The organism is Microbacterium thalli (genome assembly GCF_028737325.1).
Taxonomy (GTDB): Bacteria; Actinomycetota; Actinomycetes; order Actinomycetales; family Microbacteriaceae; genus Microbacterium; species Microbacterium thalli.
The window spans coordinates 1,548,581-1,602,354 of the sequence record NZ_JAQZCH010000001.1; the positions used below are offsets into that span (position 1 = coordinate 1,548,581).

The following is a 53,774-nucleotide window of genomic DNA, read 5'->3' on the forward strand; positions in this document are numbered from 1 at the left end:
AACGCCCCCGACGAGTCGGCGGCGCATCGACGCGACGGCGCGTTCGCGGTGCGCTTGGGGCTGGCGGCCGTCACCGGCATCGGCAAGAAGTTCGCCGAGCGGATCGTCGCCGAGCGCGAGGCGTCCGGCCCCTACCGTGACATGCGCGACCTCGTGCGCCGCACCGGCGCCGACACCGCGCAGCTCGAAGCCCTCGCGACCGCCGGCGCGCTGGAGTGCTTCGGCCACACCCGGCGCGAGGCGATCTGGCTGGCGGGGTCGGCGGCGCAGGACCGCATCGAGTACCTGCCCGATTCGCTCATCGCCGTGCAGCCGCCGCTGTTCACCGACCAGTCGAACTACGACGTGCTGGCCTCCGATCTGTGGGCGACGGGCATCTCGCCCGACGACCATCCGTTGACGCACTACCGCTCGCAGCTGGATGCACGCGGGGTGCTCACCGCGAACGATCTGCGCCAGCACGAGTCGGGGCGCCGCGTCGAGATCGCCGGGCTCGTCACGCACAGGCAGCGCCCCGCGACGGCATCCGGCATCACGTTCCTCAACCTCGAGGACGAGCACGGCCTGATGAACGTGATCTGCTCGCTCGGCATGTGGCATCGCTACCGCCGCGTCGTACGCGACAGTCCCGCGTTGATCGTGCGCGGCATCCTCGAGCGGTCGAACGAGGGCGTGGTCAACATCCTCGCCGATGCTTTCGAAGACCTGCGGGTGGCGGGGATGCGGCACCAGTCCCGAGACTTCCGGTGACCGCACCGCCCGCCGGCCGGACGCGCGAGCCGCGCCGCAGGGGCCGCCGCCCGAGCCCTCCGCTACGAGGAGAAGACCGCGAAGCCCCCCGCGGGGATCTCGGCCTCGGCGCCGATGAGCCGGGCAGCACCGGCGACCACGCGTCGGGCATCGGCCACCGGCACCGTCACGGGGCCGTCGCCGAGGTTGAGCGCGGTGATGACGGCATCCGTTCCCGTGGCGGTGCGCAGCACCATCGACGTGTTCTCGAGGTGAACGGCATCCGTGTGGGCGCGGTGCAGCCACGGATGCTGCCGGCGCAGCGCAATCAGCTGCTGGTGGGTGCGCAGGATGCGCTCGGCGCTCGCCGAGAGGGCTTCCGGTGACGGCGGTGCGTCGGGGAACTCGGGGCGCACGGCGTCGTCGCCACCGAGACGTTCCTCCTTGACCGCCTCGTAGCCGTACTCGTCGCCGGCGTAAACCGAGGGCACGCCGGCGACGGTGAACAGCACGGCGAGCGCGAGGGGCACCCGGTCGACCCCGATGGCCGAAGCGATGCGCGTGACGTCATGGTTGCCGACGAACGTCTGCGGCGCGTAGACGGCGAGCAGCTCGTTGTTCCGCTCGATCGCGTGCGCGAGCTCGAACAGGTTGCCGTCACTGATGGCGTGCCAGATGCCCTGCCACAGTTCGTACTGCGTGAGCGAGTCCATCGTCGACTCCCGCACGATGCTCGCGGCGTCGCCGTGGATGACCTCACCGACGAACCAGGCATCGGGATGCGTGGCGCGCACGCGGGGGAGCACCCGTGCCCAGAACTGCGGGGGCACCGCGTACGCGGCATCCAGACGCCACCCGTCGATGCCTCGGTTCAACCAGTGGGTCATGACGTCGACGACGAAGTCCTCCACCGCGGAAGACGCGTGGTTGAGGGCGACGAGAGCATCGTGCCCCTCGAAGACATCGGCGTCGACCGGGGCGCCGGGCGACCAGCCGTCCCACCGGACGCGGAAGAGCTCCGCCGTGTCGGCCTCGGGTCCGTGGGTCTCGAGGGCGCGGAAGGCGGGGTGCTCACGTCCGACATGGTTGAAGACGCCGTCGAGCAGAACCCGGATGCCGCGGCCGCGGGCCGCCGCGATGAGCCGGTCGACGTCATCGTCGTCGCCGAGCCGCGGGTCGATGCGGAAGTGATCGGTGGTGTCGTACCCGTGCGTGGTCGAGGCGAAGACGGGCCCGAGCAGCAGGCCGTTCAGCCCGAGGCCGACGAGGTGGTCGAGCCAGCCCTCGATCCGCGACAGGCGGTGCACGACGCCGCCGTCACGCTCCTCGCCGGTGGGACGGATCGGCGCACCGGCGAACCCCAGCGGGTACACGTGCCACCACATGACGGTCTCGGTCCAGCTGCTCATCCCTGAAGTCAACACGACCGCCGCGGCCCTGCGGAACGGCGTGCGGACGGGGCCGTTCGGGCCTAGGGTGTCGGCGCCCGGCCCCTAGAGTGGTTCGGCACCCTCGGAGAACCCCTTGTCGACCCCACCCCCGTCCTATCGCGCCGTTCTGCGCGCGCCCGGCATCCGCCCGGCGTTCCTTCCGAGCATCATCGGACGGCTCTCGCTGGCGACCTCGGGGCTCGCTCTCGTGCTGATGCTCGAGCAGGCGACCGGGTCGTTCGCGGTCGCGGGTGCCATCACGGCTGCCCTCGGCATCGCCAACGTCATCGCGACGCCGGTGCGTGCGCGCCTGATCGACCGTCGCGGTCAGCTCGCGATCCCGACGGCGCTCGGAGCCCTGCACACCCTCTCGCTCATCGCCTTCGCGGTGTTCCCTGCGGCGCCGCTGCCGGTGCTGCTCGTGCTGAGCATCGTCGCGGGGGTGTCGTCACCACCGTTCGGCGCGACGATGCGCGTCGTCTGGTCGGACGCCCTGCCCGCCGGGGCGCTGCGCACCCGCGGGTTCAGCCTCGACGCGGTCGCAGAAGAGGTCACCTTCGCGGTCGGTCCGCTCGTCGCCGCGGCCCTCGTCGCCCTGTCAGGGCCGGTGGCCGCGCTCGTGCTCTCCGCCGGCTGCGTCGCCGTCGGCACGGGACTGTTCGTGGCGAGCGGGCTGTCGCGTCAGCAGCGCGGGTCGCACCGCGCCACCGCTGATGAGGCAACCTCCCCGACGGTCCTGACGCCACTGCGCAGCCGCGGCTTCGTGCCGGTCGTGCTCGTGATGACCGCTCCCGGGCTCATCCTGGGCGCGGTCGAGCTCGCTGCCCCGGCGCTCGCCCTCGAAGCCGGCGCCCCGTTCCTGGCCGGCATCCTGCTCGCGCTGTTCGCGTCGGCCAGCGCCGTCGGCGGCCTTGTCTTCGGGCGGCTGCGGCTCGCCGGCTCGCACGCGGCGCAGCTGCTCGCGCTGCTCGGCGTGCTCGTCGTCTGTGTGGGTGTCGCCGGCGCCGTCGGGGGCCCGATCGCCGGGGCTGTCGGACTTCTGGTCGGCGGGCTGTGCCTGGCGCCGCTATTGATCGTCGGCTACCTCACGGCCGACGAGCTGACCGATCCGCGCGTACGCACCGAGGCCAGCAGCTGGATCAACACCGCGGTGAACCTCGGTGCGGCGGTGGGAGCGCTCGTCTTCGGCGTGATCACGGATGCCGCCGGCCCAGGCTGGGCGCTCGGGGCGACGGCGCTCACCGCGGCGGTCGTGGGGCTTGCGGTGGCACCGCTGCTGGTCCGCCGGAACGATGCGACAGGGCGACTGCGAGGATGACTCCCATGGACCCGCTGTACGCCGAACTGGATCGGATCTTCGCTGCGCGCGACCGTGCTGATATGGCGCCCACTATTGCGGCCCTGCTGCCGCTTCACGAGCAGCATCCCGATGACGCGCGCGTTCTCTACGAGCTGGGCGGGGCGTACGACACCGCAGGCGAGGAGGAGCGGGCGGCCGGCTTGTACCGATGCGCGCTCGATGCGGGTCTCGCCGGCGACATCCGCCGGCGGTGCCTGCTCCAGTACGGCAGCACACTGCGGAACTTGGGCCGGTTCGACGACTCGATCGCGATGTTCGGCGGTGCGCGGCAGGAGTTCCCCGATTCGGTGGCGCTCGCCGCGTTCGAATCGCTCACCCTTCATGCGGCCGGGCGGCACAGCCTCGCGCTCGCCGGCCTGCTCGAGGTCATCGCGGCACACGTCGACGGCGACGACCTCGACCGCTACAAGCCCGCGCTGCGCGGCAACGCCCACCATCTCCGGACGCTCGACGAGGGCGTCCGTGCCGATCGGGAGGAAGCGTCGCGCTGATCGCACGCGATGCCGGGGCGGCTGGCTATGCTGTGTCGATGCGCCGGACGACGCGGGCGGGCGAGCCGACCGCGATGGATGCCGCGGGTACATCCTTCGTCACGACGGAGCCGGCTCCGATCACGGCGTCGTCGCCGATGGTCACACCGGGCAGCACGGTGACATTCGCCCCGAGCCACACGTTGCGCCCGAGCACGACCGGCGCCGGGAGCAGGTCGCCGCGGCGACGGGGATGGATGTCGTGCTGCAGGGTCGCGATGACGGCGTTGTGTCCGATCAGGCAGTCGTCGCCGATGGTGATGCCGCCCTGGTCCTGGAAACGGCATCCGGAGTTGATGAACACGCGCCGGCCGAGGCGGATGTTGCGCCCGAAGTCGGCGGTGAAGGGCGGGAAGAGCGTCACCGTCGCGTCGACGGGTCGTCCGGTGAGCTGCGTGAGGAGCGATCGCACCCGATCGGGTTCGACATACCCGCCGTTGAGTTCGCCGGCGATGCGTAACGCTCGCTGGCTCGTCTCGTGCATCGTGGCGTGCAGCGGCGATCCGGCGGCGATGGTCTCGCCGGCGTCGAGTGCGGCGAGGAGCGCGTCGAGGCTCACGAGACGCCCGTCGTCGTCGCCGACCAGCTGGCCAGCATCTGCAGGCGCTCGGCGGTGGGCGATCCGGGCTCGGCGGTGTAGACGAGCAGCGCCAGTCCGTCCTCGGCGGTGACAGACAGCTCCTCGTAGGCGAGGGTGAGTTCGCCGACGACCGGGTGATGGAAGCGCTTGGTGCCGCTGCCGTGCGTACGAACGTCGTGCGCGGACCACAGCCGCGCGAACGTCTCGCTGCGGGTGGTCAGTTCGCCGACGAGGTCTTGCATCGCCCGGTCGTGGGGGTCTCGGCCCGCTTCGACGCGCATGATGCCGACGCACATCTGCGCGAACAGCTCCCAGTCGGGGTAGAAGTCACGTGAGGCGGGGTCGAGGAACTGGAATCGGGCCAGGTTCGGAACCCGGCCGCCCGTGCCGATGACGGGCGAGTAGAACGCCGCACCGAGCGCGTTGGTCGCCACGAGGTTCTGGTGACGGTCGCGCACGAATGCGGGGCCACCGGTGATCGCGTCGAGGGTGCGTTGCAGGCCGGGCCGCGGCGGCAGTTGCGATGAGGCTCGGCGTCGTGAACGTCCCGAGGTCGGCGTGCCGTCGGCGACGCGGGCCAGGTCGAGAAGATGCATCCGTTCGGTCTCGTCGAGCATCAGCGCGCGGGCGAGCGACTCGAGCACGCCGGCGGATGCGCCGCCGATGTCTCCCCGCTCGAGCTTGGCGTAGTACTCGACGCTCACGTCGGCGAGCATCGCGACCTCGGCGCGCCGCAGACCGCTCACGCGGCGGTTCACGCCGGCGGGCAGGCCGACGTCGGCGGGGGAGAGTCGCGCCCGCCGGGTCATGAGGAACTCGCGCACCTCGGCCTTGTTGTTCATACCGTTCACGCTACGGCGCGCGCCGGACGCGAGGCACTCCCTGTCGGTACACGTCTTGCCGGGGTCTGTCCGAGCGGCCGCGTCGGGCGTTCACTGGTACTCATCCCGCACGCCGATCAGGAAGGTCCTCTCATGGACGTCGTCCCCACGCCCCCGACGGTGAAGAACCCGCCCGAGTGGTTCACCGGTAATGTCTGGCTCGACCCGGTCGCCGCGCCGCGGGACGCGGAGCAGCGGATGAGCGCGGGCCTGGTGCGGTTCGCGCCCGGGGCGCGCACCGCGTGGCACTCCCACCCGCTCGGTCAGACCCTGCGGATCATCGAGGGCACGGCGCTCGTGCAGGCTCGCGGCGGGGCCGTCGTCGAGGTCCACGCCGGTCAGACCGTCTATAGCCCTCCCGGCGAGGAGCACTGGCACGGGGCCGCGCCCGACAGCTTCATGACACATCTCGCTCTGTGGGAGACGCCCGACGGCGGCGAGAGTGCGTCGTGGGGCGCCCACGTCACCGACGAGGAGTACCGGGCGCGCTGACCGCTTGTACCGGTCCCGCGCGCCGGCTCATCACTCGACGCTGACCACTCCGAGCTCGTAGGCCCGGATGACCGCTTGCACGCGGTTCGCGAGGTCGAGCTTCAGGAGGATCCGGCCGAAGTGCGCCTTCACCGTCGATTCGCTCAGGTGCAGGGCTGCGGCGATCTCGGCGTTCGTGAGTCCCTGTCCGACGCACCGGAACACGTCGCGCTCGCGCGGCGAGAGTGCGGCGAGGGCGTCACCGGATGCCGGTGCGTCCGGGCGCGCGAGATGCGGTATCGCGATGTCGATGAGTTTCGCGGTGATCCGGGGCGAGACCACCGCGTCGCCCGTCGTGACGGCCCGCACTGCGGCGACGAGCTCGTCGGGGCGTGTGTTCTTGAGCAGGAAGCCCGCCGCTCCGGCGCGCAGCGCACCGAAGGCGAACTCGTCGAGGTCGTACGTCGTCAGGACGAGGATGCGGGTGTCGGGCAGCGCGGCGGTGAGTTCTCGCGTCGCCGCGATGCCGTCGACGCCCGGCATCCGTACGTCCATCAGCACGACGTCGGGCCGCAGACGCTGTGCCGCCCGCACCGCCTCGGCGCCGTCGGATGCCTCGCCCACCACGACGATGTCGGGCTGCGCCTCGAGCACGAGACGCAAGCCGTAGCGGATGAGCTCCTGGTCGTCGACGAGCAGCACGGCGATACGGCCCTCGGGCGTGGCGGGCTGGCTCATCGGTCCTCCGTCGAGAGGCGGACGAACACCCGCCAGCCGCCCCCGGCGACCGGCCCCGCCTCCACCGACCCATCGTAGAAGGCGGCCCGTTCGCGGATGCCGACGAGCCCTCGTCCGGCGCCCGCGGCCGGGTCGGTCGGTGCCGCAACGTCCTTGACCAGGATCGTCACCTCGGAGCGGCTGAACACCAGCTGCACCAGGACGTCGCGCACGCCGCGGCCGTGACGCAGCACGTTCGTCAGGGCCTCTTGCACGATGCGGTAGATCGTGAGGCTGACCGCCGCGCCCTCGGTGAGCGAGCCGGTCTGCTCCAGGCGGACCGGGATGCCGGCGGCGCGGAACTCGTCGACGAGCGCGGGGATCCGTTCCACCCGCGGCGCTTCGGCCGGCGGCGCGGCATCCCGCTCGTCACGGACGGCGGTGAGCAGTCGGCGCACTTCGCCGAGCGTGCGACGGCCGGTCTCGCTGACACGGCCGATCGCGCGGTGCGCCTCGTCGGGGCGGGCGTTGACCGAGGCCTGGGCGCCGTCGGCGAGCGCCACCATCACCGCGAGGCTGTGGGCGATGACGTCGTGCATTTCGCGGGCGATGCGTTCGCGTTCGGCCGCGGCCGCGATGCTCGCCTCCTGATCGCGTTCGCGTCGCAGGTGTTCGGCCCGCTCGGCGAGCGCTGCGGCCTGACGGCGGCCGTGCCCGGCGTTGATGCCGAGCAGCGTGGCGATGAGGCTCGCCGCGAGCACGACCACGGTGATGCTGAGCCAGTCGGTGGCCCAGGCTGCGGCATCCGCGCGCGGGGCGAGGCCCAGCAGCGGCGGTCCCGAGCGCACCCGCAGCGCGAGCATGAGCGCCGCCGCCGTGCCCCCGGCTGCGGCCCAGCCGAAAGCGATCCAGGCGCCGCGGCTGTCGCGTACACCGGCCCGGTACAGCCCCGCGATGACGAGTGCGGCCTCCGCGCCCGACCCCACCGCGAACGACGCGAGCATCAGAACGATGGCCGCACCGAACGCGACCGCCGGGCGCCGCCGCGAGACGAGGACGACGGCCGTCCCGGCGATGGCGAGCAGCACCAGCGGCCACAGGGGAGTGGCGATGGTGGACTCGACCGACAGGTAGCCGAGGGCCGCCGCGATGACCAGGTAGCCGGCCAGGATCGCGGTGTCAGCGGCATCCGGTCGTCGCCGGGACGGAGCCATCATGCGTCTTTGGTCCGCAGCGCGATGGCGCCGATCACGAGGGCGCCCGCGGCCCAGATCGCCGCGATGGTCCAGCCGGCGCCGACGCTGATGTGTCCACTCCACAGGTCGATGAACGGTCCGCCCTCGATCCCGACCCGGCCCATCGCGTCGCCGGCGTTGCCGAGCAGCGCCAGGCGCAGCACGCGCGAGAGCAGACCGAAGGGCAGCAGCGAGCTGAGCACCGGCAGCAGCAGGGTCGCGGCGAACACGATGATCGAGCCCGCCGTCGTCGAGCGCACGAGGGTCGTCACGCCGAGCCCGAAGACCGCGCAGAGGCCCAGGTAGACGGCCGAGCCGACCAAAGCGAGCATCACGCCGGGAGCGGTGAGCGGGGCGTCGAGGCCGAAGCCGGCGTAGATCGGGTTGGTGACCGCCCACGACACGAACACGGTGACGAGGGCCACGACGGTGACGGCGGTCAACGCGACGACGGCTTTCGCGGCCAGCACCCGCATCCGGTGGGGGACGGCGGTGAGCGTCGTCTGCATGGCACCGGAGGAGTACTCGGCGCCGATCAACATAACGCCGAAGATACCGGCGATGATCTGCCCGAGCACGACGGTCGGCACAGTGACGTCGGCGAGCGTCCGTTCGATCGAGGGAACCGAGGGCACTCCCGACGACTCGAGCGTCACCCCGAGGAACAGACTGCCGCCCACTCCGATGGCGAGGATTCCGGCGAGGGCGAGAACGGATGCCGGCAGGCTCAGGGCCTTGATCCACTCGGAGTGCACGACGGCCGTGAAGGGCGGGCGCTGTGTGCGTGCGTCGGCGCGGTGCGGTTTGGCGGTGAGGGCCATCACTGGTTCTCCTTCGTGGTGGTCGGTGTCGAGCGGTACTCGGTGGCTTGCGCGGTGAGCGCCAGGTAGGCGTCTTCGAGCGAGCCGGCGACCGACGTCACCTCGTAGAGCACGACTCCCGCGGCACCCGCGATGCCGGCGACCTCTTCGGCCGAGAGATCGGTGATGTCGAGCGCTCCGTCGGCGCGCGTGACCACCGTCACGCCCGGGCGGGCGATCGCGGCGCGCAGGCGGTCGGGGTCGTGCGTGCGCACCCGCACCACCGACTGCGTCACACCGGCGATGACCTCCTGCAGCGGACCATCGGCGAGGATCGCACCGCGCCCGATCACGATCAGCTGTTCCGCGGTCTGCGCCATCTCGCTCATCACGTGCGACGACAGCAGCACCGTCCTGCCCTCGGCGGCGAGATCGCGCAGCAGACCGCGGATCCACAGGATGCCGTCGGGGTCGAGGCCGTTGATCGGCTCGTCGAGGATGATCGTCTGCGGGTCGCCGAGCATGGCCGCGGCGATCCCGAGCCGCTGCCCCATGCCGAGCGAGAACCCGCCCACCCGCTTGTTCGCGACCGCGGCGATGCCCGTGCGCTCCATGACCTCGTGCACGCGCGGGGCACGGATGCGGTGGGTCGCGGCGATCGCGAGCAGGTGCTTGTAGGCGGTGCGACGCTTGTGTGCGGCGCGGGCGTCGAGCAGCACGCCGACCTCGCGGAGCGGTGCGGGCAGGTCGCGGTAGGCGCGACCGTTGACCTCGGCGGTGCCGGATGTCGGCCGGTCGAGCCCGACGATCATGCGCATGGTCGTCGACTTGCCGGCGCCGTTCGGACCGAGGAACCCGGTCACCTTGCCCGGCTCGACGGTGAAGTCGAGGCCGTCGACGGCCACCTTGTCGCCGTACCGTTTCGACAGCGATTGAACACGGATCATGTGTCACCCTTTCGTCGCCGTCGACGCTACGGACGGCGAGAAAACCGCACATCGGCCCGGGGTCCGGATGTGCGGGGGCGACCAGTACCTGGGTCTATACCGCTGGGCCGGGTCTCAGGCGCGGGTGTGGTCGGTCGCCTTCTTCGCGGCTCTGGTGCCGACCCGCGTGCCCCACATCATTACGAGCAGCATCAGGATGCCGCCGATGAGCACGCCGATGGCGAGTGCCTCGGTCGGAACGGGAAGCAGAGTGCTCGCGGCGATCACGAACGCGATGACGCCGGTGATGAGCGTCGGGCGCTTCGCGCGTTTGTGAGCTGCCAGCCGGGCCTCGTCACTCGTCATGGTGCTGGGGACGCGGATGCCGGCGAGCGCGTTCCGCTTGAGCCGCCCCGAGCCGGCGGCCCGCGCCATCCAGATCAGCGCGCTCCCGGAACCTGTCATGACGACGAAGATCACGACGCGGGCGACGAGGTCGTTCTCCATCCGTCCGACCCTAGCCAGACGATGCTCGTCGCCGTGGTGCGGTCACTTGTCGAAGCGGGCGCCGGCGGGGTTGCTGGGGAGGATGTACAGGACCAGGAGGGCGATCGCCCCGATTCCGGGCACCACGCTGATGAACCAGAACGGACCCGCGAGGTTGGCGTCGTGCAGCCGTCGCCACGAGATCGCGAGCGTCGGGATGAGGGTGGCCAGCATCCACAGGAACAGCAGGATGCCGCCCACGCCGATGAGCGGCCCCGGCTGGCTGCGTCCCGTGATGGGGTCGGTCGTCGCTCCGGCGAAGGCCCCGATGAGCATGAACACCGTGATCGCCGTCACCACGAGCGCCTGTGCCAGGTACCACCACCAGAACTCGCTGCGGCTCGCGCGACCCGAGAACGTGGCGTACTTGCGCCAGAACCGTCCGAACGCCTGCCCGAACGAGGCGCCGTAGAGCGGCTGCGACAGGGGAGTGGACGCGGATGCAGCGGGGTGCGACGGGGTGGCGTAGGTCACGGTTCCTCCAAAGCTGGGTTGCCCGCACCATATCAGCGAGGCGTGACGGGCTCATCGCCTCGTCGTTGCCGCCGGATGACAGACGAAGGCCCCGGCCACCGCGCTCAAGGAGTGGGTGCCGGGGCTCTCGAAGACTGCTGGCGTCAGGCGCGGACGCCGAGTGCGAAGCTGATCGCGCCTTCGCCGTCGACCTGCGCGTCGAGGACGCTCTCGTCCAGCGCGAGCGCTGCGGCCGGGTCGACGAACACGCGGGCACCGTCGGCCTCGACCACGGCATCCTCGCTCTGCGGTGCCTCGGCAAGCGAAAGAGCGAAACCTGTCTCGGGGGAGCCGGTGTCGGCAATGCGGACACCACCGGCCTCGGCGGGGATCTGAGCGGTGAGGTTTTTCACCGCGGTGGCGGCGTTCTCGGTGAGCGTGAGCATGAAGCTCTCCTTCCGTGGATTGCTGCGGAACCGGCCACGATTCCGAGAATCGGTGGCAGACGCAAACGTAGGCGGTGACTCCCAGGGGATTCGGAAGGTCGAGGACGCTTAGACTCGGAGGTGCCTAGCCTCTGTAGCTCAGTGGAAGAGCCACTCCGTCCTAAGGAGCGGGTCGGGGGTTCGAATCCCTCCAGGGGCACCACAAAGTTCGACTGACGAAGCTGCGCGGCCTCCTGATGCCGCCGCCCGCGAGGCTTGCGCGCTATTCTGCAGATCCAGATCGCGCCGTGCCTCCGGCGCGGTGCCGCACGCGTGGGACGGTACTGTCAAGGAAGATGAGGCGGGGGAGCAATCTTGGAGACTACGACACTCACAATCGAGCAGGTGGGGGCCTTGTCCAGCCGGGAGGAAGACCACCTCTTCGATCGGAAATCGCGGAGCATCACGCCGGCAAAGCTCACGAAGACGCTCTCTGGGTTCGCCAACGCCGACGGCGGTGAGATCTTGATCGGCATCGAGGATGACGGTACCTGGAATGGCGCACCTAAAGTGGAGGCGTTCAATGGCACCCTGCAGGCCTTTGAGCCACTCTTTCCGTACGGGACCGAGTTTGATTACGAGTTCCTGACCCATCCAGACGACCAGAGCGTCGTGATGCACGTCACCGTTCAGAAGTCCCGTGAAATCAAGTTTGCATCCGACGGCAAGGCCTACGTTCGCCGCGGTGCGCAGTCCCTCCCGGTGGAGGACCTCGAGTTGCTTAGGCGCCAGAAGGGCTTGACGACCCTCGAGACTGCAACCCTCAACTACCCATACACGCAACTCGTCGAGTCGCCGGTCATTGATGACTTCACTCGACGGATCGTACCAACGTCGGCGCCCGAACCATGGCTCCGTAAGCAGAACCTGATCGTGGGAGACCTTCCGACGGTGGCCGGGACCCTCCTGTTCCACGACGAGCCGCAAATTCATCTGCCGCGCTCGTCCGTCAAAATCTACCGGTACACGACGAGCGACGTGGAGGGATCCCGCGAGCATCTTGCGTACGATCCGATCTCGATTGACGGTGCTATTGCGGAACAAGTTGCCGCTGCAGTTGCCGAGACGGTGCGTCAGGTCGAAGAGATACCAACGCTTGACACCGAGGGGCTCATAAAGATCAAGTATCCCGACGAGACGCTTCACGAGATTATTACGAACGCCGTCATTCATCGGGACTATGCAGTAAACGACGACGTGCACGTGCGCATCTTCGACAACCGGATCGAGGTTCAGAGCCCGGGCGGCTTGCCGGCAAATATCACTGCTGCAAATATTCTCGACGAGCGGTTCTCAAGAAATCCGATCGTTGTTCGCCTCCTCAACAAATTCCCGGACGCACCAAACAAGGATGTGGGCGAGGGGTTGAACACTGCTTTCGAAGCAATGCGTAAGTTGGACCTCCGCGACCCGGAGATCCGCGACACGGGCACTTCGGTTCTCGTTGTCGTGTGGCATGAGAGTCTCGCGTCACCGGAGTCACGAATCATGGACTTTCTGAAATCCAACAAGACGATCAGCAATCGTGAAGCGCGTACACTGCTCAACCGGCCGGAAGCGGAACGTTCAATCCGGCGGCTCTTCGAATCGCTAGTTGCGTCGAACCTGATCGAACGCGTGCCAGGGACGAGTGGCCGAGGTTCAAAGTATCGCGCGAAGTAGCGGGTCGCAGGGGACGTTTTATGTTGGCGTTCCGCCTATGTTGGAGTGTCGAGACCGTGCGCGCCATCGGCTTTTGATCTCGAGAGCGGCACGAGACACCCCCCCCCAATTCCGACGCCCGACTGCAAGCAGACCGTGCGGTTCCCGAGGAGCGAATCTACCGGCCGATGACATGAATCACGCGACGCTGCGTCTTGCGCGTGTCGCCGCGGTCGAGTCGCCGTTAGTGGTGCAGTGCTTGATCTGTCGTGTTGGTGCGTTGGGTGCTAATTTCGAGGACGGTTGCGATCACATCCTCGGTGCTGCTCTCGGCGACTAGGGTGATACGAGACTCCGCGCGGGCCTCGAGCCCGAGTAGCGGCGCCCTGCGGCCAATTCGTCGGACAGTTTGGCGAGTACAGCGCCCGCGAGGAGGCGATAGCGTCACCGTTCGGGGAAACCCCGGCGGCGCGGGTGCGTCGAGGGATCTTGCGGATAAGCCGCGCGTTGGGCAGCAGCGACGGAAGGGTACGCTGAAAAGAACCCACGCGACCGGGCGATTTCGGTGGCTTGAGCGCGCCGGCCCTTCCCAGTGCGCCCCAGCCCGATCTGCGAGGAATTCGGCACGGACGTCAGGGGGTTGAACGAGCCCTCGCGGGGCAGCATCCGGATGCGAAAACTGGGTCGATCGCCGCTCGCGCCGGTGCCCTGCTGCGATTCCGCGACGAGATGAACGTCGAAGACGTCGTTGTGGCGCCATACAAGCCGGGCTCGACCATCAATCTCGAGGTGATCTCGAGCGAGTACTACTTCAAGCCGGACGCGCCGACCCACCGACGCCGTCGATCGGATCAAGACCGGGCTGCCTCTAGCAGTTTCTACTCAACCCGCCTCTTCGAGATCGGGTCTGTGCTGACTGTATTGAGGGCGCGAAGGCACGTGACCTACAGCGTGGCGTCCGGCGAGACCGGGTACGGCATCGGAGAACGCCTCTGTCTCGACTACATCACGATGTTGTCGTACAACCACAAGTCCTTCTCCGAGCCGAAGCTCCAGCCCGGGCGACATTCTGATCCTGCGCCCCAGGCGCTCGGCTAGCATTTCCGCATGGCCAAAGCACCCCGGATCACCGACGTCTCGATCGGCGGCGACGGCATCCGTCTCGGTCAGTTCATGAAGTTTGCGGGCCTGCTCGACTCGGGCGGCGACGTCAAAGAGGCCATCATCGATGGCTACGTGACGGTCAACGGCGAGGTTGAGCGGCGCCGTGGTCGTCAGTTGCAGGTCGACGACGTCGTCAGCCACGAAGGTCGCACGGTCCGCGTCCGCCCGTAAACGGGGATAACGGGTTCACGTCCCGTTAGCCACTGCCAGGTTTGGGGCTGCGTCAGCGTTCATCCCGCCGGATGACAGAATCGTCCGGTGACCGCAACTCTCGTCGCTCAGGACCTCGCCGGCGGATACGGCCACCGCACTCTCTTCGACGGCGTCGATCTCACCGTCAGCCCGGGTGACGTCGTCGGTGTCGTCGGCGCCAACGGTGCCGGCAAGTCCACGCTGCTGCGCATCCTCGCCGGACGCGACGCGCCCCAGGCGGGCACCGTCAGTCTCGCTCCCGCCGACGCCTTCGTCGGTTGGCTGCCGCAGGAGCACGAGCGCGTCGAAGGCGAGACCGTCGCCGCGTACATCGCCCGCCGCACGGGATGCGCCGAGGCGACGGCCGAGATGGATGCCGCGGCATCCGACCTCGGTGATCCCTCCATCGCCGGCGCTGACGATCGGTACGCCACCGCCCTCGACCGCTGGCTCGCGAGCGGCGCGGCCGACCTCGACGAGCGCCTGCCGATCGTGCTCGCCGACCTCGGGCTCGAGCTCGACGCCGACGGCATCCACATGACGTCCCTCTCGGGCGGGCAGGCGGCGCGCGTCGGACTCGCCGCTCTGCTGCTCTCGCGCTTCGACATCGTGCTGCTCGATGAACCCACGAACGACCTCGACCTCGACGGGCTCGAGCGTCTCGAAGCGTTCGTGCACGGCCTGCGCGGGGGAGTCGTGCTGGTCAGCCACGACCGCGAGTTCCTGGCGCGCAGCGTGACGCGCGTGCTCGAGCTCGACCTCGCGCAGAACTCGCACCGCATCTATGGCGGCGGCTATGACGCCTACCTCGAAGAGCGGGCGACTGTGCGACGTCATGCTCGTGAGAAGTACGACGAGTTCGCGGGCAAGAAGGCCGACCTCGTTGCGCGGGCTCGCGTGCAGCGCGAGTGGTCGAGCCAGGGCGTGCGCAACGCGATGAAGAAGAACCCCGACAACGACAAGATCCGCCGCAAGGCCGCGACGGAGTCAAGCGAGAAGCAGGCGCAGAAGGTGCGCCAGATGGAGAGCCGCATCGCCCGGCTCGACGAGGTCGAGGAGCCGCGCAAGGAGTGGCAGCTCGAGTTCACGATCGGCGCTGCGCCGCGGTCGAGCTCGGTCGTCTCAACGCTCAACGGCGCCGTCGTCCGCCAGGGCTCGTTCACGCTCGGACCGGTGTCTCTGCAGATCAACGCGGGCGACCGCATCGGCATCACTGGGCCCAACGGTGCCGGCAAGTCCACGCTGCTGCGCACGATCCTCGGACGGCAGCAGCCCGACGAGGGGAGCGCCAGCATCGGGTCGAACGTCAGCATCGGCGAGATCGATCAGGCGCGCTCGCTGCTGGTGGGCTCGACGCCGCTCGCCGACGCCTTCGAGGCGCTGGTGCCCGAGATGGCTTCCGGCGAGGTGCGGACGCTGCTCGCGAAGTTCGGGCTCAAGGCCGACCACGTTCTGCGTCCGGTCGGCGAGCTGTCACCGGGAGAGCGCACCCGCGCCGGCCTCGCCCTGCTGCAGGCGCGCGGCGTGAACGTCCTCGTCCTCGACGAACCGACGAACCACCTCGACCTGCCGGCCATCGAACAGCTCGAGCAAGCCCTTGAGTCGTACGACGGCACGCTGCTGCTCGTCACCCACGACCGTCGGATGCTGGATGCCGTCAGCACCAACCGTCGCTGGCACGTCGAGGGCGGTCGGGTCACCGAGGCCTAATTCGCGCGGACTGCCCCGACGCGGCTACCCGACACTCAGTCCGTCGGTGGCTGCTCGGTTTGCGCGCTCCACTGCGCCCGCAGCACGCTCACGACATCGTCGAGCCCCGATCCGGCGCGGAGGGCTTCGTCGGTCAGCTCGCGAACACGCTTGAGCACGCCCTGGGGGAGCACCGCCGCCGATTCCGCGACGCGCGTTCCGGCGGCGGTGCGGCTGACGACGAGTCCCTCTTGCTCGAGCAGTTTGTAGGCCTTCGCGACGGTGCCGGGTGCGACGCCGAGGTCGGCGGCGGTCTGACGGACGGTCGGCAGGCGTTCGTTCGCCGCGAGCATGCCCGACACGATGAGCCCGCGCAGCTGCAGATAGATCTCGCGCGACGGGGTGCTCTCGTCGGCGAAGAGCGGCCGAGTCATGGTCATCGTGCGTAGCCGACATCCGGTCCGGACGCCCCGGGTGCGGGGGTAGCCGGGGCGGCGACCGAGGTGTGATCGGCGCGCGGCACGAGTGATCCCCCGACGACGAGCAGCATGCAAAGCGCCACGATCTCGACGATCGGCGCTGCGGCTCCGGCGAGAGAGGCGAGCTCCGCGTATCGCCACGCGACGTCGTAGGACGTCGTGGCGGCCGGGCCATCGACGGTGAGCGTGGTGGCGGAGCCCGCGTTGCCGATGAGGCGCCACGCGGCGGCGAGGGTGAGCAGGCTCGCACCCGTCGTGAGCCAGACGACGCCCCCGGCGGTGCGGCGGCGGGCTGCTCGCTCGGTCGCGACGGTCTCGGGACGGAGGAACGGCCGCGCCGCGTTGCGGGCGAGTGCACGCCAAGCGGCGACCGCCAGCAGCACCAGGGCGATCAGGGCGGGCACGCCGTAGATCCAGCCGTAGAAGACGACGCGCAGGGGATCGACATCCGCGGCGTTCGGGATCGGGATGACGAGCCACAGCCAGTCGCCGTCATCGTTCGGCGACGAAGCGAGCCCGGCCGCGATTGTCGTCCCGACCAGCGTGAGGGCTGCGATGGTCAGCGCGACGAGGGCCATCGGTGAGCTGAATGAGACCCACGACCTGCGTACCGGCGGCGACACGGGACGCTCGGGTGCGCCCGATCCGCGGGTGCGGATGAGGATCAGTGCGGCAACGATGCCGATCACCGCCACGACGAGGGGCGTGGCGACGCGCCACCATGACGCCCCGAAGCCGTCCCAGATGTAGCCGCGAAAGAAGAACTCGAGAACAAAGGAGACTGCGACGGCGACGCCCGTGCCGGCGAGGGCGAGGTGCTCACCGGCATATCGATGCCGGAGCGCGGATCGACGTTCTCCGATGAGTCCAGCGCCGCGCTCGATACCGCCGCTCGTGTTCGCCCGGATCGCGACGACCGTCGCGGCGGCGACGAGCGCGAGGACGAACGACATCGGAGGCCACGTCGCAATGGCGCCGGTGAGGTCGAGGGGCCCGACGGTCGCGAAGAGAGGGACGAGCATGCGTGACGCCTTTCGCTTGTATCCCGAGAGTGAAACAAAATGTATCAGGGATATGGTACAAGCCAATTGCGCCGCATTGCTCGCTGAGCAACCGAGGTTGACAACCGCCCGATAAGCAACCTAGGTTGCTGACATGGAATCCACCCAGGTCGCCGGCGTCGCCGCCGACACGCGCGACCCGCGTGCGGGCCTGCGGGCGATCGCCTCGCTGCGCTCGCTCACCGAGCGCCTCGAACTGGCGCAGGTCGAGGCGGGTCTGCGCGCCGGCATGAGCTGGCAGGAGATCGCCGACGCGCTCGGCGTCTCACGCCAGGCCGTGCACAAGAAGTACGCCAAGCGGATCGACCCGACCATCGACATCCCGAGGAGAGCCCGATGAGCAAGCTGACGGTCGCCACCGCGACGATGTACGACCTGTCCCTGGCCGCCGCGGAGGAGGCATCCCGTCTCGGAGAACAGAGCGGCGACATCGACCACCTTCTGCTGGCTCTGACGATCAACGAGCAAGTCGCCGGCCAGGTGCTGCGCTCGCTCGGCGCCGACCTCGAACGCACCCGCGCGGCGGTCGAGCAGCAGCATGCCGAGCAGCTCGCCTCGCTCGGGGTGCGGGCATCGCCGCCCGGCCCGGGCCGCATCACGTTCCACGAGCGCGGTGACTTCGAATGGAACGACCGCGCTCTCGACGTGCTGCGGCGCGCGGCGAAGGGTCGGAAGCGCGGCGATGCTGCCGCGGTGCTGCGCGAACTCGTCGGCGAGGGCAGCGGCCTCGTCGAGGCGATCCTCCAGCGGCTTGAGACGACGCCGCAGCAGGTGCGTGAGCTTCTCGACCAGGCCGAGCGGTACCCGTCGCCGCCGAGCGGCACCTTCGACGGTCGTTCGCTGTCGGGCTCCGGCGCAGCTCACGTCACCGCTCCCGTCGCGACGGTGTGGGCGCTCGTGAGCGATCCCGCGCGGATGCCGGAATGGGACCTCGGTTTCGGCCGCGTCAGCGACCTGCCCGGCGAGGTCGTCGCTGGGTCGGTGTGGACCGCGTACGCGCTCGAAACCGCGGCCGATGGCAAGCCGCAGCGCGTCCGGCCCGATCGACAGCGGGCTCGCGTCACGCTCGTCGAGCTCGAGCCGATGGTCGCGATCGAGTGGACGACGACCTGGCCCGACGCGATGACCTCGAACACGCGTCGCACGCGCATCGAGCTGGAACCCGCGGCGGGCGGCACGCACCTGCGGATCCGCCAGGCCTGGGAGCGCACCGGCTCGCGTCGCGGCATCCCTCCGCTCCGTTGGGTGATGCGACCGCTCTACACGTTCGCGATCTGGCTGCAGATCTCGCAGCTGGGCGCGTCGATCGGGCGGGCGTTCCGGTAGGTCGAACCGGATGCCGCCCACGCCGCCTACCCGCGGCGGCTGATCAGCACCGCGGCGATGGCCACCGCCGCGATGACGGCGGCGAGGCGCACGGCCTTGCCGGTGCCGCGCGAGACCGTGAGCACGCGATCGGCGATCTTCGTGTTGGCGTCGATGCGGGCGGTGGCGAAACCGGCGGCGGCATCCACGATCTTGTCGGCGACGGGAACCGCGTCAGGGATGGCGCTCTTCGCGACATCCTGCGCCTTGTGGATGACGCCCTTGCCGGCGTCCGCCACACCATGGACGGCACGGGAGGCTGCGCGCGTGAGGCCCTTCTCGGACTTCGGGGTCTCGGTGGTGGACGCGCTCTGCTCGTCGTTCGTCGCGGCGGGGGTGTTCTCGTCAGCCATGGCGGCTCCGTTCGTCGTAAGGCGGAACGTCGCCACTCTCGCATCGCCGGCGCGATCGAGAGAGGCCCTAGCCGGGCCGGCGGATTTCGCGTATGTCCGGTCCGGCCGAACCGACCGTGCGAGCACTGCGCGGTGACGCGATAGCGTCGGGGTGATGAGCAATCCCTTCGCCGAAGTGCCGGTCCTCCCCGTCGTGATCCCTTTCGGCGTCGTGGTCTTCGCCGTGTTGCTGGTCGTACTGCGGGCGCGCCGCATCTCCACGCTGCCGCGTGCGGCGGTAGCCGCGGCGGTTGCCGTCTATGCCGCAGGCATCGTGGGCAACACGATCTTCCCGATCTTCCTCAACAAGCCCGACTCGGGCCTGCCGTGGACGCCGGGCCTGGCGCTCGTGCCATTCGTCGACTACGAAATCGACGACGCGCTGATGAACGCGCTGGTCTTCGTGCCGCTCGGCATCCTCATCCCGCTCATGCTCGCGCGGCCGGCCTGGCTGAAAGTGGTCGGTGCGGCCGCGATCACGAGCCTGACGATGGAGTCATTGCAGCTCGCAGCGCAGGCGTTCTTCGCCGGCGGCCACATCGCCGACATCAACGATTTCCTCTCGAACGTCGCCGGCGGCGCTCTGGGCTACGGTCTGCTGCTCGTGCTCGCGCGGGTTCCGGCGCTGACGCGACTCATCGACTTGTTCCGTTGGAAGCCGCACCCGCAGCCGCGTTCCCCGGAACCAGCCGTTATCCGTGGTTGAGGGGTCAGCGCCCCTGGCGCTTCTTGTAGGGCTTGGGCTGTCCCTTGACGATGGGTGCGCGTCCCGAGCCCTTCGAGGCCTTCGCCTTGCCGCCGCCTGACGCCTTCTGCTTCGGCGCGACAGCCGGCGCCGGCGCAGCGGCCACCTCTGCTCGTGCGTCAGCGAGCAGGAGGGTGCCGGCCGGGGTGAGGCGCGGCTTGCCGCCGTCCTTGACGAAGAGCGGGTGCCCGACCTCTTCTTCGAGCCGGTCGAGCGACGAGTAGAGCACCGGGAGTGAGATACCGAGACTCTCGGCGGCGCGGGGGAAGTGCAGCGCGTCGGCGGCGGCGACGAAGTGGACGAGGTCGCGGATCTTCACGCTTCACCGTCCTGATTCGCCGGCGGGCGGGTCGTGTCGGTCATTGCGGGTTCCAGCCGTTCGAGAGCGGTGCGGGAGAGAGGCTTGCGCCCATTGTCTCAGGAAGCGCCGACCCGTCCGGAATGCCCGCGAGCCCTCACAGGGTGTCGAAGTCGCTCCAGGCTTGCGGCGCACCGCCGAAGTCCGGGTCTTCGGTGGCGACCGCCGCCGATGTTCCGCGGTTGCGCAGCTGATCGGCTTGGCGGCGCAGGCGCGCGACGAGCACGTCGTCGCGCAGCTCGGGGCCGTCCCAGTCGGTCTCGCGCGAGGTGATCTGACTGGCGGGGCCGACCAGCACCTCCCATCGCGCCTGCGTGCCGTCGGTGCCGACGACGGGGATGTCCACCGTTGCCGAGCTGCCGACTTGAGCGAGTGCCTGAGCGTATCCGAGAAGGGCCCGGGCGACGTCGGACCCGGTCACCACGGAGTCGCCCGCGTAGTGAATTCTGTCCATGTCTCCCGGCATACCCGAGACGTGTGCGCATCGGGCTGGGGGTGGCGTCAGCCCGCGGTGTGCGCTAGCGGTCGTCCCGACGCCCGGCCTCAGCTGCCCGAGCTCTCACGCCGGACGAGCGCGGAACGCAGCGACCGCAGGAGCAGCAACAGGCCGCCGAGCCCGACGATGCTGCCGAGGAACGGGAAGACCGAGACCGTCTCGGTCAGAAGCGGTCCGTGGTCGGCGACGCCCAGCATGACGCCGACGACGACGAGGGTCGCACCGACCAGGGTCGTGGTGAGCCGGCCGGTCAGCGACTCGACCCACGAGCGGTCGTCGGGTGATTCGAGCGCGCGCAGGCGTACGGTCAGCTGTCCCGACTCGAGGTCGTGCAGGATGCCGTCGACGCGGCGCGGCAGGTCGCGGATCCGCTCCCGGCCCAGCTGCAGCTGCACCTGCGCGCTCAAGGCCGCGGTGCGGGGGTCGCCCATCCGCAGCGCGTACTGCGGCGCACGCGAGAGGGCCCGCTTGATCATGTCGTAGCCGGGGTCGAGGCGGCGCAGCGTGCCTTCGACGGCGCCGAGGGTCCGGAACGCCAGCAGCAGCCCCGGAGGGAGCGCGAGCCGGTGGTGCCGCAGCACGTCGATGAGGGCCGTGAACAGGTGCTGGTCGGCGCGCGAGTTGTGCAGCCGCGTGAGGATGACGCCGATGTCGTGCTGCAGCGCGGCGACATCCACCGCAGCGCCCGCGCGCGGCTTCACGAGCATCAGCACGGCGTCGGTCGCGCCAGAGTCGTCTTCGTTGTGCAGGGCGACCAGCAGGGGCAGCAGCAGCCGGCGCAGGCTCTTCTCGACGATGCCGACCGAGCCGAAGTCGATCAGCGCGACGATGCCGTCCGGCTGCAGGATGAGATTGCCGGGGTGCAGGTCGGCGTGGAACACCCCGCGCAGCGCGACCTGACCGACGATGACGTCGAGCACGGCGTCGGCGATGGCCGTCGCGTCCTCGGGAGCGACGGAGCCGGGCTCACCGGGGGCGGGCAGACGGCTGAACGGGATGCCGCGCACATGCTCCATCACGATGAGCTGCTCCGTGCACAGGTCGGGGTACACGTCGGGGATGCGCACCGCGCGGGCGTCGGCCGCCGTCATCGAGTCGCGCAGCATCTCCATGTTGGCCACCTCGACGCGGTAGTCGAGCTCTTCGCGCAGCGCGACGGCGAACTGCGCCGCGAGCGCCGACGCGCCGACATCCTTCGCCCAGGTGGTGCGGCGCTCGAGGTCGGCGGCCGCGCGCTCGATGATGTCGAGGTCGGTGGCCACCTCGGCCCGCGCCTTCGGGCGCTGGATCTTGACGACGACATCCGTGCCGTTCCGCAACTGCGCCGTGTGAACCTGGCCGACGGATGCCGCCGCGAGCGGCGTCTCGTCGATGAAGGTGAAGACGAGGTCGAGGGGGCGCCCGAGCTGGGTCTCGATCGCAGCCTTCGCCTCGGACCAGGGGATCGGCGTCGTGTCCATCTGCAGCGTCGCGAGCGCACGGGTGATCTCGGCGGGCAGCAGGTCGCTGCGGGTGGAGAGGATCTGTCCGAGCTTGACGAAGGTCACGCCGGCGTCGTCGAGGGTCGCGGCGAGGGCGCGGGGGAGTTCGGCGCGCGCCGACTCGCTGCGCACGCCGCCGAGGCCGTGGCGCGAGGCGATCGCGACGATCCGGGCGTACCGCATGGCGCGGCGCCGGCGGTGCAGTGCTCCGCGGATGGCGCGGATGGGCCCGACGGGAACGCGCGCGGGCCACATCAGCTCGAGCGTGATGAGGAGGATCAGCACGATCGCGAACATCCACGCCAGCACCAGAAGGACGAAGCCGATCGTGACGGGGTTGTCGGCCAACACCCGAGACCCGCGCAGGATGCCCGACTGGCGGAGCACCCACACGCCCAGCGGCGCGAACACGACGAACACGACCAGCGACACGATGGGTCCGCGCACCCAGCCGACCCGCGCTTCGAGCGCGCGTTTGGCCAGCCACGTGGCCACGACGGCGAAGACCACCGCTCCGATCGCGAAGAGCAACCATTCCGGCATCCGTACCCCCGAGAGCGTCGACCTTTCTCCGAGGCTAGGCCACAGTCCGCGGCGTGTCCGAGCGGATCACACGATCGGGCGATACGCGGACTACCCTGAAGCGTGTCCACTTCTGCTGAACCCACCGCTGTCGAGGCTCCCGAGGAGCCTGCCGTCATCACCTTCCGCGACCTCGGGCTGGGGGAGCCGGTGCTCAAGGCGCTCTCCGACGTCGGCTACGAAACCCCCTCCGCCATCCAGGCGGCGACCATTCCGACGCTGCTCGCGGGGCGTGATGTCGTCGGTCTCGCGCAGACCGGAACGGGCAAGACCGCAGCGTTCGCCCTGCCGATCCTCGACCGCCTCGACGTGACGCAGAAGACCCCGCAGGCGCTCGTGCTCGCCCCCACCCGCGAACTCGCGCTGCAGGTGTGCGAGGCGTTCGAGAAGTACGCGTCGCGCACGAAGGGCGTCCACGTCCTGCCGGTCTACGGCGGACAGGGGTACGGCGTGCAGCTGTCGGCGCTCCGCCGCGGCGTGCACGTCATCGTCGGCACACCCGGCCGCATCATGGACCACCTCGACAAGGGCACGCTCGACCTGTCGGAGCTGAAGTACCTCGTGCTCGACGAGGCTGACGAGATGCTGAAGATGGGCTTCGCCGAGGACGTCGAGACGATCCTCGCCGACACTCCCGACACCAAGCAGGTCGCTCTGTTCTCGGCGACCATGCCGGCAGCGATCCGCCGGATGTCGAAGCAGTACCTCAACGATCCCGAAGAGATCACGGTCGCGTCCAAGACCACGACCTCGTCGACGATCACGCAGCGCTACCTGATCGTGTCGTTCCAGCAGAAGATCGACGCGCTCACCCGCATCCTCGAGGTCGAGAACTTCGAGGCCATGATCGTCTTCGCCCGCACGAAGAGCGCGACCGAAGAGGTCGCCGAGAAGCTGCGCGCCCGCGGCTACTCGGCTGCGGCCATCAACGGCGACGTCGCCCAGGTGCAGCGCGAGCGCACGGTCAACCAGCTGAAGTCGGGCAAGCTCGACATCCTTGTGGCCACGGACGTCGCCGCCCGCGGCCTCGACGTCGAGCGCATCTCGCACGTCGTGAACTTCGACATCTCGACCGACACCGAGTCGTACGTCCACCGCATCGGCCGCACCGGCCGCGCCGGCCGCACGGGCGACGCGATCAGCTTCGTGACCCCGCGCGAGCGCGGCCTCGTCGCGGCGATCGAGCGCGCCACCCGCCAGCCGCTCACCCAGATGCAGTTGCCGAGCGTCGACGAGGTCAACGTCACCCGCCTGTCGCGCTTCGACGACGGCATCACGGCAGCGCTGGAAGACACCGAACGCGTCGAGCGCTTCCGCGACATCATCGCCCACTACGTCCGTCACCACGACGTGCCCGAGGTGGATGTCGCCGCCGCGCTCGCCGTCGTCGCACAGGGCGAGACGCCGCTGCTGCTCGAGCCCGACCCCGAGCCCCGCGCCCGCGCCCCTCGCGACGACCGCGCGCCGCGCTCGTTCGATCGGGACGACCGCGACGGCCGCCCCGAGCGCCGCCCGCGCGCGAGCAACCCCAACATGGCGACGTACCGCATCGCGGTGGGCAAGCGTCACCGCGTCGAACCGCGTCAGATCGTCGGGGCTCTCGCGAACGAGGGCGGGCTCAGCCGCGGCGACTTCGGGGCGATCCAGATCCGTCCCGACTTCTCGCTCGTCGAGCTGCCATCCGACATGCCGCAGTCGACGCTCGACCGGCTCGCCGACACCCGCATCTCGGGCAAGGCCATCGAGATCCGGCTCGACACCGGTGGCCCGAGCCGTCGCCCGCGCGAGCGCTACGACCGTGACGAGCGCTCGAGCGAGCGCGACGAGCGTCCGGCGCGCAAGCCCCGCCACCGCTCGGACCCCAACGACTGACATCGGTCGCCCCCACGATGGAGGCGGGCGCTACGCACGCATCCGCCGTGGGGGCAACCCCGGTTCGCGGCATCCGTCCCCCGGGCACAGTGGAACTCGTCCCGCGGTTGCGGGGCGCCACGCGACGCGAACGGAGGCAGCACATGACTGCGGACCACCACGGACGAGACGACGACGCTCAGCACGAGGGCGACGACGCGGCGGCATCCGCCGGTTCCGAGTCGCCCGAGGAGGGCGCGGAAGCAGAAGAGGCCGCGGAAGAAGCGCGGACCGACCGCTGACCCGTCGACGGTGCCCGTAGCGCCTCGAGTGACCGGGCGCAACGGGCATCGTCCGGCAGGCGAGCACGGCGATGCTTCACGCATGACCGCTCTCTCCCGCCTCGCAGACCTGTCCGGACGCACCGTCGTCGTCACCGGCGCATCGACCGGCATCGGACGGGGCACCGCATTGCGCGCCGCCCAGTTCGGTGCCGACGTCGTCGTGTTCGCACGTCGGGCCGACGCTCTGGACAGCCTCGTCGCGCGCATCGAAGAGGCTGGCGGTCGTGCACACGCGGTCGTCGGCGACGTGGCCCGTCCCGGTGACGTGGAGCGCCTGGCCGACGAGGCCGAGGCAGCGTTCGGAAAGATCGACGTCTGGATCAACAACGCCGGCGTCGGCACGATCGGCCTGTTCTGGGACGTGCCGATCGACGAACATATCCGCGTGGTCGAGACCAACCTCGCCGGCGCGATGCGCGGCGCACACACGGCCCTTCGCCTGTTTCTCGCGCAGGGGTCGGGCGTCCTGGTGAACACCGCATCCGTCGAGAGCGTCGTGCCGCTGGCCTACCAGGCGTCGTACGCGGCGACGAAGGCCGGGGTGCTCAGCCTCACCCAGACGTTGCAGCAGGAGCTGCGACTTGCCCACGCCGACGGCATATCGGTGGCGGCTGTGCTGCCGTGGGCGGTGCGCACACCGTTCTGGCGGCACGCCGGTAACCACGCCGGCCGGGCGTTGCGCATGCCGCTCATGGACGAGCCGGAACCCGTCGTCGACGCGATCCTCTCGGCTGCCGTTGCGCCGAAGGTCGCACAGCCCGCCGGGTGGAAGGCCCGAGCATCGCTCATCGGCGCGCGGCTCGCGCCACGCCTGACGTCGCGCTTCTCGGCCGACCTCGCCCACGCCCGCGTGCGGCGCGGTGCGGTGACCCCGCCGAGCTCCGGCGCCGTGCTCGCGCCCCTCGAGGATCCCGCGACGGTCGCGGAGACTCCGCGCCGCTGAGCGGTCGGCGCAGGGCTCCGCCGACCGCCCGCGAGCGTCAGCGCCGGGCGATGATGCGGCGCACGACGCGGAACGCGCCCCACGCGGCAAGTACCCATGGCCCCGCGACGAGGATCGGGTCGAGCCAGGTGTGGTGCAGATCCACGCGGCCGCGACCGAAACGCGACCGGATCGGATGCCGCCGTGCCTCGGCCAGCACACCCGTCTCGGTGATCGGGTTGTCGGGCCGCAGCGTCGCCAGCGATCGCAGGTGCGCGCCGATCGCCTCGACCCGGTCGCCGACGATGAGCAGCAGCCAGTGTGCGGCGCGCCCTTCGCTGAAGCGGGCGTAGGCGAGCCTGCGGATCCGCCCCGATACACCGTGCAACGGCTGCGCGGTGCCGAACACGGGCGTCAGGAACGCGTGCTCGATGGAGCGTTCGCGGTCGGCCTCGAGAGCCTGCCGCGGCGGCATCCCACGCTCGACCGCCGCCTCGTCGATCGATTCGACGACGCCCGAGGGTCGGTCGGCGGGATCGAGGTCGACGCCCCAGCCGGGGATGCGCGCCCGGAGCGCGGCACGGTCGGGGGCGGGGCGAGGAACGCTCGCGGTGTACGGGGTGGGGGTGTTCGAGGAGTTCGAGCTCATGGGTCAGCCTTCCGACGGCACGACGACGGTCTTCACGCAGTCATCGAGCTTGGACGAGAACATGTGGTACCCCTCGGCGATGTGCTCGAGCGGCACGCGGTGCGTGACGAGATCGCCGGGGGAGATGTAGCCGGCGCGGATGTGCTCGAACAGTCGCGGCCACTGACGCTTGACCGGCGCCTGGTTCATCCGCAGCGTCAGACCCTTGTTGAGCGCGTCGCCGAACTTCACGGCGCTGAACAGCGGCCCGTACGCACCGATCACCGAGACACGACCGCCTTTGCGGGCGCCGTCGATGGCCCAGTTCAGGGCGATGGGCGACCCGCCCTGCAGCTTGAGCTTGGCCGAGGTGATGTGCTGCGTGGCGTTGCCGTCGGCTTCGGCACCCACCGCGTCGATGACGACGTCGGCGCCGAGGTAGTCGGTCATCTTCTTCATCTGCACCACGATGTCGTCGTACTCCGAGAAGTTGACCGTCTCGGCGTGCGCGAACGTCCGCGCCTTCTCGAGGCGGTAGTCGAGGTGGTCGATCGAGATCACCCGGCCGGCGCCCATGAGCCACGCCGACTGCGCCGCGGCGAGTCCGACCGGACCCGCTCCCAGCACCACGACCGTGTCGCCCTCGACGATGTCGCCGAGCTGCGCGCCGAAGTACCCCGTCGAATACGCGTCGGTCAGCATGAGGGCGTCCTCGTCCGACATCCAATCCGGGATGACGGTGGGGCCGACGTCGGCGAACGGCACGCGCACCCGCTCGGCCTGGCCGCCGTCGTAGCCGCCGGCGGTGTGCGAGTAGCCGTAGATGCCGCCCACCGCGGTGGCGTTCGCATTGACGTTGTGACAGTTCGAGAACAGACCGCGGGCGCAGAAGTAGCACGAGCCGCAGTAGATATTGAAGGGCACCATCACGCGGTCGCCGACGGCGAGGTTGGTCACCGCACCGCCGAGCTGCTCGACGACGCCGATGAACTCGTGCCCGAACGTGTGACCGATCCGGGTGTCGGGCATCATGCCGTGGTACAGGTGCAGGTCCGAACCGCAGATCGCCGCGAGCGTCACCCGGATGATCGCGTCATGGGGATGCTCGATCCGCGGGTCGGGCTTCTCCTCGACCCGCACCTTGTACGGACCGCGATAGGTCATGGCTTTCATCGATCGCCTCTCTGCCGGTGATCCCGCCACTGTGCGGTCACTCGCGTGCTCGCTCACACGGGGTGGACGAAGCCCGACCCGGCGGCTATCGTGCCGGCTTCGTCCGACCGGGTTCGGTGCCCCGCGCGTCTGTCAACCCCCGGGTGTTCCGCCGCTGCGCCGCCGAGGATCGGCGCGACGGAAGGGGAACCCATGGCCGATCACCGACCTCGGGTCACCATGGTGGCCGACGGCGTGTTCCAACTCGAGCGCGGCGGTGTCAACGCCTACCTCATCGCCGCGGACGACGGGCTCGTGCTCATCGATGCCGGACTGCCGCGCACGTGGCCGCTGCTCGAAGAAGCTCTCGCGTCGATCGGGGCGCGAGTGTCGGACATCGATGCGCTGCTACTGACCCACGGCCACTTCGATCACGTCGGCATGTGCGACCGCCTCATCGATGAGCACCATCTCGTGCCGAGGGTGCATGTCGGCGACGCGGAACTCGTGCGGCATCCCTACCGCTACGCGCACGAGTCCGCGCGCTTCCCCTACCCGTTCCGCTACCCCGGGGCGTTGCCGGTTCTCGCGCGCATGGTCGCGGGCGGCGCCCTCGGGGTGAAGGGCGTGCGCGCTGAGCCGACGATCGTCGCCGGTGAGACGATCCCCCTCGCGGGCGGCATCCGTCCGATCTTCACCCCCGGCCACACCGACGGCCATTGCGCGTTCCTGCTCGAGCGCGACGGCATCCTGCTCACCGGTGATGCGCTCGTGACCCTCGACCCGTACACGGGGCGCACCGGGCCGCGAGCCGTTGCCCGCGCCGCCACGGCACGCAGCGAGGAAGCGCTCGCCTCGCTGCTCCTGCTGGGGGAGACGGATGCACGCCTCGTGCTGCCCGGTCACGGCGAGGCCTGGGAGGACGGCGGCATCCGCTCGGCCGTCACGATCGCCCGCTCCCACGGCGTCGACTGACGTCGGCTCGCGGTGCCCCCGCGGCGGCATCGTGTCAAGCCCTGTGAGCGACCGGCGCCGACCGAGTCGAGTGGGACCTACGACCACGAACGAAAGGGATGACAATGGAACCCCAGCAGCAGAACGTCCCGGGAACCGACCAGGAGATGACGCCGAAGCCGGACTACGGCGAGACCAGCTACCGCGGCTCGGGCCGCCTGGCCGGAAAGCGCGCCCTGATCACCGGCGGCGACAGCGGCATCGGCAAGGCCGTCGCCCTCGCGTACGCCCGCGAAGGCGCCGACGTCGCGATCAGCTACCTCAACGAGCACGAGGATGCCGACGAAGCCCGTCGTTTCGTCGAAGAGGCGGGGCGTCGAGCGGTGCTCATCCCCGGCGACATCTCCGACCCCGCGCACTGCCGCGAGGTCGTCCGCCGCACCGTCGAGGAGCTCGGTGGGCTCGACATCGTCGTCAGCAACGCCGCCTACCAGATGAACCGCGAGACGCTGGAAGAGATCCCCGACGAGGAGTGGGACTTCACGTGGGCGACGAATGTCGATGCCTACTTCCACATCGTCAAGGCGGCGCTTCCCCACCTCGGACCCGGTGCGTCCATCATCGGCTCCAGCTCGGTCCAGTCCGACCAGCCGTCGCCGAACCTGCTGCCGTACGCCGCGACGAAGTCGGCCATCGCCAGCATCACGGCCTCGCTCGCGCAGATGCTGGGCGAGCGCGGCATCCGGGCCAACAGCGTCGCGCCGGGTCCGATCTGGACGCCGCTGATCCCCGCCACCCTGCCCGAGGAGGCCGTCGAGAGCTTCGGCGAGCAGACCCCGCTGGGTCGCGTGGGACAGCCGGCGGAGCTCGCGCCCGCCTATGTGCTGCTGGCCTCGGACGAGGCGTCGTACATCTCGGGAGCCCGCCTGGCGGTCACCGGCGGCAAGCCCATCCTCTGAACGCGGCGGCCGTCGCCGTTCGTTCATCGAACGCTCGCCCGTGGTTCACACGCCACGGGCGAGCGGGGCTCGACGATGGATCGCACCTGTCGCCGTCCCGGAAGGCCCGCCATGACCGCACCCCTCCGCGTCCTCACCCTGACCGAGGGCTTCTTCGCCGGAGGAGCGCGCATCCTCCACAGCGACGTCGTCGCGGGGCTGCATGCGAGCGGGGACCAGACCCACAGCGTGCTGGCTATCGCCTCACGGGCGCGGCGCGAGGCGACGGTGCAGCCGATGGCGGCTGACCCGAGATACCGCTCGCTGCGCGCCGGAGGGGTGAGCATCACGTCGCTCGGCAAGACGGCCGGTGGTGTCCCGCACGCACCGCACACCTTCTCGTCCCGGCAGCTGCGCACGGCCTCGCGGGCGATCGCCGCCGCCGACGTCGTCCTCTCCCTCAAGGAGCAGCCGCTCGGCCTGCTGCTCGCGCTCGATGAGGCGATGATGTTGCCCGACCGTCCGGTCATCGCGTGCCTGCACCGTTCCGACCCGGAGCACTCGGGCGAGGCGCTGTCGTGGCTGCGCACCGGCGCCGAGCGGGGCATCGTCACCGCGGCCGTTTCGTGTGCGCACGCCACCGACGCGGCCTACGCTCCCGCGCTCGCCGGGGCATCGCGCTACACCGTCGACAACGGCATCAATCTGACGCGGTTCCGTCCGGCGCTCACCCGGGGCGGCGACCCCGTCCGCCGCGAGCTGGGGATTCCGGATGCCGCCTCCGTCGTCGTCTACGCCGCGCGGTTCGACGAGATGAAGAACCCCGACCTGTTCTTCCGCGCGGTCGCGGCCCATGCCGAGATCGCACCCGACACGCACTACATCGTGTGCGGTGCCGGGATGACGACGGGCAACGCCGGATTACAGGCCTTGCTGGCCCGGGTCGGCGACGCTCGCGTGCACGCCCTGGGCATCCGCGATGACATGCCGGCGATCTACCGCGCCGCCGACGTGGTCGCCTTGACGAGCGCCTACGGCGAGGCCGCGCCCCTGTGCCTGCTCGAAGGCGCGGCGTCGGGCGCGGTGCCCGTCACCACCGACGTCGGCGATGCGGCGCGCCTCATCGCGGGCTTCGGCATCGTGACCGGGCGCGACCCCCGCGAGATCGCGACGGCGTGGCAGCGCGCGTGCGCCGAACGCGGCCGCTTCGCCCCCGCCCTGCGGGCGGCTCGGCCGGGCCTCGGCCGTGACCGCATGGTGCGCGAGTACGGCGCGGTCATCGACGCCCAGCGCCGGACGCTGCGCCTCGCTGCCTGAGCCTTCCGGCTCGCGCGCCACCGGATCGACGGCGCCGTGCCGCGGGTCAGGGCAGGATGCCGAGCCGGCGAGCCCGTGCGACGGCGGCGTGCCGGGTCGAGGCGTCGAGCTTGGCCATGGCCGCCTGCAGGTACGACTTCACGGTGCCTTCTTTGAGGCTCAACGTGGCGGCGATCTCGGCGTTGGTGGAACCGAGCGCGCAGCACGCGAGCACGTCGAGCTCGCGCGGTGACAGCTGCACGTCGCTGTCGCCGGCTCCGGCACCCGCGCGCGCGACAGCCGCCAGACGTTGCTCCACGGCGGCCAGACGCTGTCGCAGCGCGGCGTCATCCACGGTGGCGGCGATGCTCCGCAGCTCTGCGAAGCTTTCGCGCAGGTCCTCCTTGGCCGCCGGAGTCAGGCCGGCCGCTGCTTCGGGCGACGGCGCAAGGGCCAGCCGCCGCTGCACCTCGTCGCGGATGCGCAACTCGGTTCCGACGGCGTCGGCGGCGCGGAACGCCGGCCGGGCGACGAGATCCCCGACGGGCGCCTGCGACCACGAGCCGCAGTAGAGAACCCCGCGGGCGCGGCCCTCGGTGACGATGGGCACCGCGAAGAGCGTCGCGATTCCCTCGCCGAGGATCGCGCGGTCGTAGTCGCGCGTGATGGTTCGGGCCGTGCGGTACTCCAGCGCGAGCCGCGGACGCTTCTCGATCATCGCCGCGCCGCCGAGCCCGCGTCCGACCTTGACCACGAGGTCGTCGATCGCGTGTGAGCGAGCGCCGGCGATCGCGGTGACGTGCACCGAGCCTTCGGTTTCGAGGCCGCCGAAGACGACGGGGAAGCGAGTGCTGCGAGCGAGATCGTCGACCGCGCGAGAGACCAGCTGCGTGTCGCTGTCGGGTGCCGCCAGTGCCGTCACGCACTACCTACTTCCGGGGGTGACGGCCTCGTTGCCGCCTTTCGTAGCGTCGACCCTACCATCGCGGTCCGTCGACGACGACGGCCGTGCGAGCAGCTGCTCACCATGAGGCAAGGAGGCCACATGACCGCATCGAACCGCCCTCCGTCCCCGCCAGGACGGGTGGATTACGTCGCCGTCGAGGAGTCGGCGCCGTTCCGCGAACTCAAGCGGAAGCACCGCAGTTTCGTCTGGCCGCTGACGGTGGTGTTCCTCGTCTGGTACTTCGTCTACGTGCTGCTGTCGTCGTTCGCGACCGACTTCATGGCGCAGCGTGTCTGGGGTGACGTCACCGTCGGGCTGCTGTTCGGGCTCGGGCAGTTCGTGACGACCTTCGCGATCACCATGGGCTACGTGCGCTACGCCAACCGTCGCCTCGATCCGCTCTCGTCGTCGATCCGCGCCGACCTCGAGCGGACGGAGGGCGCCTCGTGAACGGCGTCTGGGAGGCCGTGACCGGCCTGGGCTCGGCGATCGTCGCCGCGGGGGAGACCGTCGACAACAACCCCGTCCTGAACATCTCGATCTTCGGCGCGTTCGTCGCGGTGACGCTGTTCATCGTCATCCGCGCGAGCCGCAACAACAAGACCGCCGCCGACTACTACGCCGCCGGCCGGTCGTTCACCGGGCCGCAGAACGGGTTCGCGATCGCGGGGGACTACCTCTCGGCCGCATCGTTCCTCGGCATCTGCGGCGCCATCGCGATCAACGGCTACGACGGGTTCCTGTACTCGATCGGATTCCTCGTCGCCTGGCTCGTCGCTCTCCTGCTCGTCGCCGAGTTGATGCGCAACACGGGCAAGTTCACGATGGCCGACGTGCTGTCGTTCCGGCTCAAGCAGACGCCGGTGCGGATGGCCGCGGCGATCACGACGCTCGCCGTGTGCTTCTTCTACCTGCTGGCGCAGATGGCCGGTGCGGGCGGTCTCGTATCGCTCCTGCTCGGGATCACCGAACAGCTCGGTCAGTCGATCGTCGTCGCCGTCGTCGGCGTCCTCATGATCGTGTACGTCCTGATCGGCGGCATGAAGGGCACGACCTGGGTGCAGATCGTCAAGGCGTTCCTCCTCATCGGCGGCGCGCTGGTCATGACCGTGTGGGTGCTCGCCATCAACGGGTTCAACCTCAACACGCTGCTCGAGAGCGCCGTCGCGGCATCCCCGAAGGGCGAGGCGATCCTCGGGCCCGGGCTGCAGTACGGCGCGAACCCGTGGGACTTCATCTCGCTGGCTCTCGCACTGGTGCTGGGCACGGCCGGTCTGCCGCACGTACTGATGCGGTTCTACACGGTCCCCACGGCGAAGGAGGCCCGTCGGTCCGTGGTGTGGGCGATCTGGCTGATCGGCCTGTTCTATCTGCTGACGCTCGTGCTCGGCTACGGCGCCGGTGCCCTCGTGGGGCCGGAACGCATCGCTGCCGCCCCCGGTGGGGTCAACTCGGCCGCGCCGCTGCTCGCCCTCGAACTCGGCGGCCCGCTGCTGCTGGGCTTCATCTCGGCAGTGGCGTTCGCGACGATCCTCGCGGTCGTGGCGGGCCTGACCATCACCGCGGCGGCGTCGTTCGCCCACGACATCTACGCGAACGTCGTGAAGAAGGGCGACGTGCCGCCGGACGGCGAAGTGAAGGTGGCTCGCCGCACGGTCATCGTCATCGGCATCCTGGCGATCCTCGGGGGGATCGGCGTGCAGGGTCAGAACGTCGCCTTCCTCGTGGCGCTGGCCTTCGCCGTGGCCGCCTCGGCCAACCTGCCGACGATCATCTACTCGCTGTTCTGGCGCAAGTTCACCACGCGCGGCGCGGTGTGGAGCATGTACGGCGGGCTCGCGGCGGCGATCATCCTCATCATCCTGTCGCCGGTGTTCTGGGGCACCGAGACCAGCGTGTTCAAGAACGTCGGTGTGGCGATCTGGCCGCTGAACAACCCGGGCATCGTCTCGATCCCCCTCGGCTTCTTCCTCGGCTGGCTCGGGTCGGTGACCTCGCGGGCGAAGGAGGATCCGGTCAAGGCCGCCGAGATGGAGGTCCGCTCGCTCACCGGCCACGGCGCCGAGAAGGCCGTCGACCACTGACGGCGCGCTGACGGACCACAGACCGATCTCCAACGGAGAGGCGGCCCCGGGCGGAACAGGCCCGGGGCCGCCTCGCGTTCCGGCGCGGCCTACTCGCGCGCGGAGCCGTGCCCGCTCTCGAGGTCGAGCAGGAAGCGTTTGCGTTCGGGGTGCCCGCCGTACTCGCCGATCGACCCGTCGCTGCGCACGACGCGGTGCGCGGGGATGACGAGCGAGATCGGCGTACGTGCACACGCCGAGCCGACGGCGCGGTGCGCGCGCGGTGACCCCGCCGCCGCGGCGACCTCGCCGTACGTCGCCACCTCGCCGTACGGGACGTCGCAGACGGCGCGCAGCGCGGCGGCAGCGAAGCCGGTCGGCGCGAGCTGCCAGTCGATCGGGGTCGAGAACCGGCGCAGGCCACCGGCGAAGTAGGCGTCGAGTTCGGTGACGACGCTGCGGGTCGCGGACGCGTCGGGCACGGGGACGGTGCGGAGTGCGACGGCGAGATCGGCGACGGCGATCTCGGCGGGGCGGTCGAGGATGTCGAGGGAGGCGAGGCCCGCATCGGTCACCACGATGAGGGCCTCGCCGATCGGTGTCGGGTGCACCCAGAACGCTGCGTCGGTCATGTCTCCATCATCCCGGCGTGGCGCTCCGACGCCGGGTCGTGGCCGGAAAACGGGGGAGGGCTCGCGGCGTGACGATGATGGGGAGGAAACGCCGGTGATCCGGCGTGTCGGCAATAGCGCGAAACTCGGCAGGGCTGAACCCCGGATGCCCACGAGCCGCTTAGGGTGTGTGCTGTGTGGCGTGGAGATCGAGGAGCCGTCCGACCGGACGCGACCGACGAGGATCGGGTGGATTCGGTGACCCCCGCCCAACTCAGTGTCGCTGACGATGACGTCGCCATCGTGCACGTCGCCGAGGCCGAGCGGGAGCGGATCCGCCTGCAGGCGGCGAAGCTCGGCGGCCGTTCGACGCTGCTGCACTACGTCGCCTCCGACGACGTCGGCATCGACATCACCAAGGCGCACCCGGGCAGCCTGCCGCAGTTCATCACGGGCCGATCCACGCTGCTGTCGAACCTGTTCCGAGACGAGGTGGCGCTGCGCACCGCCCGGCTCGCCGCCGGACGCATCACCGCGAAGGACGTCGAGCTGCGGACCACCCGCGGGCTCGACACCGTCCACCTCGGCGTGGGCTTCGCGTCGTGGCGCGCGGGCGGTCTCACCTACAACGCCCCCGTGCTGCTGCGGCCGCTGGCGATCCGCCGGCACCACGGTGACTTCGACCTCAAGCTCCACGGTTCGTTCGCGGTCAACCCCGAGCTCGTCGAGGTCGCCCGCACCCATTTCGGAATCGACCTCGACCGTCGCGGCCTGGCCGCCCTGGCCTACGACGGCGGCGTGTTCAAGCCGCAGCCGGTGATCGACCACCTGCGCGCCCTGACCGCGCACGTCGACACCTTCACCGTCCAGCCCCGCCTGATCGTGTCGACCTTCGCCGACGTCGCCGCCCGCGCCGAGCGCGACGCGGCCGACCTCGACGTTCCCGTGCTCAACGCGCTCGCCGGCCACGACGACGACCGGGCGCTGGTGGCCATGCGCCACCCGGTGCCCGACGCTGTCCCGGCCGACGACCGCCCACCGGCATCCGACCGTCTGCTGCTCGACGCCGACGCCGAGCAGGAGGGCGTCCTCGACCGCATCGTGGCGGGGCAGTCACTCGTCGTCCACACCCTGCCGGGAACCGGCGGCACGCAGACGGTCATCAACGCCGTCGGCGAACTCGTGCGGCGCGGCAAGCGCGTCCTGGTCGTCAGTGCCCGCCGAGGAACGCTCGAGGGTGTGCGCCATCGCCTCTCCGGTATCGGTCTGCCCGGTCTGGCGGTGTCGCCGCGGGGCGTGCACCGCGACCTCATCCGGGCGATCGCGCGCAACGAGAAGGCCGAGCACCCGAAGATGGGTGAGATCGACGACGCCCTCGTGCGGCTGCGAAGCGTGCTGCGCGACTACCGCGCGTCGCTGACGCAGCGGCATCCCCTGCTCGGTGTCTCGCCCCTCGAGGTTTTGCAGAAGCTCACCACCATCGCCGGCGAAGACCCGCAGCCGTCGGCGGCCACGCGCTTCGACGCCCACACGCTCCAGCGACTGTCGACGCGCCGCGCCGAGGCCGCCGCGAAGCTGGCGACGGCCGCCCGCCTGGGAGAGTTCCGGTTCGGCCCCGACGACTCGCCCTGGTACGGCGTGGCGTTCGAGACCACCGAGCAGGCGCGGGCCGCGCACGCCCTCGCGGGCCGTCTGCACCGCAGCGAGGTGCCCGAGATCCTCGAGCGGTCGTACGAGCTGATCGGGCAGACCCGCATGCGTCCGTTCACGACGCTCGCCGAGCTCGGCGCCTACATCCGCCTGCTGCAGGGCATTCGCGCGTCCCTCGACCGCTTCAGCCTCACGGTGTTCGAGCGGCCGCTCGCCGACCTCATCGAGGCGCACTCGACGCGTCGCGACACCCCCGACATGAACGGCGCGACGCGGCGTCGGCTGCGCCGTCTGTCGAAGGAGTACGTGCGTCCCGGCATGCACGTGACCGACATGCACGATGCCCTCGTGCGCGTGCAGAAGCAGCGCGAGCAGTGGCAGCGTGTCGCCGAGGCGGGCGTCGTTCCCGAGATCCCCGCGGGCCTCGACGCCGTCGCGACCTCGTGGCAGCGGGTCGACGCCGACCTTGCCGAGCTCTCGCGCGTCCTCGGTCCCGGCAACGACCTGCTCGCCACGCCGATCCCCGATCTCGTCCGCACCCTCGCCGGACTCGCCGCCGACTCGGACGTGTTCGACAATCTCGTCGAGCGCGCGACTCTGCGCGGCGAGCTCGCCTCGCTCGGACTCGACGCGCTGCTCACCGAGCTGTCGGTCCGCCACGTTCCGGAAGAGCGGGTCGCGTCGGAGTTCGAGTTCGCGTGGTGGCAGTCGGCCCTCGAGGCGATGCTGCGCGGCGACCGTGCCCTGCTCGGCGCCAACACGAGCGTTGTCGACCGCCTCGAGCGCGACTTCCGACTCGTCGACGAGGCGCACGCGGCCTCGGCGGGTCAGCAGCTCGCCGCCGAGCTGGCGACGCGGTGGAAGATCGCGATCGTCGATGAGGCCGACGAGACCGCAGCGCTGAAGGCTGCGCTGCGCGAAGGCACGGCGTCGGCGGCCGAACTGCTCGCCGTGGCGCCGAAGCTCCTGCGGACGCTCGCCCCGGTCTGGATCGCCTCGCCCTACGAGGTGTCGGCGCTGCCGGCGCGTCCGGCCTTCGATGTCGTCGTGATCGCGGATGCCGCTGCGCTCAGCGTCGCCGAGTCGGCGTCGGCCCTGCGCCGCGGTCGGCAGATCGTCGCCTTCGGGGATCCGGTCACCCAGCGCCCCACGCCGTTCGAGATCGCCGCCGATCGCGACGCGTCCGACGAGCCGCTCGTCGATCCTGAGGAGCCGAGCGTCTTCGAACGCCTCGCCGAGATCGTTCCGGTCGAGACCCTCACCCGCAGCTATCGCGCCGGTGGCGAGGACCTCGCCGAACTGGTCAACGAGGCCTTCTACGGCGGCGAGATCGTCTCGTTCCCGTGGGCCGGGTCGTACCTCGGTCGCGGCAGCCTGAGCGTCGACTACGTCGAGGGCGGTGTCGGTGCGCCCGACCCTGATTCCGGTGCCGTGGAGAGCCCCGATGCCGAGGTGGCCCGCGTGGTCACCCTCGTGGTCGAGCACGCCGTGAACCGCCCCCAGGAATCGCTCATGGTCGTCACGGCCTCCACCAAGCACGCGCTGCGCATCCGTGCGGCTGTCGAGGCGGCGTTCGCCGGACGCTCGGATGTCGCGGAGTTCGTCGGTCGCGAGACGGCCGAACCGTTCGCCGTACTCGGCCTCGAGGAGTCCGTCGCCGAGAGCCGCGACCGCGTGGTCTTCTCGCTGGGCTACGGCCTGACCCGGCACGGACGGGTCCTCAGCGACTTCGGCGTGCTGTCCGAGCCCGACGGTGAGCGCCTGCTGACGGTGGGCATGACCCGCGCGCGCCGCTCGATGGTCATCGTGTCGTCGATTCGGCCCTCGGCGTTCGACGACGGCCGCCTCGAGAACGGTGCCGCGACGCTCATGTCGATCCTCGGCAACCTCGCGGCGCGTTCGCGCGAGGCGCGGCTCGAAGACCTCGCTGACCCGCTCACCCTTGCCCTGGCGCAGAACCTGCGGAGCCTCGGCGTCGCCGTGGATGTCGCTTACCGCGGCATCCTGCCCCTCGTCGCCCAGCGCGACGGCAAGGCCGTCGTGGTCGAGGGCGACCCGGAGACGATCGGCCAGTCGCTGCGCGAGTCGCTGCGCCTGCGCCCGCAGATCCTGCGACGACTGGGCTGGCACTACATCCGCGTGCACTCGTTCGACCTCTACAGCGACCCCGCCGGTGTCGCGGCGCGCGTGGCGGCGATCCTCGGGGTCGAGCCCGAGGCGCCGACGGCGGACGCGAGCACCGAACCGCTCGATGTCATCGAGTGACCGTCAGCGGGTCGAACGGACCGGTCCGCGCCGCGCGCGTCTGACGGCCGCGCCCGGGACGGCGCCCGAACCGATTCCCGCCGATGAGACGACGGATGCCCCGGCCGGCGCCGAGGGCGCGGCCGGGGCATCCGGTCCGAACGATGCGCGCATGCGGAACGACGTCCCGCCGCACTACTGAGAGTCGTCAGGCGGAGGGCGTCGCCGGGGGAGTGGTCGACTGCGAACGACGCAGGGGCCCGTCCGTCGCGGACGCCGCGGTTGCCGCGGGGGCGGCGGCACGGTTCTGCTCGAGCAGGTCGCGGATCTGGATCAGCAGCTCCTGCTCGGTGGGCAGGGGGGCCGCCTGCTCGACGACGCCGGCCTTCGCGGCCTGGCGCTCCTTCCACCTGTTCATCGGCACGACGAACACGAGGTAGACGACCAGCGCCACAGCGAAGAAGCTGATGACGGCGGTCAGCAGTGCACCCACCGGGAAGATGACCTCGCCGTGAAGGCCCTGCACGGGGAAGCCGGCGTTTCCGTTCTCGTCGGCCTTCCAGACGAGCGCGACGAGCGGATTGATGATGCTCGCCACGATCGCATTGACCACGGCGGTGAACGCGCCGCCGATGACGACCGCGACGGCCAGGTCGATGACGTTGCCGCGCATGATGAAGTCGCGGAAGCCCTTGATCATGGCTCTCTTCTTTCTCCGGCGATGCCGGACTCTACGAGCCCGCCGCGGCGGGCGAGGACGACGCCTCGGACTTCGATGATGCCGAAGAGGTCGACTCGCTGCCACCACTTGACCCACCCGCGCCCGACCCGCTGGCGCGCGAGTCGGTGCGGTAGAAGCCGGCGCCGTTGAAGGTGACGCCGATGGAGCCGTACTCCTTGCGCAGCTCGCCCGAGCACTCGGGACAGATCGTCAGCGTGGGGTCGGCGAACGACTGGACGGCATCGAAACGGTGCCCGCACGTCTTGCAGGCATAAGCGTAGGTGGGCATGGTTCCTCGGGTGTTCAGTGCGTCTCGGGGGCGAGGACGACGGTTCGGGTGGGGGTGACGACTCCGGTCACCGGCTGATCGTGGAGGTCGCGGGGCACCTCGTCGACGAGCTCGGAGTCGAACACGACGGCGTACACCGGGGGACGATTCTCCATCGAGCCGAGGGTCTTGTCGAAGTATCCGCGGCCCCAGCCGAGCCGCATGCCCGCGACGTCGACGGCGGCGGCGGGGATCACGAGCAGGTCGACCTCGCCGACCGACATCGGGCTGAGCACTTCGCCGACGGGTTCGGGCAGACCGAACATGCCGTCCGCGATAGCGCCGCCGGGCTCCGCGACGACCCAGTCGAGCAACCCGTCGTTGCGGGTGACCGGAAGCAGCACGCGCAGGCCCGCGGCGACGGCCTCATCGACGAACAGGCGGGTTCCCGGTTCGGTGGGGGCGGAGAGGTAGCACGAGAGCGAGCGGACGCCCAGGCGTTCGACGAGTTCGCGCAGCTGAGAGCGGATGCCGTCGGCCGCCGTCTCGCGCGCGGCATCCGACATCGTCGACCGACGTTCGCGCAGGTCCGCTCGGAGCGCGCGCTTGGCGTTGTCGATCGAGTCGGACATGCCCCGATTGTAAAGGGTGAGAGTCGCCCCTCTCGTTCGTGCCGACCGGTCGCTATGGTGGACGCATGTCTCAGCAGCGCATCAAGGCGGTCATCCCCGCCGCCGGCCTCGGCACACGATTCCTTCCGGCGACGAAGGCGATGCCGAAGGAGATGTTGCCCGTCGTCGACAAGCCCGCCATCCAGTACGTCGTCGAAGAGGCGACGCAGGCCGGCATCGAGGACGTCCTCATCATCATCGGGCGGAACAAGAACAACCTCTCGAACCACTTCGACTCGGTTCCCGAGCTGGAGCAGAACCTCACCCGCAAGGGCGACGAGGTCAAGCTGCGCAAGGTGCAGGAGTCCTCGGACCTCGCCGACATCCACTTCGTCCGGCAGGGCGAGCCCAAGGGGCTCGGTCACGCGGTGCTGCGTTCGCGCGCGCACGTGGGCGATGCGACCTTCGCCGTCATGCTCGGCGACGACCTCATCGACGAGCGCGACCCGCTGCTGCCGAAGATGATCGCCGAGCAGGAGCGCTCGGGCCTGACCGTCGTGGCGCTCATGGAGGTCGACCCCGACCAGATCCACCTGTACGGCGCCGCCGCCGTCGAGCCCACCGATGACCCGGACGTCGTGAAGGTGACGGGGCTCGTCGAGAAGCCGAAGAAGGAAGACGCTCCTTCGAACTACGCGATCATCGGCCGCTATGTGCTGAAGCCGAACGTGTACGAGATCCTCGAGCGCACCGAGCCCGGCAAGGGCGGCGAGATCCAGCTGACCGACGCGCTGCAGGAACTGGCCACGACCGAGGGCGTGCTCGGCGTCGTCTTCCGCGGTCGTCGCTACGACACCGGCGACCGGCTCGACTACATCAAGGCGATCGTCCAGCTCGCCTCGGACCGTGACGACCTCGGTCCCGAGCTGCGTCCTTGGCTGCAGGAATTCGTCAACGGCCTCTGACCGATCAGACGGGAACGCGCGTGGATGCCACCGCACCGCGCCACCACGGACCGGTGGCGATCCGGCTCGTCCGGCCTCGTGACGCCCGGCCCCTGCAGACGGAACTGCTGACCAATCGGTCGTGGCTTCAGCGCTGGGAGGCGACGAGCCCGGACGGGCCGGTCTCGCTCGACATGCGCATGGGCATCCGTCGCCTGCTGCAGCAGTACCGCGACGGCGCCAGCGTGCCGTTCGTCATGGAGTACGACGGTGAGGTCGCCGGACAGCTCAACGTCTGGGGCATCGCCCGCGGCTCCCTGTCGTCGGCGACGATCGGTTACTGGGTCAGTGAGCGTTTCGCCGGCAAGGGGATCACGCCCACCGCCGTCGCCCTCGCGACCGACCTGTGCTTCCAGGAGCTGCGGATCCACCGCATGGAGATCTGCATCCGCCCCGAGAACCGCGCGAGTCTGCGCGTCGTCGAGAAGCTCGGGTTCCGGTACGAGGGGTTGCGCCGGCGCTACATCCACATCGACGGCGACTGGCGCGACCACTTCGCGTTCGCGCTCCTCGCCGAGGACGTCCCGCGCGGCGTCCTCGCCCGCTGGGTCGAGGGTGCGGTGCCCCCGGGATCCGCCGCGGTGCCGCTGGCCGACCGCCGCGCGGCCGGGCTCGAACCTTCAACCTGAGCAAGAACGTCAGACACGCGGGCGGATGCCGCGGCGCGGCGGCTCGTGGCACGTACGGTGTACCCATGGGTGGGCAGGTTCTCGGCGGCGGCGTGATCGTCCTCGTCGCCGTTGCGCTGTGGATGGTCTATCTGCTGCCGACATGGCACAGCCGCTATCGCTACGACGCCGCCGAACGCAACGCCGTCCGCCTGAACCAGGCGCTGCGTGTGCTCGCCGAAACGTCCGAGACGCCGGGTGAGGTGCGGGTCGAGCTCTCCACGCGCACCGCGCTGGCGCAGCAGAAGCTCGCCCGTCAGGTGCAGCACGAACACGAGCAGCTCCGCCTCGAGGCCGAGCGTCAGCGCCTCACCGAAGCGCGCCAGGCCGTCCGCGCGGCGCGCGTCGAACGCCTCGCTTCGCCCGAGCACCGCGCCCGGGTCCGCCGTCGCGTCCGTCTGGGCGCGACGCTCGTCGCCGTCGCCGCGCTCGCGGTCTCCGGCTGGGGCGGCTTCCTCGTGGCCACGACCGGCTCCCTCGCCGTCCTCGGGGCGGGACTCGCGACGCTGCTGGTCACGACGGTCGTGCTCCGCCGCCTCGCTGCCGTCGCACGTCGTGCCGTCACCGCCGCGCACGTCGCACCCGTCGCCGTCGCGCGCAGCGCGGCAGCCGCCACCGTCATTCCCGATCTCGAGCTCTCGCAGGCCCGGACCACCTGGACCCCGCGTGAGCTTCCTCGCCCGCTCACAGCCTCGGCCGGGTCGCGCGCCGCTGCGGTGCTCGATGAGGTCGACGCCCGCGAGGCCCTCCGTCAGGCCGCTGTGGGCGAGGCCATGCAGCGTGAGGCCGAGCGTCGCGCTCCTGTCTCGCTCGATGCCGGTCGCACCGCCAAGGTGCCCGTCGCGGATTTCGCTCGCTCCGGGCGAGTCGACGACGCGGCGATCGAGGACCACGTGCGTCGCCTGCTCGCGCAGCGCGCCGCCGGCTGAGCTCCGCGCCGGCACCCCCGGATCGCCGTCAGCGTTCGAACAGGATCCGGCCGTTGCCGACGACCATCTCGCGTTCCGGCGCCCTCACCAGCGCGTCCATGACGTTCTCCGCGTCCAGCAGAACGATGTCGGCCCGGCCGCCGACGACCAGCCCGCCCGCGTGCAGGCCGGCCAACGGCGCGGATGCCGACGTGGCGATCTCGACGACGCGGCGGAGATCGTCGTCCCGGACGAGGCCCGACGCGCGTGCGTACTGCCAGGCGATCCCGAGCAGATCGCCGGTGCCGTAAGGGCTCCACAGGTCACGGATGCCGTCGGTGCCGAAGCCGAACCGCACGCCCGCGGCATCCAGCTCCTGCAGCGGCAGCTGGGGGAGGCGCAGGGGTGCCACGGTCGTCATCGTGATGTCGAGGGCGGCGAGGGCCTGCAGCAGGTCGTGGCGGTGTGCGGCATCCACCTGCGCCAGCGCGAAGCCGTGCGCGATGTTGACGCGGCCCGCGAGGCCGTGCGCGAGCGTGCATTCGATGATGAGCTCGATCTGGAAGGCGCCGAGGTCACCGGGGTCGTGCAGGTGCACGTCGATGCCGACGCCGCGGTCGGAGGCGATGCGGAACAGCGCGTCGAGCTGACCGACGGGATCGCGGTCGATGCCGGCGGGGTCGAGCCCGCCGATGAACTCGACGCCGGCCTGCGCCGCGGAGTCGAGCATGTCGATCATGCCGGGGCGTCGCAGTACTCCGTCCTGGGGGAAGGCGACGATCTGCACCTGCAGGGCGTCGCCGTAGGCCGCGGCCGCCTCGCGGACTGCCTCGATGCCGCGCAGGCCGACGCCCAGGTCGACATCGACGTGCGTGCGGATGGCCGTCGTGCCGTGTCGGACGAACTCGCGCAGCACGTGCGCCGTCGTCGCCACGCTCGGGATACCCAGCTCGTCTCGGCGCGCGCGCTCATGGCGGATGCGTCCGTCCGTGCCGCCCTCGCCGCCGTACGACTGCCACGGCAGCCCCCACCACGACTTGTCGACATGCGCGTGCGCGTTGACGAACCCGGACAGCGCCAGCAGGCCGCGCCCGTCGACGACGCCGTCCGAAGCGGTGTCGGATGCCGCTGCCGCCGAGTCGTCGATGCCCGTGATGACGCCGTCGGCGATGCGGATGTCGACGGGCGAGCCCCCGTCGAGCCGGACGTTTCGGATGACGGATGCCGCGGGGTGGTGCATCCCCCCATTGTGAGCGCACAGAGCGCCCGCGACGCCGTGATAGTGTGGAGAAGTTCCGGGCCTGTGGCGCAGTTGGTAGCGCGCTTCGTTCGCAATGAAGAGGTCAGGGGTTCGAATCCCCTCAGGTCCACCGAAGAAACGCCCATCGCTCGCGGTGGGCGTTTTCGTTTGCCCGGGCATTCTCAGACGCCGTCGTCGTGGAGAGCGTAGAATGTATGCAACTGAATCGATTCCGGGAGGTCTCGTTTATGACCACGTACAAGATCGGCGTCATCGTCGGCAGCATCTCGTCCACCTCGATCAACCGTCGCCTCGCGAACGCGCTCACGAAGCTCGCGCCGCAGGCCGACCTCGAGCTGACCGAGATCCCGATCTCGGCGCTGCCGTTCTACTCGGCTGACAACGACGCGGCGATCCCCGCCGAGGCCGCTGAGTTCAAGGCGGGCGTGGAGTCCGCAGACGGTGTCATCATCGTGACGCCCGAGTACAACCGCTCGGTGCCCGGCGTGCTGAAGAACGCCCTCGACACCGCGAGCCGGCCGTGGGGCGACAACAGCTTCGCGGGCAAGCCGTCCGCGGTCATCGGCATCTCGGTCGGTCCCATCCGCACGGCGGTGGCGCAGCAGCACTTGCGCTCGATCCTGTCGTTCCTCGCCTCGCCCGAGCTGGCGCAGCCCGAGGGTTACCTGCAGCTGACGGATGGGCTCATCGACGAGGACGGCACGGTGAACGACGAGTCGACCGTCGAGTTCCTCGTGTCGTGGCTGAAGGCCGTGCACACGCACGTCGCGAAGACACTCAGCCCCGTCAGCTGACGCCGCGACCTCGCCTCAGGGGCGCCGACCAACATGGTCGGCGCCCCTTCGCATGCCCCGGGCGGCGGGTGCTGTCCGGTCGGTGACGTGTGGGAGAACGGCCGGGTTCTCCCAGGTCCGGGCGGTACGATGGCCGGTGGGGTTCTCGCGCGGTCCGAGCGCGGCGGAGCCCCGGACCTGCGGCCACCACTCGGCCGCAGCCGTCGACACACGAGGACCAGGAAGCGAGGTGAGGTGCTCCATGAGCAGTGATAGTTGCCATCGCGAACCCAGCGCCGCGCCCGCTGCCGTCCTCCTCGTCGACGACCTCACGTTCTGAGCGACGAGCCAGCGGAGCGCTGCATCCCGCAGGCTTTCGCGCGACCCGACGCCCCTGACGGCGTCGGCGCGCGCCGAACGTGAGGAGAGTCCCATGACTCCAGAGCAGATCAACGAACTGACCATCGTCGTCGACGGCATCGCCGCCCCGCTGTCGCGCGGTGATCTGCCGTCGGCTGCCGCGGCGTTGGCGCAGGTGGAGCCCGAGCGCCTCGCCGAGGTCCTCGAACGCCTCGACGGTCGGCACCGTGCGGTCGCGTACCGGCTGCTCCCCAAGGACCATGCACTCCGGGTCTTCGAAGAGCTGTCGCCGAACCTGCAGGGTGAGCTCATCGGCGACCTGCGCGACGCCGAAGTGGCGCAGATCTTCACCGACCTCGACCCGGACGACCGGGTCTGGCTCGTCGACGAGCTGCCCGCGTCGCTGGCCTCGCGCCTGCTGCGGGGTCTCCCGCCGCGCGAGCGTGACCTCACCGCCGCCGTGCTCGGCTACCGCCGCGGATCGATCGGTCGGCGGATGAGCCCGGAGTTCGTCTCGGTCCCGGTCGGCAGCACGGTCGCTGAGGCGATGACGCGCGTGCGGGCGCGGCTCCACGACGCCGAGACGGTGTACACCCTGCCGGTGGTGGATCCCGGTCGCCGCGTGGTGGGCGTGGTCAGCCTGCGCGACCTGCTCGCCGCATCGCCCACCGACGCTGTGCGCGACACGATGCAGCCGGCGCAGACCGCGGGGGTCGACGACGACGCCGAGAACGCCGCCCGCCGCTGCACCGAGCGAGGGCTGCTCGCGCTCCCGATCGTCGACAGCGAAGAGCGTCTCGTCGGCATCCTGACGGTCGACGACGCAGCCCGCATCCTCGAGCACGAGGAGAGCGAGGATGCCGCCCGTCAGGGAGGCGCCGAACCGCTGCGCCGGCCGTACCTGTCGACGCCGATCCTGCAGATCGTGCGCTCACGCGTCGTCTGGCTGCTCGTGCTCGCCGTCGGCGCGACGCTCACGGTGCAGGTGCTGTCGGCGTTCGAGGCGACGCTCGAGCAGATCACGGTGCTCGCGTTGTTCGTCCCCTTGCTCATCGGAACCGGCGGCAACACCGGCAACCAGGCGGCGACGACGGTCACGCGCGCGCTGGCGCTCGGCGACGTCCGGCCCCGCGACGTCGTGCGGGTGCTGACCCGCGAGGTGCGCGTGGGGTTCTTCCTCGGCGCGATCCTCGGTGTCGTCGGCTTCGGCGTCACCGCGCTCGTGTACGACCCGCTCATCGGCCTCGTCATCGGGACGACCCTGATCGCGGTCTGCACGATGGCCGCCACCGTGGGCGGGGTCATGCCCCTGCTCGCCCGCGCCATCCGCGTCGACCCCGCGGTGTTCTCGAACCCGTTCATCACGACCTTCGTCGACGCGAGTGGTCTGGTGCTCTACTTCCTCATCGCCCGCGCGATCCTGCAGATCTGACCGGATGCCGCCCCGGCCGCGTGCCGGGTTGCAAGGGACGTGTCCGACACGATGCCGTGCAACCCGGTCCCAGCCGGGTCGGCGTCAGACGAGAGCGGAACGCGCCGAGCCGGCGGCCAGACGCTCCGCGGCGAGCGACTCCGCAGCCGCGAGGGGCGTGACGGCGCGGGCATCGGCTTCGTCGAAGATGCGGCGCAGAACGTCGCCGATGCCTTCGACCCGCGCCATGATCTCGGCCCGTGCGCGCTGCTTCGCGGCGAGGTCGAGGTAGATGACACCGCCGGCGTTCACGACGAAGTCCGGGGCGTACAGGATGCCGCGCGCCGCGAGCCGGTCGGCACCCGCACGGTGCGCGAGGGGGTTGTTGGCCGGTCCGCAGACCGCGCGCGCGTCCAGCGCGTCGATGACCTCGTCGGTCAGCACGCCGCCGATGCCGGCGGGGACGAACACGTCCGCGGTCGCGAGGTGGGCCTCCGCGGGATCCACCCATGCGGCGCCCAGGTCGGCTGCGAGCTCCTTCTTGGCCGGGTTGACGTCGGTCACGGTCAGCACGGCCCCCTCGGCCGCCAGCTGCAGCGCGAGCCGGCTGCCGACCTGGCCAAGGCCCGCGACGGTGATGCGGCGCCCGGCGACATCGGCGGTGCCGACCGCGCGCTCGAGCGTCGCCGTCATCGACGCGTAGACGCCGATGCTCGTCGGCCCCGCCGGTTCGCCGGAGCCGCCCACCCGATCGGGAAGCCCGACGACGTGCTCGGTGCGCTCGCTCACGACGAGCATGTCGTCGGTCGTCGAGCCGACATCCTCCGCCGTCCGGTACAGCCCGCCCAAGGACTCGACCGCATCGCCGAGGTCGAGGAACGCGGCCCGCCGGCGCTCCGCATCGAGCACGGTGCCGGGCGGCAGCCCGATGACGGCCTTGCCGCCACCGGCATCCAGGCCCGCGGCGGCGTTCTTCAGCGTCATGGCCGCGGACAGGCGCAGCGCGTCGCCGAGTGCGTCGCTCCAGTGCGGGTAGTTCCACATGCGGGCGCCGCCGAGGGCGGGGCCGAGCACGGAGGAGTGCAGCGCGGCGGCGATGAAGAGGCCGCTGCGCCGCCCCGTGATCACCTCCACGCGCTCGTGCGTGAAATCGGGAAGGGGCAGGGCGTGGGTCATCGCGATCCTCTTTCGGCGGAGCCTTGTGGGCTCGTGCTCTGTGACGCCGCGGCGTTGCGGCATCCCGCCCATTCTGCCTCTTCTAGAGTGACGATGTGAGTACCGACCTGCCTTCCCGCAGCCGCATCGTCCACGAGGCGCTGCGCGGCGCCGGCATCGCGGGCGACATCGTCGTGCTGCCGGATGCCGCCTCGACCGCGGCCCTCGCGGCCGCCGCGCTCGGCGTCGAGGTGGGCGCCATCGCCAACAGCCTCGTGTTCTGGTCGGACGGCGAGCCGCTGCTCGTGATGACCAGCGGCGCGCACCGCGTCGACACCGCGCGTCTGGCCGAGCGTCTCGGGCGGGGAGAGATCCGTCGCGCGACCGTCGAGCAGGTGCGTGCCGCGACGGGCCAGGTGATCGGCGGCGTCGCGCCGACCGGGCACCCCGCGCCGCTGCGCACCGTCGTCGACGAGGACCTCGCGACGTACGAGCGCATCTGGGCCGCGGCCGGGACGCCGCACACGGTGTTCCCGCTCACGTTCGACGAGCTCGTCCGGCTCACCGCCGGCACGGTCGTCGCGGTCGTCTGACCGACCCGTCAGCCTTTCGGGCTGTCGAAGCTCCAGTCGTCCGGGCCGATCGCGGTGGCGACATCCCAATCGTCGGTCGACCACGTGAAGGTCGCGACGGCGCACGTGGGCATGTGAGCGATGCCGCCCCCCGAGAGGCGCTCGGCGAGCACCGTCATCCCCGGGTCGTGCGCGACGATCAGCACGGACGAGACCCCCGAGCCGGCAGCGGCGTCCAGCAGCACCCGGGCGCCCGCGCCGTACAGCTCGTCGCGAAGCTCGGGCTCGCGTCCCAATGCCGTACCGAACGCGGCCGCCGTCGTCCGGGCGCGCAGGGCGGTCGAGGCGAGCAGCCGGTCGACCGGGGTGCCCGAGGCGGCGAGGCGCTGCGCCATGGCGGGTGCGTCGCGCTGCCCGCGCTCGTTGAGCGGCCGGTCGTGGTCATCGAGGCCGGGGGAGCCCCAGTCGCTCTTGGCGTGGCGCACGAGGGTCAGGGTGGTCATCTGCTCATCCTCCCGCGCCGAAGACGGCGTGCGCGATGGTGAAGATCACGAGGCCGGCCAGCGAGCCGACGATCGTGCCGTTGAGGCGGATGTACTGCAGGTCGCGGCCGACCATGAGCTCGATCTTCTCGGTCGTCTCCTGCGCGTCCCAGCGTTCGACCGTATCGGTGATGATCGAGGCGATGTCGGCCCGGTGCCGGTCGACCAGCGTCGCTGCGGCATCCGTGACCCGCGCGTCGATGCGCTGCTGGAGTGCCGGCTCGGTCGCCAGGCGGTCGCCGATCTCAGCCAGAGCGGCGGCGATGCGTCGGCGCAGCGGGCTGTCGGCATCGCCCAGTGAGCGGACGAGTCCCGCCTTGGCGGTACCCCACGCCTCGGCGGCGAGGGCGCGCACCCGCGGGCTGTCGAACACCGCGGCCTTGGCGGCCTCGAGCCGGGCCGCCGTCTCGGTCTCACCCTGCAGGTCGTCGGCGACACGGGTGAGATAGCCGTCGATGGCGCGGCGGGCGGGGTGGTCGGGGTCCGCACGGACGGCGGCGACGAAGGCGAGGGCCTCGCGATAGACGGTGTCGTCGACGAGGCGCGTCGCGACGGACGGCACCCACGAGGGCAGCCGGCGCGACACGAGTCCCGTGAACACCGAACGGTTCGCGACGAGCCAGGTCTCGATGCTGTCGACGGCGAGATCGACGGCGCCGTGGTGCGCGCCGGTGTCGACGACCCGGTCGAGCCAGCCGCCGAGCGACGGCCCCCACGAGGGGGCGAGCAGGTGATCGCGTGCGAGGTCCTCGAGCAGATCCTGCACCTCGTCGTCGCTCAATGCGGTGAGGATCCCGGATGCCACGGCGGAGGCCTCGGCCGCGACGCGCTCGGCGTTGTCGGGGCGGCGCAGCCAGCTGCCGACCCGGGCCGCGACGCCGATCGACTCGAGCTTCTCGCGGATGACGCCGGCCTCGAGGAAGTTCGTCTCGACGAACTCGCCGAGCGTCCGACCGATCTCGTCCTTGCGCCTCGGGATGATCGCGGTGTGCGGGATGGGGATGCCCAGCGGATGCCGGAACAGCGCGGTCACCGCGAACCAGTCGGCGAGGGCGCCCACCATGCCGCCCTCGGCAGCCGCCCGGACGTAGCCGAATGCGGGGATCGCCTGCTGCAGCGGGAACGAGACGGCGAAGACCACGGCCATGAACAGCAGGGCGCCGAGGGCGACCGCCTTCATCCGGCGCAGGCCCTGTCGGCGGACCTGGTCCGCGGGAGACAGCAGCGATGTCGGCGTAGGTGCCATCCGGTCATCCTCCCACGCGGGTCCGCGGCGGGGGCCGGAACCTCGCGTCAGGCGGGGTCGACCGGACCGAGCCAGGCGGCCGCGACGGTGCTGTGCGCCGACTCGGGGTCCGAGGGGTGGAACTGGCCCGCCAGCACGTCACGGTAGAGGCGGCTCAACTCCGACCGTGAGAAGTACGACGAACCGCCCGCGACGAGCATCGCCTCGTCGACGATGCGCTTGGCCGCCGTGACCGCGCGGTGCTTGAGTCCGCTGAGCTTGGCGAACCAGAGCGCGCCGTGATCGGCACGCGCGTCGATGTCGCGGGCGATGACGTCGAGCTGCGGCAGCATCCCGTCGTAGGTCAGAGCCATGTCGGCGATGCGCCACCGGATGTCGGGGTCCTGGCTGTAGGAGCGGCCGGTCTTCTTCGAGGTGCGCGTGTGGGCTGTCTCGACGGCGAGGTCGAGCGCCCGCCGGGCGATGCCCGTGTAGACCGAGGCCAGCAGCAGCTCGAACACCGAGAAGATGCCGAAGACCAGCGGGTCGGGGTTCGGACCCGGCGCCAGGCGGCGCACGACGCGGTCGGCGGGAGCGATGGCTTCGTGTAGCTCGGTCGTGCGCGACTGCGTTCCGCGCATGCCGAGGGTGTCCCAGTCGTCTCGGGTGCGGACGGCGTCGGTGCGGGGCACGAACCCGAACACGAGGCGCGGGGCGTCCGCGCTCGTCGTATCGAGACCGTGCAGTCCGAGCTGGTCCCAGACGGGGGCGAGCGAGGTGAAGATCTTGGTGCCGGTGAAGGCGTAGCCGCCGTCCGGCTGCGGCGTGGCGGCGGTGTCGCTGCCGAACAGGACGAGGTCGTTGCCCGCCTCGCTGATGCCGAAGGCGAAGACCTCGCCGGCGGCCGCGCCCTCCTGGACGAAGCGCAGGGCGTCGTCGCCCCGGTCGGCGAGCACCTTCGCGACGCCGGTCCAGACGAGGTGCATGTTGATCGCGAGCGCGGTGGCGGGGGCCGCGCCGGCGAGGCGCTGCTGCAGAACGGAGGCCTGCGCGAGCGACAGGCCGGCGCCGCCGAGGCTTTCGGGCACGAGGATCGCCAGGTACCCGGCGGCACGCAGCTCGACGAGGTCCTCGTCCGGGAACACGTTGCCGGCGTCGACGGCCGCTGCCCAGCTGCGGATGCGCTCGAGGAGGTCGTCGGGCAGGTATCGGGCCGGGTCGAAGTCGCTCACGGCATCCATTCTGCTCCCGGGTCGGCCCGGGGGCGGCGCCACAACTCCTCATATCCGGCGGGTGGGTGGCCCCGGGGGAGCCGGAGGAGCGGGGGAGATGCCGGATCTGAGGAAGTAGCGCGACCAGCCCGACGAGCCGGGGCAGGATGGGGTCATGATCTCGACCGACGCAGCCCTCGCCCTGCGGAAAGCCGGACTGGTCTGGCACCCGGGTTCGGGCGACCGCTTCCAGCTGAACGAGCCGGAGTTCGAGGCCGATGTCTTCACCGTCAGCGAGATGACGATCGAGCCGAGGCGGTATCCGACGGGGACCATCCTGGCGTTCAACGGCACCACCGAGTGGGCGCTCGACTCCGTCGCGCTGGACGAGGCCCTGTGGCTGCCGCGCGAGGATCAGCTGCGCGAGATGCTGCGCGGGGCGTTCCGGAGCCTCCGCCGCCTCGCCGACACCCACCGCGTCGAGATCGAGCTCGCCGGAGAGGCGCTGTCGTTCGAGCACCCGCAGCCCGAGGACGCGTACGCCGCGGCCGTGCTCGAGATGCTCCGCCGCGTCACCGACTGAGGCTCGGGATCGGGGTCACGTGATGGTGTGCACCGGCTCGGTGTCGGGGATCGGCGACGAGTCGCGACCACGCAGGTCGGGGAACCAGCGCACGCAGGCTGCCGCGACGATGAGCCCGGCGGCCGCGAACAGAGCCGCGGCGATGTATGCGCCCTGCGGGCCCACCCCGTCGATCAGGAAGCCGGCGACAGCTGATCCCGCGGCGGCGCCGATCAGCTGCCCGGTGCCGATCCAGCCGTAGGCTTCGGCGGTCTCGCTGAACTTCACGCTCGCCGAGGTGATGGCGAACATGACGGCCAGCGCGGGGGCGATGCCGATGCCCGCGACCAGCAGCGACCCGCCGAGCCACCACGCGTTGAGCGAGAAGATCGTCGCGGTCAGACCCACCGTGACGATCGCGAAGCGGCGGGCCATCGCCCAGCGGCCGATCGGGATGTGGCCGAACGACAGGCCGCCGGCGAGGCTGCCGACCGCGAAGACCGCGAGCACGATGCCCGATTCGAGTCCGCCGTGGCCGAACGAGGCGACCACCCCGGCCTCGACCGCCGAGCAGGCGCCGATGAGGAGGAAGCCCGTCGCTGTGGCCAATGCCACGGGCGGCTTCAGCAGCACACGTCCGAGGCTGCGGCGGCTGCGGGGGATGCGCACACGGCCGAGCTCGGGCGAGGCGATGAACCACGCTCCGCCGCCGATGAGGATCACGACGATCAGGAGCAGCCCCGGCACCGTGCCGGCCTGCAACGCGACGAAGGTGATGAGCACCGGGGCGATGATCCAGATGATCTCCTGCAGCGACGCGTCGAGCGAGAACAGCGGCGTCAGTTGACGCGAGGTCACCATCTTGGGGTAGATCGTCCGCACCGCCGACTGCACCGGCGGCGTCGACAGTCCGGCGACGAGCCCGAGGAGCATGTAGATCGGCAGCGAGACCTGGAGCAGCGCGAGCAGCGCGATCGCGGTGGCGCACACGGCGAGGGTCAGCGTCAGCACCCGGCGCATACCCCAGACGCCCATCCACCGGCTCGTCACCGGTCCGGCGACGGCCTGTCCGACTGAGGTGGCCGCCAGGACCAGACCGGCAGCCCCGTAGGAACCGGTCACGTGCTCGATGTGAAGCAGGACGGCGAGGCTCGTCATCCCGTTCGGAAAGCGCGCGGTCAACTGTGCGGCGATGATGCGCGCGACACCCGGTGTGCGCAGCAGTTCTCCATATCCCGCCACCCCTCCACGGTAGCGACTCCGCGAGCCCTCCGCCGACACGCCGCGACACGCCGAAACCGATCGATCCGTCGGAATCGGATGTCTGCGGGCGCGGCTACCGTCCGAGCTGTGGACAGTCGCTCGAGCGGCCGGTGGAAACCGCGGAATCACGCCTCCAGACGGCGGCTGAAGTTGGCCGTCGACTGTGGATGAAACGGTGGACAAGTTGTGTTGTACCTGGGGAGAGCGGTGCAAAACTACAGACTTGTAACTACTACCCCTTGTGGTGCCCCCCGATGTCGGCACCCATATGTAGTATTGAGGTCCCGGCGAGATCACAGCCGGAGATGCGTAAGAAGCGAAGGGAAACCCACTCGACATGGCGATCACGGTCTACACCAAGCCCTCCTGCGTGCAGTGCAACGCGACGTACCGTGCGCTGGACTCCAAGGGCATCGAATACGACGTCCTCGACCTCTCCGAGGACCCGGCGGCGCTCGAGCGCGTCAAGTCGCTCGGCTACCTGCAGGCCCCCGTCGTCATCACCGACGAGGACCACTGGTCGGGCTTCCGCCCCGACAAGATCGACGAGCTGGCCGCTCGCTTCGCCTGACCTCATGAGCACGGCGGTCGCGACGCGGGCGCCTCTGCTCGTGTACTTCTCGAGCGTCTCGGGCAACACCGCGCGATTCATCGACAAGCTCGGACTGCCCGCGCTCCGCATCCCCCTTCACTCCTCACCGACGCCCTTCGTCATCACCGAGCCTTTCGTGCTCGTGACCCCCACCTACGGCGGGGGACAGGGGCGCGGTGAGGAGAAGGGTGCGGTGCCCAAGCAAGTCGTCCGGTTCCTGAACGACGAGCGCAACCGCACCCTGCTGCGTGGAGTCATCTCCACCGGCAACACGAACTTC

Annotated in this window: 59 protein-coding genes and 2 tRNA genes (2 of these 61 running past the window's edge); 32 read left to right on the top strand and 29 right to left on the bottom strand. The window is 70.4% G+C overall.

The window, feature by feature from the left end:
- A protein-coding gene (locus tag PUW82_RS07530; RefSeq protein WP_274221651.1) for an error-prone DNA polymerase crosses the window boundary here: on the top strand, positions 1-750 show its 3' end. 2,658 nt of this gene lie to the left of the window's left edge; the window shows 750 of its 3,408 coding nt (coding positions 2,659-3,408); its start codon lies off the left edge, out of view; the stop codon is at positions 748-750.
- 62 nt (positions 751-812) lie between these two features.
- Here the strand turns inward: PUW82_RS07530 and PUW82_RS07535 are convergent, their stop codons facing one another.
- Positions 813-2,138 (bottom strand): alpha-amylase family glycosyl hydrolase, encoded by a 1,326-nt coding sequence (locus PUW82_RS07535; protein ID WP_274221652.1) that lies wholly within the window; start codon positions 2,136-2,138, stop codon positions 813-815.
- Positions 2,139-2,253: 115 nt separating this feature from the next.
- Between PUW82_RS07535 and PUW82_RS07540 the strand changes: the two genes are divergently transcribed.
- Both PUW82_RS07540 and PUW82_RS07545 read left to right on the top strand, forming a co-directional pair.
- The gene (locus PUW82_RS07540) at positions 2,254-3,477 is read left to right on the top strand and encodes an MFS transporter (RefSeq protein ID WP_274221653.1); all 1,224 of its coding nucleotides are present in this window, start codon (positions 2,254-2,256) and stop codon (positions 3,475-3,477) included.
- A 5-nt stretch (positions 3,478-3,482) separates the two neighbouring features.
- Positions 3,483-4,010 (top strand): tetratricopeptide repeat protein, encoded by a 528-nt coding sequence (locus tag PUW82_RS07545; protein WP_420792727.1) that lies wholly within the window; start codon positions 3,483-3,485, stop codon positions 4,008-4,010.
- 25 nt (positions 4,011-4,035) lie between these two features.
- Here PUW82_RS07545 and PUW82_RS07550 read toward each other — a convergent pair whose 3' ends face one another.
- Both PUW82_RS07550 and PUW82_RS07555 read right to left on the bottom strand, forming a co-directional pair.
- Complete coding sequence (locus PUW82_RS07550; RefSeq protein ID WP_274221655.1) at positions 4,036-4,608, bottom strand: sugar O-acetyltransferase; 573 nt, start codon at positions 4,606-4,608, stop codon at positions 4,036-4,038.
- Positions 4,605-5,471, bottom strand: a complete 867-nt coding sequence (locus PUW82_RS07555; protein ID WP_274221656.1) for a helix-turn-helix transcriptional regulator — start codon at positions 5,469-5,471, stop codon at positions 4,605-4,607. The genes PUW82_RS07550 and PUW82_RS07555 overlap by 4 nt, the downstream gene beginning before the upstream one ends.
- 132 nt (positions 5,472-5,603) lie before the next feature.
- Between PUW82_RS07555 and PUW82_RS07560 the strand changes: the two genes are divergently transcribed.
- Positions 5,604-6,002 carry a (R)-mandelonitrile lyase gene (locus PUW82_RS07560; RefSeq protein WP_274221657.1) on the top strand — a complete coding sequence of 133 codons (399 nt, stop codon included), beginning with the start codon at positions 5,604-5,606 and terminating at the stop codon, positions 6,000-6,002.
- 30 nt (positions 6,003-6,032) lie between these two features.
- Here the strand turns inward: PUW82_RS07560 and PUW82_RS07565 are convergent, their stop codons facing one another.
- From PUW82_RS07565 to PUW82_RS07595, 7 genes are all read right to left on the bottom strand, one after another.
- Positions 6,033-6,719: a response regulator gene (locus PUW82_RS07565; RefSeq protein ID WP_274221658.1), complete on the bottom strand. Its 687-nt coding sequence runs from the start codon at positions 6,717-6,719 to the stop codon at positions 6,033-6,035.
- On the bottom strand, positions 6,716-7,915 hold the full coding sequence (locus PUW82_RS07570; RefSeq protein ID WP_274221659.1) for a sensor histidine kinase: 1,200 nt from the start codon (positions 7,913-7,915) through the stop codon (positions 6,716-6,718). Before PUW82_RS07570 ends, PUW82_RS07565 begins: the two co-directional genes overlap by 4 nt.
- On the bottom strand, positions 7,912-8,754 hold the full coding sequence (locus PUW82_RS07575; protein ID WP_274221770.1) for an ABC transporter permease subunit: 843 nt from the start codon (positions 8,752-8,754) through the stop codon (positions 7,912-7,914). Before PUW82_RS07575 ends, PUW82_RS07570 begins: the two co-directional genes overlap by 4 nt.
- A complete protein-coding gene (locus tag PUW82_RS07580; RefSeq protein ID WP_274221660.1) occupies positions 8,754-9,680 on the bottom strand; it encodes an ABC transporter ATP-binding protein in 927 nt (308 codons plus the stop codon). The genes PUW82_RS07575 and PUW82_RS07580 overlap by 1 nt, the downstream gene beginning before the upstream one ends.
- A gap of 114 nt (positions 9,681-9,794) precedes the next feature.
- A complete protein-coding gene (locus PUW82_RS07585) occupies positions 9,795-10,166 on the bottom strand; it encodes an SdpI family protein (RefSeq protein ID WP_274221661.1) in 372 nt (123 codons plus the stop codon).
- Positions 10,167-10,208: 42 nt separating this feature from the next.
- Entirely contained in the window at positions 10,209-10,679 is a 471-nt protein-coding gene (locus tag PUW82_RS07590; RefSeq protein WP_274221662.1) for a DUF805 domain-containing protein, read from the bottom strand.
- Between the two features lie 143 nt (positions 10,680-10,822).
- Positions 10,823-11,104: a HesB/IscA family protein gene (locus PUW82_RS07595; protein WP_210007538.1), complete on the bottom strand. Its 282-nt coding sequence runs from the start codon at positions 11,102-11,104 to the stop codon at positions 10,823-10,825.
- Between the two features lie 127 nt (positions 11,105-11,231).
- On the opposite strand from PUW82_RS07595, the gene PUW82_RS07600 reads away from it, so the two are divergent.
- The 5 genes from PUW82_RS07600 to PUW82_RS07620 all read left to right on the top strand — a co-directional run bounded on the left by PUW82_RS07600 (position 11,232) and on the right by PUW82_RS07620 (position 15,850).
- Positions 11,232-11,306: transfer RNA gene (locus PUW82_RS07600), tRNA-Arg, on the top strand.
- A gap of 152 nt (positions 11,307-11,458) precedes the next feature.
- On the top strand, positions 11,459-12,805 hold the full coding sequence (locus PUW82_RS07605) for an ATP-binding protein (protein WP_274221663.1): 1,347 nt from the start codon (positions 11,459-11,461) through the stop codon (positions 12,803-12,805).
- A 549-nt stretch (positions 12,806-13,354) separates the two neighbouring features.
- Entirely contained in the window at positions 13,355-13,882 is a 528-nt protein-coding gene (locus PUW82_RS07610; RefSeq protein ID WP_502361419.1) for a DUF8426 domain-containing protein, read from the top strand.
- A 9-nt stretch (positions 13,883-13,891) separates the two neighbouring features.
- Positions 13,892-14,119, top strand: a complete 228-nt coding sequence (locus PUW82_RS07615; RefSeq protein WP_274221665.1) for an RNA-binding S4 domain-containing protein — start codon at positions 13,892-13,894, stop codon at positions 14,117-14,119.
- An 87-nt stretch (positions 14,120-14,206) separates the two neighbouring features.
- The gene (locus tag PUW82_RS07620; protein WP_274221666.1) at positions 14,207-15,850 is read left to right on the top strand and encodes an ABC-F family ATP-binding cassette domain-containing protein; all 1,644 of its coding nucleotides are present in this window, start codon (positions 14,207-14,209) and stop codon (positions 15,848-15,850) included.
- Positions 15,851-15,885: 35 nt separating this feature from the next.
- Here the strand turns inward: PUW82_RS07620 and PUW82_RS07625 are convergent, their stop codons facing one another.
- Positions 15,886-16,269 carry a GntR family transcriptional regulator gene (locus PUW82_RS07625; RefSeq protein ID WP_274221667.1) on the bottom strand — a complete coding sequence of 128 codons (384 nt, stop codon included), beginning with the start codon at positions 16,267-16,269 and terminating at the stop codon, positions 15,886-15,888.
- Positions 16,266-17,330 (bottom strand): COX15/CtaA family protein, encoded by a 1,065-nt coding sequence (locus PUW82_RS07630; protein ID WP_274221668.1) that lies wholly within the window; start codon positions 17,328-17,330, stop codon positions 16,266-16,268. Before PUW82_RS07630 ends, PUW82_RS07625 begins: the two co-directional genes overlap by 4 nt.
- Positions 17,331-17,463: 133 nt before the next feature.
- Here PUW82_RS07630 and PUW82_RS07635 point away from each other — a divergent pair, with 133 nt between their 5' ends.
- Both PUW82_RS07635 and PUW82_RS07640 read left to right on the top strand, forming a co-directional pair.
- Positions 17,464-17,709, top strand: coding sequence for a helix-turn-helix domain-containing protein (locus PUW82_RS07635; protein WP_274221669.1), 246 nt, complete (start codon positions 17,464-17,466; stop codon positions 17,707-17,709).
- Positions 17,706-18,695: an SRPBCC family protein gene (locus PUW82_RS07640; protein ID WP_274221670.1), complete on the top strand. Its 990-nt coding sequence runs from the start codon at positions 17,706-17,708 to the stop codon at positions 18,693-18,695. The genes PUW82_RS07635 and PUW82_RS07640 overlap by 4 nt, the downstream gene beginning before the upstream one ends.
- Before the next feature lie 26 nt (positions 18,696-18,721).
- On the opposite strand, the gene PUW82_RS07645 is transcribed toward PUW82_RS07640, so the two are convergent.
- Entirely contained in the window at positions 18,722-19,087 is a 366-nt protein-coding gene (locus PUW82_RS07645) for a hypothetical protein (RefSeq protein ID WP_274221671.1), read from the bottom strand.
- A gap of 154 nt (positions 19,088-19,241) precedes the next feature.
- Between PUW82_RS07645 and PUW82_RS07650 the strand changes: the two genes are divergently transcribed.
- The gene (locus PUW82_RS07650) at positions 19,242-19,832 is read left to right on the top strand and encodes a VanZ family protein (protein WP_274221672.1); all 591 of its coding nucleotides are present in this window, start codon (positions 19,242-19,244) and stop codon (positions 19,830-19,832) included.
- Positions 19,833-19,836: 4 nt separating this feature from the next.
- Here the strand turns inward: PUW82_RS07650 and PUW82_RS07655 are convergent, their stop codons facing one another.
- The 3 genes from PUW82_RS07655 to PUW82_RS07665 form a co-directional block, all read right to left on the bottom strand.
- Positions 19,837-20,190, bottom strand: a complete 354-nt coding sequence (locus tag PUW82_RS07655; protein ID WP_274221673.1) for a helix-turn-helix domain-containing protein — start codon at positions 20,188-20,190, stop codon at positions 19,837-19,839.
- A 136-nt stretch (positions 20,191-20,326) separates the two neighbouring features.
- Positions 20,327-20,683, bottom strand: a complete 357-nt coding sequence (locus tag PUW82_RS07660; protein ID WP_274221674.1) for a hypothetical protein — start codon at positions 20,681-20,683, stop codon at positions 20,327-20,329.
- A gap of 89 nt (positions 20,684-20,772) precedes the next feature.
- The gene (locus tag PUW82_RS07665; RefSeq protein WP_274221675.1) at positions 20,773-22,749 is read right to left on the bottom strand and encodes an ABC1 kinase family protein; all 1,977 of its coding nucleotides are present in this window, start codon (positions 22,747-22,749) and stop codon (positions 20,773-20,775) included.
- A gap of 102 nt (positions 22,750-22,851) precedes the next feature.
- Between PUW82_RS07665 and PUW82_RS07670 the strand changes: the two genes are divergently transcribed.
- From PUW82_RS07670 to PUW82_RS07680, 3 genes are all read left to right on the top strand, one after another.
- The gene (locus tag PUW82_RS07670; RefSeq protein WP_274221676.1) at positions 22,852-24,660 is read left to right on the top strand and encodes a DEAD/DEAH box helicase; all 1,809 of its coding nucleotides are present in this window, start codon (positions 22,852-22,854) and stop codon (positions 24,658-24,660) included.
- Positions 24,661-24,803: 143 nt separating this feature from the next.
- On the top strand, positions 24,804-24,941 hold the full coding sequence (locus PUW82_RS07675) for a hypothetical protein (RefSeq protein WP_274221677.1): 138 nt from the start codon (positions 24,804-24,806) through the stop codon (positions 24,939-24,941).
- Between the two features lie 82 nt (positions 24,942-25,023).
- Complete coding sequence (locus tag PUW82_RS07680; RefSeq protein ID WP_274221678.1) at positions 25,024-25,926, top strand: SDR family NAD(P)-dependent oxidoreductase; 903 nt, start codon at positions 25,024-25,026, stop codon at positions 25,924-25,926.
- Positions 25,927-25,963: 37 nt separating this feature from the next.
- Here PUW82_RS07680 and PUW82_RS07685 read toward each other — a convergent pair whose 3' ends face one another.
- A complete protein-coding gene (locus PUW82_RS07685; protein ID WP_274221679.1) occupies positions 25,964-26,554 on the bottom strand; it encodes a hypothetical protein in 591 nt (196 codons plus the stop codon).
- Positions 26,555-26,557: 3 nt separating this feature from the next.
- Positions 26,558-27,706: a zinc-dependent alcohol dehydrogenase gene (locus PUW82_RS07690; protein WP_274221680.1), complete on the bottom strand. Its 1,149-nt coding sequence runs from the start codon at positions 27,704-27,706 to the stop codon at positions 26,558-26,560.
- 192 nt (positions 27,707-27,898) lie between these two features.
- Between PUW82_RS07690 and PUW82_RS07695 the strand changes: the two genes are divergently transcribed.
- From PUW82_RS07695 to PUW82_RS07705, 3 genes are all read left to right on the top strand, one after another.
- Positions 27,899-28,660: an MBL fold metallo-hydrolase gene (locus tag PUW82_RS07695; RefSeq protein ID WP_274221681.1), complete on the top strand. Its 762-nt coding sequence runs from the start codon at positions 27,899-27,901 to the stop codon at positions 28,658-28,660.
- Positions 28,661-28,758: 98 nt separating this feature from the next.
- Positions 28,759-29,598 (top strand): SDR family oxidoreductase, encoded by an 840-nt coding sequence (locus PUW82_RS07700; RefSeq protein WP_274221682.1) that lies wholly within the window; start codon positions 28,759-28,761, stop codon positions 29,596-29,598.
- Between the two features lie 111 nt (positions 29,599-29,709).
- Entirely contained in the window at positions 29,710-30,894 is a 1,185-nt protein-coding gene (locus tag PUW82_RS07705) for a glycosyltransferase (protein ID WP_274221683.1), read from the top strand.
- A 46-nt stretch (positions 30,895-30,940) separates the two neighbouring features.
- Here the strand turns inward: PUW82_RS07705 and PUW82_RS07710 are convergent, their stop codons facing one another.
- Positions 30,941-31,795, bottom strand: coding sequence for a helix-turn-helix transcriptional regulator (locus tag PUW82_RS07710; protein WP_274221684.1), 855 nt, complete (start codon positions 31,793-31,795; stop codon positions 30,941-30,943).
- A 123-nt stretch (positions 31,796-31,918) separates the two neighbouring features.
- Between PUW82_RS07710 and PUW82_RS07715 the strand changes: the two genes are divergently transcribed.
- Together PUW82_RS07715 and PUW82_RS07720 are read left to right on the top strand one after the other, a co-directional pair.
- Positions 31,919-32,269 carry a DUF485 domain-containing protein gene (locus PUW82_RS07715; protein ID WP_274221685.1) on the top strand — a complete coding sequence of 117 codons (351 nt, stop codon included), beginning with the start codon at positions 31,919-31,921 and terminating at the stop codon, positions 32,267-32,269.
- Between the two features lie 17 nt (positions 32,270-32,286).
- On the top strand, positions 32,287-33,903 hold the full coding sequence (locus tag PUW82_RS07720; protein ID WP_274221771.1) for a monocarboxylic acid transporter: 1,617 nt from the start codon (positions 32,287-32,289) through the stop codon (positions 33,901-33,903).
- 89 nt (positions 33,904-33,992) lie between these two features.
- Here PUW82_RS07720 and PUW82_RS07725 read toward each other — a convergent pair whose 3' ends face one another.
- On the bottom strand, positions 33,993-34,514 hold the full coding sequence (locus tag PUW82_RS07725) for a methylated-DNA--[protein]-cysteine S-methyltransferase (RefSeq protein WP_274221686.1): 522 nt from the start codon (positions 34,512-34,514) through the stop codon (positions 33,993-33,995).
- 165 nt (positions 34,515-34,679) lie between these two features.
- On the opposite strand from PUW82_RS07725, the gene PUW82_RS07730 reads away from it, so the two are divergent.
- Both PUW82_RS07730 and PUW82_RS07735 read left to right on the top strand, forming a co-directional pair.
- On the top strand, positions 34,680-38,408 hold the full coding sequence (locus PUW82_RS07730) for an AAA family ATPase (RefSeq protein ID WP_274221687.1): 3,729 nt from the start codon (positions 34,680-34,682) through the stop codon (positions 38,406-38,408).
- The gene (locus PUW82_RS07735) at positions 38,395-38,589 is read left to right on the top strand and encodes a hypothetical protein (RefSeq protein WP_274221688.1); all 195 of its coding nucleotides are present in this window, start codon (positions 38,395-38,397) and stop codon (positions 38,587-38,589) included. Before PUW82_RS07730 ends, PUW82_RS07735 begins: the two co-directional genes overlap by 14 nt.
- A 6-nt stretch (positions 38,590-38,595) precedes the next feature.
- On the opposite strand, the gene mscL is transcribed toward PUW82_RS07735, so the two are convergent.
- From mscL to PUW82_RS07750, 3 genes are read right to left on the bottom strand one after another with little or no spacing between them, the layout of a single operon-like run.
- Positions 38,596-39,087 (bottom strand): large conductance mechanosensitive channel protein MscL, encoded by a 492-nt coding sequence (mscL, locus tag PUW82_RS07740; RefSeq protein ID WP_274221689.1) that lies wholly within the window; start codon positions 39,085-39,087, stop codon positions 38,596-38,598.
- A gap of 31 nt (positions 39,088-39,118) precedes the next feature.
- Positions 39,119-39,397 carry an FmdB family zinc ribbon protein gene (locus PUW82_RS07745; protein ID WP_274221690.1) on the bottom strand — a complete coding sequence of 93 codons (279 nt, stop codon included), beginning with the start codon at positions 39,395-39,397 and terminating at the stop codon, positions 39,119-39,121.
- A gap of 14 nt (positions 39,398-39,411) precedes the next feature.
- Positions 39,412-40,008 (bottom strand): 5-formyltetrahydrofolate cyclo-ligase, encoded by a 597-nt coding sequence (locus PUW82_RS07750; RefSeq protein WP_274221691.1) that lies wholly within the window; start codon positions 40,006-40,008, stop codon positions 39,412-39,414.
- Positions 40,009-40,073: 65 nt separating this feature from the next.
- On the opposite strand from PUW82_RS07750, the gene galU reads away from it, so the two are divergent.
- The 3 genes from galU (at position 40,074) to PUW82_RS07765 (ending at position 42,588) form a co-directional block, all read left to right on the top strand.
- The gene (gene galU, locus PUW82_RS07755) at positions 40,074-40,952 is read left to right on the top strand and encodes a UTP--glucose-1-phosphate uridylyltransferase GalU (RefSeq protein WP_274221692.1); all 879 of its coding nucleotides are present in this window, start codon (positions 40,074-40,076) and stop codon (positions 40,950-40,952) included.
- Between the two features lie 20 nt (positions 40,953-40,972).
- Complete coding sequence (locus PUW82_RS07760; protein WP_274221693.1) at positions 40,973-41,620, top strand: GNAT family N-acetyltransferase; 648 nt, start codon at positions 40,973-40,975, stop codon at positions 41,618-41,620.
- Between the two features lie 65 nt (positions 41,621-41,685).
- Positions 41,686-42,588 (top strand): large exoprotein, encoded by a 903-nt coding sequence (locus tag PUW82_RS07765; RefSeq protein ID WP_274221694.1) that lies wholly within the window; start codon positions 41,686-41,688, stop codon positions 42,586-42,588.
- Between the two features lie 28 nt (positions 42,589-42,616).
- Here PUW82_RS07765 and PUW82_RS07770 read toward each other — a convergent pair whose 3' ends face one another.
- On the bottom strand, positions 42,617-43,807 hold the full coding sequence (locus PUW82_RS07770) for an amidohydrolase family protein (protein WP_274221695.1): 1,191 nt from the start codon (positions 43,805-43,807) through the stop codon (positions 42,617-42,619).
- A gap of 57 nt (positions 43,808-43,864) precedes the next feature.
- Here PUW82_RS07770 and PUW82_RS07775 point away from each other — a divergent pair.
- The 3 genes from PUW82_RS07775 (at position 43,865) to mgtE (ending at position 46,393) form a co-directional block, all read left to right on the top strand.
- Positions 43,865-43,937: transfer RNA gene (locus PUW82_RS07775), tRNA-Ala, on the top strand.
- A 118-nt stretch (positions 43,938-44,055) separates the two neighbouring features.
- Positions 44,056-44,622: an NADPH-dependent FMN reductase gene (locus tag PUW82_RS07780; RefSeq protein WP_274221696.1), complete on the top strand. Its 567-nt coding sequence runs from the start codon at positions 44,056-44,058 to the stop codon at positions 44,620-44,622.
- A gap of 412 nt (positions 44,623-45,034) precedes the next feature.
- Positions 45,035-46,393, top strand: coding sequence for a magnesium transporter (mgtE, locus tag PUW82_RS07785; RefSeq protein ID WP_274221697.1), 1,359 nt, complete (start codon positions 45,035-45,037; stop codon positions 46,391-46,393).
- Between the two features lie 84 nt (positions 46,394-46,477).
- Here mgtE and PUW82_RS07790 read toward each other — a convergent pair whose 3' ends face one another.
- On the bottom strand, positions 46,478-47,548 hold the full coding sequence (locus PUW82_RS07790) for a Glu/Leu/Phe/Val dehydrogenase family protein (protein ID WP_274221698.1): 1,071 nt from the start codon (positions 47,546-47,548) through the stop codon (positions 46,478-46,480).
- 95 nt (positions 47,549-47,643) lie between these two features.
- Between PUW82_RS07790 and PUW82_RS07795 the strand changes: the two genes are divergently transcribed.
- Positions 47,644-48,120, top strand: a complete 477-nt coding sequence (locus tag PUW82_RS07795; RefSeq protein WP_274221699.1) for a YbaK/EbsC family protein — start codon at positions 47,644-47,646, stop codon at positions 48,118-48,120.
- An 8-nt stretch (positions 48,121-48,128) separates the two neighbouring features.
- Here PUW82_RS07795 and PUW82_RS07800 read toward each other — a convergent pair whose 3' ends face one another.
- Genes PUW82_RS07800 through PUW82_RS07810 form a run of 3 tightly spaced genes read right to left on the bottom strand, consistent with a single transcriptional unit; the run spans position 48,129 to position 51,107 of the window.
- Positions 48,129-48,602 carry a SixA phosphatase family protein gene (locus tag PUW82_RS07800; RefSeq protein WP_274221700.1) on the bottom strand — a complete coding sequence of 158 codons (474 nt, stop codon included), beginning with the start codon at positions 48,600-48,602 and terminating at the stop codon, positions 48,129-48,131.
- A gap of 4 nt (positions 48,603-48,606) precedes the next feature.
- A complete protein-coding gene (locus PUW82_RS07805; RefSeq protein WP_274221701.1) occupies positions 48,607-49,887 on the bottom strand; it encodes a DUF445 domain-containing protein in 1,281 nt (426 codons plus the stop codon).
- Positions 49,888-49,934: 47 nt separating this feature from the next.
- Positions 49,935-51,107, bottom strand: a complete 1,173-nt coding sequence (locus tag PUW82_RS07810) for an acyl-CoA dehydrogenase family protein (RefSeq protein WP_274221702.1) — start codon at positions 51,105-51,107, stop codon at positions 49,935-49,937.
- Between the two features lie 145 nt (positions 51,108-51,252).
- Here PUW82_RS07810 and PUW82_RS07815 point away from each other — a divergent pair, with 145 nt between their 5' ends.
- Positions 51,253-51,660 (top strand): pilus assembly protein CpaE, encoded by a 408-nt coding sequence (locus tag PUW82_RS07815; RefSeq protein ID WP_274221703.1) that lies wholly within the window; start codon positions 51,253-51,255, stop codon positions 51,658-51,660.
- 15 nt (positions 51,661-51,675) lie between these two features.
- Here the strand turns inward: PUW82_RS07815 and PUW82_RS07820 are convergent, their stop codons facing one another.
- Entirely contained in the window at positions 51,676-52,881 is a 1,206-nt protein-coding gene (locus tag PUW82_RS07820) for an MFS transporter (RefSeq protein WP_274221704.1), read from the bottom strand.
- Between the two features lie 358 nt (positions 52,882-53,239).
- Between PUW82_RS07820 and nrdH the strand changes: the two genes are divergently transcribed.
- Entirely contained in the window at positions 53,240-53,473 is a 234-nt protein-coding gene (nrdH, locus tag PUW82_RS07825; protein WP_023954603.1) for a glutaredoxin-like protein NrdH, read from the top strand.
- 4 nt (positions 53,474-53,477) lie between these two features.
- On the top strand, positions 53,478-53,774 hold the 5' portion of the coding sequence (gene nrdI, locus PUW82_RS07830; protein ID WP_274221705.1) for a class Ib ribonucleoside-diphosphate reductase assembly flavoprotein NrdI. It continues 153 nt past the right edge of the window; the window shows 297 of its 450 coding nt (coding positions 1-297); its start codon is at positions 53,478-53,480; its stop codon lies off the right edge, out of view.

What these genes read in the sequence shown, in the direction of transcription:
- PUW82_RS07790 (WP_274221698.1), bottom strand. Translation starts at nt 47,548, where the DNA reads ATGACCCACGCCCTGCCCCTTCCCGATTTCACGCACGAGCGCGTGGAG.
- PUW82_RS07625 (WP_274221667.1), bottom strand. Translation starts at nt 16,269, where the DNA reads ATGACCATGACTCGGCCGCTCTTCGCCGACGAGAGCACCCCGTCGCGC.
- PUW82_RS07595 (WP_210007538.1), bottom strand. Translation starts at nt 11,104, where the DNA reads ATGCTCACGCTCACCGAGAACGCCGCCACCGCGGTGAAAAACCTCACC.
- PUW82_RS07750 (WP_274221691.1), bottom strand. Translation starts at nt 40,008, where the DNA reads ATGTCCGACTCGATCGACAACGCCAAGCGCGCGCTCCGAGCGGACCTG.
- PUW82_RS07615 (WP_274221665.1), top strand. Translation starts at nt 13,892, where the DNA reads ATGGCCAAAGCACCCCGGATCACCGACGTCTCGATCGGCGGCGACGGC.
- PUW82_RS07535 (WP_274221652.1), bottom strand. Translation starts at nt 2,138, where the DNA reads ATGAGCAGCTGGACCGAGACCGTCATGTGGTGGCACGTGTACCCGCTG.
- PUW82_RS07680 (WP_274221678.1), top strand. Translation starts at nt 25,024, where the DNA reads ATGACCGCTCTCTCCCGCCTCGCAGACCTGTCCGGACGCACCGTCGTC.
- PUW82_RS07700 (WP_274221682.1), top strand. Translation starts at nt 28,759, where the DNA reads ATGACAATGGAACCCCAGCAGCAGAACGTCCCGGGAACCGACCAGGAG.
- PUW82_RS07630 (WP_274221668.1), bottom strand. Translation starts at nt 17,330, where the DNA reads ATGCTCGTCCCTCTCTTCGCGACCGTCGGGCCCCTCGACCTCACCGGC.
- PUW82_RS07575 (WP_274221770.1), bottom strand. Translation starts at nt 8,754, where the DNA reads ATGGCCCTCACCGCCAAACCGCACCGCGCCGACGCACGCACACAGCGC.
- PUW82_RS07810 (WP_274221702.1), bottom strand. Translation starts at nt 51,107, where the DNA reads ATGGATGCCGTGAGCGACTTCGACCCGGCCCGATACCTGCCCGACGAC.
- PUW82_RS07800 (WP_274221700.1), bottom strand. Translation starts at nt 48,602, where the DNA reads ATGACCACCCTGACCCTCGTGCGCCACGCCAAGAGCGACTGGGGCTCC.
- galU (WP_274221692.1), top strand. Translation starts at nt 40,074, where the DNA reads ATGTCTCAGCAGCGCATCAAGGCGGTCATCCCCGCCGCCGGCCTCGGC.
- PUW82_RS07640 (WP_274221670.1), top strand. Translation starts at nt 17,706, where the DNA reads ATGAGCAAGCTGACGGTCGCCACCGCGACGATGTACGACCTGTCCCTG.
- PUW82_RS07805 (WP_274221701.1), bottom strand. Translation starts at nt 49,887, where the DNA reads ATGGCACCTACGCCGACATCGCTGCTGTCTCCCGCGGACCAGGTCCGC.
- PUW82_RS07725 (WP_274221686.1), bottom strand. Translation starts at nt 34,514, where the DNA reads ATGACCGACGCAGCGTTCTGGGTGCACCCGACACCGATCGGCGAGGCC.
- PUW82_RS07565 (WP_274221658.1), bottom strand. Translation starts at nt 6,719, where the DNA reads ATGAGCCAGCCCGCCACGCCCGAGGGCCGTATCGCCGTGCTGCTCGTC.
- PUW82_RS07780 (WP_274221696.1), top strand. Translation starts at nt 44,056, where the DNA reads ATGACCACGTACAAGATCGGCGTCATCGTCGGCAGCATCTCGTCCACC.
- PUW82_RS07685 (WP_274221679.1), bottom strand. Translation starts at nt 26,554, where the DNA reads ATGAGCTCGAACTCCTCGAACACCCCCACCCCGTACACCGCGAGCGTT.
- PUW82_RS07735 (WP_274221688.1), top strand. Translation starts at nt 38,395, where the DNA reads ATGTCATCGAGTGACCGTCAGCGGGTCGAACGGACCGGTCCGCGCCGC.
- PUW82_RS07580 (WP_274221660.1), bottom strand. Translation starts at nt 9,680, where the DNA reads ATGATCCGTGTTCAATCGCTGTCGAAACGGTACGGCGACAAGGTGGCC.
- PUW82_RS07745 (WP_274221690.1), bottom strand. Translation starts at nt 39,397, where the DNA reads ATGCCCACCTACGCTTATGCCTGCAAGACGTGCGGGCACCGTTTCGAT.
- PUW82_RS07665 (WP_274221675.1), bottom strand. Translation starts at nt 22,749, where the DNA reads ATGCCGGAATGGTTGCTCTTCGCGATCGGAGCGGTGGTCTTCGCCGTC.
- PUW82_RS07555 (WP_274221656.1), bottom strand. Translation starts at nt 5,471, where the DNA reads ATGAACAACAAGGCCGAGGTGCGCGAGTTCCTCATGACCCGGCGGGCG.
- PUW82_RS07635 (WP_274221669.1), top strand. Translation starts at nt 17,464, where the DNA reads ATGGAATCCACCCAGGTCGCCGGCGTCGCCGCCGACACGCGCGACCCG.
- mscL (WP_274221689.1), bottom strand. Translation starts at nt 39,087, where the DNA reads ATGATCAAGGGCTTCCGCGACTTCATCATGCGCGGCAACGTCATCGAC.
- PUW82_RS07585 (WP_274221661.1), bottom strand. Translation starts at nt 10,166, where the DNA reads ATGGAGAACGACCTCGTCGCCCGCGTCGTGATCTTCGTCGTCATGACA.
- PUW82_RS07715 (WP_274221685.1), top strand. Translation starts at nt 31,919, where the DNA reads ATGACCGCATCGAACCGCCCTCCGTCCCCGCCAGGACGGGTGGATTAC.
- PUW82_RS07770 (WP_274221695.1), bottom strand. Translation starts at nt 43,807, where the DNA reads ATGCACCACCCCGCGGCATCCGTCATCCGAAACGTCCGGCTCGACGGG.
- PUW82_RS07650 (WP_274221672.1), top strand. Translation starts at nt 19,242, where the DNA reads ATGAGCAATCCCTTCGCCGAAGTGCCGGTCCTCCCCGTCGTGATCCCT.
- mgtE (WP_274221697.1), top strand. Translation starts at nt 45,035, where the DNA reads ATGACTCCAGAGCAGATCAACGAACTGACCATCGTCGTCGACGGCATC.
- PUW82_RS07815 (WP_274221703.1), top strand. Translation starts at nt 51,253, where the DNA reads ATGATCTCGACCGACGCAGCCCTCGCCCTGCGGAAAGCCGGACTGGTC.
- PUW82_RS07645 (WP_274221671.1), bottom strand. Translation starts at nt 19,087, where the DNA reads ATGGCTGACGAGAACACCCCCGCCGCGACGAACGACGAGCAGAGCGCG.
- PUW82_RS07690 (WP_274221680.1), bottom strand. Translation starts at nt 27,706, where the DNA reads ATGAAAGCCATGACCTATCGCGGTCCGTACAAGGTGCGGGTCGAGGAG.
- PUW82_RS07695 (WP_274221681.1), top strand. Translation starts at nt 27,899, where the DNA reads ATGGCCGATCACCGACCTCGGGTCACCATGGTGGCCGACGGCGTGTTC.
- PUW82_RS07545 (WP_420792727.1), top strand. Translation starts at nt 3,483, where the DNA reads ATGGACCCGCTGTACGCCGAACTGGATCGGATCTTCGCTGCGCGCGAC.
- PUW82_RS07570 (WP_274221659.1), bottom strand. Translation starts at nt 7,915, where the DNA reads ATGATGGCTCCGTCCCGGCGACGACCGGATGCCGCTGACACCGCGATC.
- PUW82_RS07675 (WP_274221677.1), top strand. Translation starts at nt 24,804, where the DNA reads ATGACTGCGGACCACCACGGACGAGACGACGACGCTCAGCACGAGGGC.
- PUW82_RS07660 (WP_274221674.1), bottom strand. Translation starts at nt 20,683, where the DNA reads ATGGACAGAATTCACTACGCGGGCGACTCCGTGGTGACCGGGTCCGAC.
- PUW82_RS07705 (WP_274221683.1), top strand. Translation starts at nt 29,710, where the DNA reads ATGACCGCACCCCTCCGCGTCCTCACCCTGACCGAGGGCTTCTTCGCC.
- PUW82_RS07765 (WP_274221694.1), top strand. Translation starts at nt 41,686, where the DNA reads ATGGGTGGGCAGGTTCTCGGCGGCGGCGTGATCGTCCTCGTCGCCGTT.
- PUW82_RS07560 (WP_274221657.1), top strand. Translation starts at nt 5,604, where the DNA reads ATGGACGTCGTCCCCACGCCCCCGACGGTGAAGAACCCGCCCGAGTGG.
- nrdH (WP_023954603.1), top strand. Translation starts at nt 53,240, where the DNA reads ATGGCGATCACGGTCTACACCAAGCCCTCCTGCGTGCAGTGCAACGCG.